At 63.5% G+C, this 55,972-nt stretch carries 56 protein-coding genes, 3 pseudogenes and 1 riboswitch (1 of these 60 cut by a window edge); of the genes and pseudogenes, 36 read left to right on the forward strand and 23 right to left on the reverse strand.

Features of this window, described 5'->3' with window-relative positions:
• Nucleotides 1-147 precede the first annotated feature (147 nt).
• Together OS914_RS00005 and OS914_RS00010 are read left to right on the forward strand one after the other, a co-directional pair.
• Nucleotides 148-768 (forward strand): annotated as a pseudogene (locus tag OS914_RS00005) (transposase); the annotation flags it as partial.
• A 234-nt stretch (nt 769-1,002) separates the two neighbouring features.
• A complete protein-coding gene (locus OS914_RS00010) occupies nt 1,003-1,317 on the forward strand; it encodes a ferritin family protein (RefSeq protein WP_267544013.1) in 315 nt (104 codons plus the stop codon).
• A gap of 153 nt (nt 1,318-1,470) precedes the next feature.
• Here OS914_RS00010 and OS914_RS00015 read toward each other — a convergent pair whose 3' ends face one another.
• On the reverse strand, nt 1,471-2,457 hold the full coding sequence (locus OS914_RS00015; protein ID WP_267544014.1) for an acyl-CoA thioesterase: 987 nt from the start codon (nt 2,455-2,457) through the stop codon (nt 1,471-1,473).
• Between the two features lie 184 nt (nt 2,458-2,641).
• Entirely contained in the window at nt 2,642-3,337 is a 696-nt protein-coding gene (locus tag OS914_RS00020; RefSeq protein WP_267544015.1) for a maleylpyruvate isomerase family mycothiol-dependent enzyme, read from the reverse strand.
• Nucleotides 3,338-3,477: 140 nt separating this feature from the next.
• Nucleotides 3,478-3,580: riboswitch (TPP riboswitch) on the forward strand.
• 56 nt (nt 3,581-3,636) lie between these two features.
• On the opposite strand from OS914_RS00020, the gene OS914_RS00025 reads away from it, so the two are divergent.
• From OS914_RS00025 to OS914_RS00035, 3 genes are all read left to right on the forward strand, one after another.
• Entirely contained in the window at nt 3,637-4,401 is a 765-nt protein-coding gene (locus tag OS914_RS00025; protein WP_267544016.1) for a 3-oxoacyl-ACP reductase, read from the forward strand.
• Between the two features lie 11 nt (nt 4,402-4,412).
• Nucleotides 4,413-5,729, forward strand: a complete 1,317-nt coding sequence (locus OS914_RS00030; protein ID WP_267544017.1) for an LLM class flavin-dependent oxidoreductase — start codon at nt 4,413-4,415, stop codon at nt 5,727-5,729.
• Between the two features lie 180 nt (nt 5,730-5,909).
• A complete protein-coding gene (locus OS914_RS00035; RefSeq protein WP_267544018.1) occupies nt 5,910-6,329 on the forward strand; it encodes a DUF6855 family protein in 420 nt (139 codons plus the stop codon).
• An 86-nt stretch (nt 6,330-6,415) separates the two neighbouring features.
• On the opposite strand, the pseudogene OS914_RS00040 reads toward OS914_RS00035, so the two are convergent.
• Nucleotides 6,416-6,604: pseudogene (locus OS914_RS00040) on the reverse strand (ArsR/SmtB family transcription factor); the annotation flags it as partial.
• A gap of 60 nt (nt 6,605-6,664) precedes the next feature.
• Between OS914_RS00040 and OS914_RS00045 the strand changes: the two are divergent.
• From OS914_RS00045 to OS914_RS18150, 4 genes and pseudogenes are all read left to right on the forward strand, one after another.
• Nucleotides 6,665-7,473: pseudogene (locus OS914_RS00045) on the forward strand (arsenic resistance protein).
• 12 nt (nt 7,474-7,485) lie between these two features.
• Nucleotides 7,486-7,935, forward strand: coding sequence for an arsenate reductase ArsC (locus tag OS914_RS00050; RefSeq protein ID WP_267544019.1), 450 nt, complete (start codon nt 7,486-7,488; stop codon nt 7,933-7,935).
• A complete protein-coding gene (locus OS914_RS18145) occupies nt 7,932-8,057 on the forward strand; it encodes a hypothetical protein (protein ID WP_420713827.1) in 126 nt (41 codons plus the stop codon). Before OS914_RS00050 ends, OS914_RS18145 begins: the two co-directional genes overlap by 4 nt.
• A 2-nt stretch (nt 8,058-8,059) precedes the next feature.
• Complete coding sequence (locus OS914_RS18150) at nt 8,060-8,623, forward strand: hypothetical protein (RefSeq protein ID WP_420713828.1); 564 nt, start codon at nt 8,060-8,062, stop codon at nt 8,621-8,623.
• Between the two features lie 241 nt (nt 8,624-8,864).
• Here OS914_RS18150 and OS914_RS00060 read toward each other — a convergent pair whose 3' ends face one another.
• The 4 genes from OS914_RS00060 to OS914_RS00075 are packed head-to-tail and all read right to left on the reverse strand — an operon-like array spanning nt 8,865 to nt 11,247.
• Nucleotides 8,865-9,572 (reverse strand): DUF998 domain-containing protein, encoded by a 708-nt coding sequence (locus OS914_RS00060; RefSeq protein ID WP_267544020.1) that lies wholly within the window; start codon nt 9,570-9,572, stop codon nt 8,865-8,867.
• A 28-nt stretch (nt 9,573-9,600) separates the two neighbouring features.
• Nucleotides 9,601-10,434, reverse strand: coding sequence for an alpha/beta fold hydrolase (locus tag OS914_RS00065; RefSeq protein WP_267544021.1), 834 nt, complete (start codon nt 10,432-10,434; stop codon nt 9,601-9,603).
• Entirely contained in the window at nt 10,431-10,904 is a 474-nt protein-coding gene (locus OS914_RS00070) for an SRPBCC family protein (protein ID WP_267544022.1), read from the reverse strand. The genes OS914_RS00065 and OS914_RS00070 overlap by 4 nt, the downstream gene beginning before the upstream one ends.
• Nucleotides 10,894-11,247, reverse strand: coding sequence for an ArsR/SmtB family transcription factor (locus tag OS914_RS00075; RefSeq protein ID WP_267544023.1), 354 nt, complete (start codon nt 11,245-11,247; stop codon nt 10,894-10,896). The genes OS914_RS00070 and OS914_RS00075 overlap by 11 nt, the downstream gene beginning before the upstream one ends.
• 226 nt (nt 11,248-11,473) lie before the next feature.
• On the opposite strand from OS914_RS00075, the gene OS914_RS00080 reads away from it, so the two are divergent.
• The 6 genes from OS914_RS00080 to gcvPB all read left to right on the forward strand — a co-directional run bounded on the left by OS914_RS00080 (nt 11,474) and on the right by gcvPB (nt 19,719).
• On the forward strand, nt 11,474-12,781 hold the full coding sequence (locus OS914_RS00080; protein ID WP_267544024.1) for an ABC transporter substrate-binding protein: 1,308 nt from the start codon (nt 11,474-11,476) through the stop codon (nt 12,779-12,781).
• Between the two features lie 3 nt (nt 12,782-12,784).
• A complete protein-coding gene (locus OS914_RS00085) occupies nt 12,785-13,702 on the forward strand; it encodes a carbohydrate ABC transporter permease (RefSeq protein ID WP_267544025.1) in 918 nt (305 codons plus the stop codon).
• Nucleotides 13,699-14,520, forward strand: coding sequence for a carbohydrate ABC transporter permease (locus tag OS914_RS00090; RefSeq protein WP_267544026.1), 822 nt, complete (start codon nt 13,699-13,701; stop codon nt 14,518-14,520). The genes OS914_RS00085 and OS914_RS00090 overlap by 4 nt, the downstream gene beginning before the upstream one ends.
• The gene (locus OS914_RS00095) at nt 14,517-16,592 is read left to right on the forward strand and encodes a beta-galactosidase (protein ID WP_267544027.1); all 2,076 of its coding nucleotides are present in this window, start codon (nt 14,517-14,519) and stop codon (nt 16,590-16,592) included. The genes OS914_RS00090 and OS914_RS00095 overlap by 4 nt, the downstream gene beginning before the upstream one ends.
• 192 nt (nt 16,593-16,784) lie before the next feature.
• Nucleotides 16,785-18,155 (forward strand): aminomethyl-transferring glycine dehydrogenase subunit GcvPA, encoded by a 1,371-nt coding sequence (gene gcvPA / locus OS914_RS00100; RefSeq protein WP_267544028.1) that lies wholly within the window; start codon nt 16,785-16,787, stop codon nt 18,153-18,155.
• 1 nt (nt 18,156) lies between these two features.
• A complete protein-coding gene (gene gcvPB / locus OS914_RS00105) occupies nt 18,157-19,719 on the forward strand; it encodes an aminomethyl-transferring glycine dehydrogenase subunit GcvPB (RefSeq protein ID WP_267544029.1) in 1,563 nt (520 codons plus the stop codon).
• On the opposite strand, the gene OS914_RS00110 is transcribed toward gcvPB, so the two are convergent.
• Nucleotides 19,695-19,826, reverse strand: a complete 132-nt coding sequence (locus tag OS914_RS00110; protein WP_267544030.1) for a hypothetical protein — start codon at nt 19,824-19,826, stop codon at nt 19,695-19,697. The genes gcvPB and OS914_RS00110 overlap by 25 nt on opposite strands.
• Nucleotides 19,827-19,860: 34 nt before the next feature.
• On the opposite strand from OS914_RS00110, the gene OS914_RS00115 reads away from it, so the two are divergent.
• From OS914_RS00115 to OS914_RS00130, 4 genes are read left to right on the forward strand one after another with little or no spacing between them, the layout of a single operon-like run.
• Nucleotides 19,861-21,153: an ABC transporter substrate-binding protein gene (locus OS914_RS00115; RefSeq protein WP_267544031.1), complete on the forward strand. Its 1,293-nt coding sequence runs from the start codon at nt 19,861-19,863 to the stop codon at nt 21,151-21,153.
• 4 nt (nt 21,154-21,157) lie between these two features.
• Nucleotides 21,158-22,096, forward strand: coding sequence for a carbohydrate ABC transporter permease (locus OS914_RS00120; protein WP_267544032.1), 939 nt, complete (start codon nt 21,158-21,160; stop codon nt 22,094-22,096).
• Between the two features lie 4 nt (nt 22,097-22,100).
• Nucleotides 22,101-23,000 (forward strand): carbohydrate ABC transporter permease, encoded by a 900-nt coding sequence (locus OS914_RS00125; RefSeq protein WP_267544033.1) that lies wholly within the window; start codon nt 22,101-22,103, stop codon nt 22,998-23,000.
• Nucleotides 23,000-24,745, forward strand: coding sequence for an amylo-alpha-1,6-glucosidase (locus OS914_RS00130; protein WP_267544034.1), 1,746 nt, complete (start codon nt 23,000-23,002; stop codon nt 24,743-24,745). Before OS914_RS00125 ends, OS914_RS00130 begins: the two co-directional genes overlap by 1 nt.
• Before the next feature lie 94 nt (nt 24,746-24,839).
• On the opposite strand, the gene OS914_RS00135 is transcribed toward OS914_RS00130, so the two are convergent.
• Entirely contained in the window at nt 24,840-25,598 is a 759-nt protein-coding gene (locus tag OS914_RS00135) for an SDR family NAD(P)-dependent oxidoreductase (protein WP_267544035.1), read from the reverse strand.
• On the reverse strand, nt 25,599-26,807 hold the full coding sequence (locus tag OS914_RS00140) for an ATP-NAD kinase family protein (RefSeq protein WP_267544036.1): 1,209 nt from the start codon (nt 26,805-26,807) through the stop codon (nt 25,599-25,601). It lies immediately after the preceding gene.
• 107 nt (nt 26,808-26,914) lie between these two features.
• Here OS914_RS00140 and OS914_RS00145 point away from each other — a divergent pair, with 107 nt between their 5' ends.
• The 5 genes from OS914_RS00145 (at nt 26,915) to OS914_RS00165 (ending at nt 31,902) form a co-directional block, all read left to right on the forward strand.
• Nucleotides 26,915-27,574, forward strand: coding sequence for a GntR family transcriptional regulator (locus OS914_RS00145; RefSeq protein ID WP_267544037.1), 660 nt, complete (start codon nt 26,915-26,917; stop codon nt 27,572-27,574).
• A 159-nt stretch (nt 27,575-27,733) separates the two neighbouring features.
• Entirely contained in the window at nt 27,734-28,654 is a 921-nt protein-coding gene (locus OS914_RS00150; RefSeq protein WP_267544038.1) for an acetamidase/formamidase family protein, read from the forward strand.
• 83 nt (nt 28,655-28,737) lie between these two features.
• Nucleotides 28,738-29,433 (forward strand): aspartate/glutamate racemase family protein, encoded by a 696-nt coding sequence (locus OS914_RS00155; RefSeq protein WP_267544039.1) that lies wholly within the window; start codon nt 28,738-28,740, stop codon nt 29,431-29,433.
• A 208-nt stretch (nt 29,434-29,641) separates the two neighbouring features.
• Nucleotides 29,642-30,184 carry a PadR family transcriptional regulator gene (locus OS914_RS00160; protein ID WP_267544337.1) on the forward strand — a complete coding sequence of 181 codons (543 nt, stop codon included), beginning with the start codon at nt 29,642-29,644 and terminating at the stop codon, nt 30,182-30,184.
• A gap of 5 nt (nt 30,185-30,189) precedes the next feature.
• Complete coding sequence (locus OS914_RS00165; RefSeq protein WP_267544040.1) at nt 30,190-31,902, forward strand: ABC1 kinase family protein; 1,713 nt, start codon at nt 30,190-30,192, stop codon at nt 31,900-31,902.
• Nucleotides 31,903-31,933: 31 nt separating this feature from the next.
• Here the strand turns inward: OS914_RS00165 and OS914_RS00170 are convergent, their stop codons facing one another.
• Both OS914_RS00170 and OS914_RS00175 read right to left on the reverse strand, forming a co-directional pair.
• A complete protein-coding gene (locus OS914_RS00170; protein ID WP_267544041.1) occupies nt 31,934-32,737 on the reverse strand; it encodes a maleylpyruvate isomerase family mycothiol-dependent enzyme in 804 nt (267 codons plus the stop codon).
• The gene (locus OS914_RS00175; RefSeq protein WP_267544042.1) at nt 32,734-33,372 is read right to left on the reverse strand and encodes a TetR/AcrR family transcriptional regulator; all 639 of its coding nucleotides are present in this window, start codon (nt 33,370-33,372) and stop codon (nt 32,734-32,736) included. The genes OS914_RS00170 and OS914_RS00175 overlap by 4 nt, the downstream gene beginning before the upstream one ends.
• Nucleotides 33,373-33,636: 264 nt before the next feature.
• Between OS914_RS00175 and OS914_RS00180 the strand changes: the two genes are divergently transcribed.
• The 3 genes from OS914_RS00180 to OS914_RS00190 all read left to right on the forward strand — a co-directional run bounded on the left by OS914_RS00180 (nt 33,637) and on the right by OS914_RS00190 (nt 36,789).
• On the forward strand, nt 33,637-34,563 hold the full coding sequence (locus OS914_RS00180; RefSeq protein WP_267544043.1) for a diacylglycerol/lipid kinase family protein: 927 nt from the start codon (nt 33,637-33,639) through the stop codon (nt 34,561-34,563).
• Nucleotides 34,564-34,652: 89 nt separating this feature from the next.
• Nucleotides 34,653-35,264 (forward strand): SDR family NAD(P)-dependent oxidoreductase, encoded by a 612-nt coding sequence (locus OS914_RS00185; RefSeq protein ID WP_267544338.1) that lies wholly within the window; start codon nt 34,653-34,655, stop codon nt 35,262-35,264.
• A gap of 196 nt (nt 35,265-35,460) precedes the next feature.
• A complete protein-coding gene (locus tag OS914_RS00190; protein ID WP_267544044.1) occupies nt 35,461-36,789 on the forward strand; it encodes an NAD(P)/FAD-dependent oxidoreductase in 1,329 nt (442 codons plus the stop codon).
• A 21-nt stretch (nt 36,790-36,810) separates the two neighbouring features.
• Here OS914_RS00190 and OS914_RS00195 read toward each other — a convergent pair whose 3' ends face one another.
• The 3 genes from OS914_RS00195 to OS914_RS00205 are packed head-to-tail and all read right to left on the reverse strand — an operon-like array spanning nt 36,811 to nt 39,417.
• Nucleotides 36,811-37,296 (reverse strand): hypothetical protein, encoded by a 486-nt coding sequence (locus OS914_RS00195; RefSeq protein WP_267544045.1) that lies wholly within the window; start codon nt 37,294-37,296, stop codon nt 36,811-36,813.
• The gene (locus OS914_RS00200) at nt 37,293-38,321 is read right to left on the reverse strand and encodes an aromatic ring-hydroxylating oxygenase subunit alpha (protein WP_267544046.1); all 1,029 of its coding nucleotides are present in this window, start codon (nt 38,319-38,321) and stop codon (nt 37,293-37,295) included. The genes OS914_RS00195 and OS914_RS00200 overlap by 4 nt, the downstream gene beginning before the upstream one ends.
• A 10-nt stretch (nt 38,322-38,331) precedes the next feature.
• Nucleotides 38,332-39,417, reverse strand: coding sequence for a pyridoxal phosphate-dependent aminotransferase (locus tag OS914_RS00205; RefSeq protein WP_267544047.1), 1,086 nt, complete (start codon nt 39,415-39,417; stop codon nt 38,332-38,334).
• A gap of 333 nt (nt 39,418-39,750) precedes the next feature.
• On the opposite strand from OS914_RS00205, the gene OS914_RS00210 reads away from it, so the two are divergent.
• The 7 genes from OS914_RS00210 to OS914_RS00240 all read left to right on the forward strand — a co-directional run bounded on the left by OS914_RS00210 (nt 39,751) and on the right by OS914_RS00240 (nt 46,835).
• Entirely contained in the window at nt 39,751-40,689 is a 939-nt protein-coding gene (locus tag OS914_RS00210; protein WP_267544048.1) for an ABC transporter substrate-binding protein, read from the forward strand.
• A gap of 43 nt (nt 40,690-40,732) precedes the next feature.
• Nucleotides 40,733-41,656 carry an amino acid ABC transporter permease gene (locus tag OS914_RS00215; protein WP_267544049.1) on the forward strand — a complete coding sequence of 308 codons (924 nt, stop codon included), beginning with the start codon at nt 40,733-40,735 and terminating at the stop codon, nt 41,654-41,656.
• Nucleotides 41,653-42,420: an amino acid ABC transporter ATP-binding protein gene (locus OS914_RS00220; protein WP_267544050.1), complete on the forward strand. Its 768-nt coding sequence runs from the start codon at nt 41,653-41,655 to the stop codon at nt 42,418-42,420. The genes OS914_RS00215 and OS914_RS00220 overlap by 4 nt, the downstream gene beginning before the upstream one ends.
• Before the next feature lie 20 nt (nt 42,421-42,440).
• Entirely contained in the window at nt 42,441-43,178 is a 738-nt protein-coding gene (locus OS914_RS00225; RefSeq protein WP_267544051.1) for an IclR family transcriptional regulator, read from the forward strand.
• A complete protein-coding gene (locus OS914_RS00230) occupies nt 43,175-44,389 on the forward strand; it encodes an alpha-hydroxy acid oxidase (protein ID WP_267544052.1) in 1,215 nt (404 codons plus the stop codon). Before OS914_RS00225 ends, OS914_RS00230 begins: the two co-directional genes overlap by 4 nt.
• Before the next feature lie 97 nt (nt 44,390-44,486).
• Nucleotides 44,487-45,878, forward strand: coding sequence for an FAD-binding oxidoreductase (locus tag OS914_RS00235; protein WP_267544053.1), 1,392 nt, complete (start codon nt 44,487-44,489; stop codon nt 45,876-45,878).
• Nucleotides 45,879-45,890: 12 nt separating this feature from the next.
• Nucleotides 45,891-46,835 carry an SRPBCC domain-containing protein gene (locus OS914_RS00240; RefSeq protein WP_267544054.1) on the forward strand — a complete coding sequence of 315 codons (945 nt, stop codon included), beginning with the start codon at nt 45,891-45,893 and terminating at the stop codon, nt 46,833-46,835.
• Nucleotides 46,836-47,011: 176 nt separating this feature from the next.
• Here the strand turns inward: OS914_RS00240 and OS914_RS00245 are convergent, their stop codons facing one another.
• Nucleotides 47,012-48,232, reverse strand: a complete 1,221-nt coding sequence (locus OS914_RS00245) for an amidohydrolase family protein (RefSeq protein ID WP_267544055.1) — start codon at nt 48,230-48,232, stop codon at nt 47,012-47,014.
• Between the two features lie 189 nt (nt 48,233-48,421).
• Between OS914_RS00245 and OS914_RS00250 the strand changes: the two genes are divergently transcribed.
• On the forward strand, nt 48,422-48,799 hold the full coding sequence (locus OS914_RS00250) for a glyoxalase superfamily protein (protein WP_267544056.1): 378 nt from the start codon (nt 48,422-48,424) through the stop codon (nt 48,797-48,799).
• A 73-nt stretch (nt 48,800-48,872) separates the two neighbouring features.
• On the opposite strand, the gene OS914_RS00255 is transcribed toward OS914_RS00250, so the two are convergent.
• Nucleotides 48,873-49,919, reverse strand: a complete 1,047-nt coding sequence (locus OS914_RS00255) for an aldo/keto reductase (protein WP_267544057.1) — start codon at nt 49,917-49,919, stop codon at nt 48,873-48,875.
• Nucleotides 49,920-50,197: 278 nt separating this feature from the next.
• On the opposite strand from OS914_RS00255, the gene OS914_RS00260 reads away from it, so the two are divergent.
• The gene (locus tag OS914_RS00260; protein ID WP_267544058.1) at nt 50,198-51,076 is read left to right on the forward strand and encodes a carbon-nitrogen hydrolase family protein; all 879 of its coding nucleotides are present in this window, start codon (nt 50,198-50,200) and stop codon (nt 51,074-51,076) included.
• A gap of 64 nt (nt 51,077-51,140) precedes the next feature.
• Here the strand turns inward: OS914_RS00260 and OS914_RS00265 are convergent, their stop codons facing one another.
• From OS914_RS00265 to OS914_RS00290, 6 genes are all read right to left on the reverse strand, one after another.
• Nucleotides 51,141-51,338, reverse strand: a complete 198-nt coding sequence (locus OS914_RS00265; protein ID WP_267544059.1) for a hypothetical protein — start codon at nt 51,336-51,338, stop codon at nt 51,141-51,143.
• 141 nt (nt 51,339-51,479) lie between these two features.
• Nucleotides 51,480-52,235 (reverse strand): ArsR/SmtB family transcription factor, encoded by a 756-nt coding sequence (locus tag OS914_RS00270; protein ID WP_267544060.1) that lies wholly within the window; start codon nt 52,233-52,235, stop codon nt 51,480-51,482.
• A 171-nt stretch (nt 52,236-52,406) separates the two neighbouring features.
• Nucleotides 52,407-53,093 (reverse strand): dethiobiotin synthase, encoded by a 687-nt coding sequence (gene bioD, locus OS914_RS00275; RefSeq protein ID WP_267544061.1) that lies wholly within the window; start codon nt 53,091-53,093, stop codon nt 52,407-52,409.
• Entirely contained in the window at nt 53,090-54,166 is a 1,077-nt protein-coding gene (locus OS914_RS00280) for a cytochrome P450 (protein WP_267544062.1), read from the reverse strand. Before OS914_RS00280 ends, bioD begins: the two co-directional genes overlap by 4 nt.
• A complete protein-coding gene (locus OS914_RS00285; RefSeq protein WP_324290602.1) occupies nt 54,166-55,284 on the reverse strand; it encodes an 8-amino-7-oxononanoate synthase in 1,119 nt (372 codons plus the stop codon). The genes OS914_RS00280 and OS914_RS00285 overlap by 1 nt, the downstream gene beginning before the upstream one ends.
• Nucleotides 55,284-55,972, reverse strand: the 3' portion of a protein-coding gene (locus OS914_RS00290) for an adenosylmethionine--8-amino-7-oxononanoate transaminase (RefSeq protein WP_267544063.1). 661 nt of this gene lie beyond the right edge of the window; 689 of the gene's 1,350 nt are visible here — the last part of the coding sequence; the start codon falls outside the window, past its right edge — the gene reads right to left on this strand; it ends in the stop codon at nt 55,284-55,286. The genes OS914_RS00285 and OS914_RS00290 overlap by 1 nt, the downstream gene beginning before the upstream one ends.

A 55,972-nucleotide genomic window follows, 5' to 3' on the forward strand; every position in this document is an offset into this window, starting at 1 on the left:
CCACAGACACCGTCCTGGCCTTCCTCGTGGCGCTGTGATTATGCCGACCTTTTTGTCCCTTCCACCGCCTGGAACCAGGGATCGCAGACCAACATCGGCATAATCACAACGTCGGCATAACAGGTGTTATGCCGACGTCGGCATAACACCTGGGACATCACCAAGCTCGCTGGCCCGGTCAAGGGCACGTACTTTGATTGCTACGTGATGATCGATATCTATTCGCGCTACATCGTGGGTGCTTACGTCCACGCGCACGAATCCGGGGAACTGGCAGTGGAAATGATGAAGGAAATCTTCGGCATCCACGGCGTCCCGGAAATCGTGCACGCGGACCGTGGGACGTCGATGACGTCCAAAACCGTCGCTGCCTTGCTCTCGGACCTAGAGGTCACCAGATCCCATTCCCGCCCCCGGGTAAGCAACGATAACCCTTACAGCGAGTCGTGGTTTAAATCGTTAAAGTTCGCACCGGTCTTCCCTGAGCGCTTCGGCTCCCTCGCCGATGCAAGGACGTTCATAGCCTCCTTCGTGGACGGGTACAACCACACCCACTGCCACACCGGCATAGGACTGAACACGCCAGCAGATGTCCACTACGGACTGGCTGCCGGTAAGGCCATCGAACGGGCCAAAACACTATCCACTGCCCGCCGGAAAAACCCCGAACGATTCGCCACCACCAAGGACCCCAAAATCCTGGCCCTGCCCGAAACGGTATGGATCAACAAGCCACCAGAAAAACCCGAGACAAAGAAAGCAGCCTAACTCCCACTGGCCTCATCCACCTTGACAAATTCCGCGTCGGGCACTAGGGATGCGCGGGCCTAGCGAGTGCACGTCACAAGGTTTTGACCTCTTGATACTCTTATCCGCGCGTGCGCCAGAGCTGTCTTAGGGGCAGCTTTAAACTGGCCACTGATGGCATTTTGATTGACCGTCTGTAGCGGGGAGCGTATTCTGCGACATGTCCGGCCCTATCCGAGACGAGCAGGAGTCATCATGTCGACAGACCAATATCACGAGCCGCCGCAGGAGCTTTCTGCGCAGGTGCGAACCTTCGCCCGGATGTGCGCGAGCCTGTCAGAGGAATCGGAGGCGATTGGATGGTACGAGCAACGGATCGCCGTTGAGGAGGATCCGGCCGCACGGGAAATTATGATGGATTCGCTGGGGGAGGAATACAAGCACTTCAGCATGGAGTTGGAATTTCTCCTTCGCGCGAAGCCGAAGTGGCGCGAGATCGCACAGGGCATCCTGTTCAAAGACGGCGACATCGTCTCGCACGGTGAGAAAGCCGAGAAAACCGCCGACTGAGCGTGAGACTACTCAGCTCACAGCACACCCGTCTGGGTCCATCCGTCGGCGCGAGGGGATCAACAGTCCGGTGCCGGCCGGGATCGAAGTTGCCGATTATGTAAGCGCAGTGATGGGAAAGCTGCCGTTGAGCGCCACGACGGACTCGCCTGTTTAGCCTATCGTCGTGGGACTTCCAGTCCGCAGCAGGTGGTTGGGGAGCCTGTTTCCTGGGGCCCGGCCGCGGATTTCGAGCAGGTCCCGAGCATGGGCATGCAGCTGCATATCCTCGTCGGAAACGGGAACCCAAGTGGGAACCGGCAGCGAATTGCCGGAGTCGTCTCGTGCCACCATCACGGTCAGGCAGTAGGTGGTCAGCTTCATCTGGCGTCCCTTGGGATCTCCCGAACGGACGTGGACGGCGATGTGCATGCCCTTCGTTCCCGTGTAGACCAGCCTGGCCTCCACTTCCACCAGGTGGCCGATCAGCAGCGGCCGGTAGAAGCGTACCCCGCCGGAGAAAACCGCTACGGTGTCATTTCCGCAGTATCGTGAGGCACACACATAGGCGGCTTCGTCGATCCATTTCATCACCATCCCACCGTGAACCTTGCCACCCCAGTTGACGTCCGTGGGGGCGGCCATGAATCTTAGGACCACGCGTTCGGCTGTTCCGGCATCGGTATAGTTCTGGGCCTTCATGGCCGCCACGATTTCTTCCCGGACTTTGATTCGGGCCAGAGCGTCATCGTGGTGTTCTATTTCCTCCGCCGTGGCGGGTTCGAACCGTGGTACCGGGCTGGGTTTGCCGTCCTCGCCGACGGCCACGAATATCACCATGCACTGACTGCGCATCGTAGGCCTGCCACCTCTTGGGTCACCCGAGGACACTACGGTGCGGATGTGCATCGAGGACCGTCCGGTGTAGACGATGGTTGCCTCCACTTCCACCATGTCGCCATTGTTGACGGGGTCGGCAAAGTGGATGTTCCCCACGTAGGCGGTCACACAGTAAGACTTGGACCAGCCGACGGCGGCGGCGTAGGCTGCCTTATCCACCCACTCCAGCACCGTGCCGGCATCCACCGAACCGCTGTGCCCGACGTCGGTGGGGGCTGCAAGGAAACGAAGGGTCACCGAGTTAGCGGCAGTCTCACTCATGAAACGAGTCTATTGACATAGCAGAGAGTCCCAACGCGGGTAAGTCTCATACGCTGTTCCCCCCGTCATAATCGGCAGGCCGCTCGCCGAAATTTGGAAAACCAAGGTCTGGGTTCTGATCAACTATCCGGGGCTCCGGTTCCACGAAGTCCTCTTTCACGACCCAGGCCTTAAGGGGGCTGGTTCAGGGCGTGAATGGGCCCCGCAGGACTCGGAGCGCGAGGTCAGCGTCACCCTCAATGACGGCGGTTTCCGCGAGGTTGGAGCGGCCCCAGAGGCCGAGGTACAGATTATGCATCGGGGCGGTAATCGAAGCCATGACGGGCCCTTGTCCCAGGGTCCAGCCGGGGGTCCCTGGCACGTGGAAGGCCACGGCTTCTTCCGGGTGTGGCATGCGCTTCTGCCGGAACTGGCGTGGGGTCAACATTGCCAGGACTTCGTCGATTCCGTCCAGCATGACGTCCTCCCCGAGAGCGGGGACCTCCCGATCTGATGCTTGGCAGGCATCGACAAGGTGGATGGCGTGTTCGTGCGCCTGCCGCCGAAGCCAGAATCCGGCCTTTCGCGGCGGTGGGCCAAAGTTCCAGCACGGTGTCTCGGGATCAAGAGCCGCCATCGCCCTAAGGAAGGTATCCGCCCCTTTAAGGAACCAGGCTGCCGCGCCCATTGCCGGCGCTTCGGGTTCCTTAACGACGTTCCCGTCACGAACCACTTGAGCAGCCCACCGTTCGATTGAGCCGATGTGCCCGAAAAGTGCGTCGAGGGTCCAGCCCGGACAGGCAGGAACAGCACGGGTCAGTACGTCGTCCGTCTGGCGCGCGAGGGCGCTGAGAGTGTGGAGATAGCTGGCCAGCTCGGCAAGGTAACGATCGGGCCCCATGAGTTGAGCTTAGTGGACTCCCGGAAAAGGCAGATCCTGGGTTCAAGGGGACGGGTGCCGGCGGCGCCCGCACCGAGGTTTGTTGCACGCAGCAGGGCCGGGTGCTGGTGTTGGTGTGGCTGGGAGTGGGTATACTCGCTCCCAGTGACACGGGGTGCCGGGCGGCTTTTTTGCGCGGCTGAGATGACACCCGTTGAACCTGATCTAGTTGACACTAGCGAAGGGATGTCCTGTAACGATTCGCATGGTCTTGGCGCCCGGGTCGCATCCTTTCGCCTTATCCGAAGGTGAAGAATCTGATGGAACTGGCAGAACAGATCGTTCTTGTGACCGGCGGCGGACGGGGCTTGGGCAGCAGTATTGTGCAGGCGTTCGCGGCCAGGGGCGCGCGGGTGGTCATCAATTATCGCCGCAGTGCCGAAGCTGCCGGGGAGCTGGCCGCCGGTTTTGGCCCCGCGCAGGTTGTTGCCCTGCAGGCGGACGTCACCGACGCCGGTCAGGTGTCGGTGATGCTGGAGCAGGCCCGGGCCCATTTCGGTTCCGCCGTCACCACTGTGGTCAATAATGCGCTGGCCGATTTCTCGTTTAACGGGGATGCCCGCTCCGGTGCCGGGGATATTTCATGGGCGATGTTCGAGGCACAGTTTGCGGGAAGTGTCCGGGGTGCTTTGAACACGACCCAGCAGGCTTTAGAGGGGATGCGCGGCCACGGGTTTGGGCGCATCATCAATGTTGGGACCAATCTGTTCCAGAACCCGGTGGTCCCGTACCACGACTACACCGCGGCCAAGGCCGCCCTGCTGTCTTTGACCCGCACCATGGCCAAGGACCTCGGGCAGCACAATATTGCCGTGAACATGGTCTCCGGCGGACTGCTGCGCACCACCGATGCCAGCGCCGCAACCCCGGAGGAGGTCTTTGACTACATTGCCGCTTCAACACCCCTGGGCAAGGTCACCACCCCGGCCGAGTTCGCCGATGCCATCTTGTTTTTCGCCTCGCCTTGGGCGCGGTCGGTTACCGGTCAGAACCTGGTGGTCGACGGCGGCCTGGTCATGGACTAGGCGGCTTGGCGATGAATGGGAAACGGCAACTGCATTTAAACGCTTTTCTGCTGGGAGCCGGCCACCACGGTGCTGCCTGGCGGAGGCCCGGATCGCCGCTGGAGCTGCTCGGAGAGATCGGTTATTATGAGCGGCTCGCACAAAGCGCCGAGCGCGGCCTGTTCGATGCCGTGTTTTTCGCCGACGGGCAGTCCGCCGGTGACGTCGGCGCCGGTCCGAGGTGGTTTTTGGAACCATTAACCGCGCTGGCGGCCATGGCCCGGGCAACGGAAAACATCGGGCTTATCAGCACCGTCTCGGCCACCTTTTATTCCCCTTTTCATGCCGCCCGGATGCTCGCGTCCCTGGATCACATCAGTGCCGGACGTATCGGGGTGAACGTGGTCACCTCGATGTTCGATGCTGAAGCCCGCAATCATGGGCTGGAAGCGATGCCCGGCCACGCGCAGCGCTATGGCCGCGCTGCGGAGTTCATTGAGGTAGCGCTGGGGTTGTGGGACTCGTGGGCTGATGATGCGCTGGTTCGGGACAGGGCCGGGTTCTATGCCGATCCGGCCCTGGTCCGGCCCTCGCATCATGAGGGGGATCACTTCCGGGTGGAGGGGCCCTTGAATGTTCCCCGGGGTCCGCAGGGACGCCCCGTGCTGTTCCAAGCCGGTGCTTCCGGGGCCGGCCGGGATCTTGCCGCCCGGTACGCGGAAGGGATTTACGCCGTGGCCTACGATCTTCCCAGCGCCCAGGCCTACTATTCGGATATGAAACAGCGGATCGCTGCGGCCGGGCGTGATCCGGAAAAGGTAGCGATCATGCCCGGTTTGGTGACGTATGTGGGCTCCACCGCGGCCGAAGCCCGGGCCAAACAGGACCGGGCGGATGCGCTGCTGCCTACCGGAGAATCCCTGACACGGCTAGGTACGTTCGTGCAGCAGGACTGTACCGGCTGGGAGTTGGACGCCCCCGTGCCGTCCCTGCCGCCGGCGGCAGAATTTACTGGGCCGCAGGGCCGTTATGCCACCATATTGCGCATTATTGAAGCCGAACGTCCCACCGTGCGGCAGTTGCTGGGGCGCCTGGCAGCAGGAGGGGGCCACTGCACCCTGGTCGGCACGCCAGAGCAGATCGCTGATCAGATGGAGCTCTGGTTCCGATCCGGGGGCGCTGACGGGTTCAACCTGATGCCGCCGTTGCTGCCCGATTCGTTGGACGAGTTCGTCGATGACGTCATCCCCGTCCTTCAGCGCCGGGGACTCTTCCGCACCCGCTACAAAGCCTCGACGCTACGCGGTCATCTGGGACTGGACCGCCCGGCCGTCGGCGCCCCAGCCTAATGAAGATGACCTGTCCAGCTGACGTGCTGTTTCCTAAATTGTGGCAGCGATGACGTACTTGCGCTGCCCTACCGAAACAGATTTTTTGGTGGGGCCGGCGCCCCCTGTGCGGACTGAGGGCGTTGGCACGCGCGTAGGATAACGGCAGGGTTTGAAGACGAGGAGAAGACAAGGATGCCCATGGAAACCGTGAACTGGGGAGAAGCCGGCAGCAGGGAAAATCCGTGGACACTGATGACCCCGCCGGGGACGTCGGAGTACACGATGTACCGCGACGAAGGCGCCGACCCGCAAGAGCTGGTCTGTACCGTCGGCAAGACGGTGTTGAAGTACCAGCTGCGGATTGTCGGTGAGCTGCACGCCATGCTCCGCGACCACGGCGGCTGGGTGGAACTGGGCAGCGCGGACGAACAGAAATCCGCCAAGGACGGCACAGTGGAGTCCTGGGGCCGGGACATTGCGAATCCCGTGGGCGGTTGGTACGGGCTGAAAAAGGGATATCGCGGCAGGGTCGGCATGTACCTGCCTCCGCTCCTGGAAGCGCTGGGCCTTGCGGAGCTCGAACACAACCCGCGGAACAACCGCATGCGGGCGATCTAGCGCGGAGTGTTTAACGATGCCGCGGCAGGCTTCCCAGCTGCCGGCAGCCATGCGGAGCACCTGGCCGCCGGGGCAGGGATTCAGGCTCAAAGCTGCGTAAATAACGAGGCAGCCCGTTCGAGGGCGCCGGGAACCAAAGAATAACACGCCCACGTGCCGTGTTTCTCGCGCTCCAACAATCCGGCGTCGACAAGTATCTTGAGATGGTGGGAGACGGTGGGTTGGCCCAAATCCAGGGGTTCGGTGAGGTCGCACACGCAGGCTTTGCCGCCGTCGCCGGTTTGGGCAAACTCTCCACCGTGGACAGGTTTCTGCCGGTGTGGATCATTGCGGCTATGGCAGTCGGTCTGCTGCTGGGTAAATTCATTCCTGGCTTGAACACCGCGCTGGACGAGCTGAAGATCGGCTCCGTTTCGCTGCCGATCGCTGTGGGTCTACTGGAATGATCTGGGACGATCTGGCGTGCGGGGACCGGGAAGCTGCCGCCGTGCTGGTCTTCATAAATTCCGTTTTTCAGGTCCTTGCCTTCGGCGCCTTAGGTTGGTTCTACCTCCAGGTCATGCCTGGCTGGCTGGGCCTGCTGGTCACCAGCGCCGACTTCTCGTTCGGGTCGATTACCCTCTCCGTTTTGGTGTTTCTGGGACTTCCGCTGCTGGCGGGTTTCCTGACGCGCACTGTGGGGGAAAGGGCAAAGGGGTGCGACTGGTATGAGTGGACGTTCCTGCCAAGGCTGGGACCGTGGGCCCTTTACGGCTTGTTGTTCACCATCACACTGCTTTTCGGCCTGCAAGGGCAGACCATCACGTCCCGACCGTTCGACGTCGTCCGCATCGCCGTGCCGCTGCTGGTCTACTTTGTGGTGGTGTTTGGTACCGGCATGGGCATCGGCCGTGCGCTGGGCCTTGGCTACGCCAAGACCACAACCCTGGCGTTCACCGCGGCCGGCAACAACTTTGAACTCGCCATCGCCGTCGCGATTGGCATCTTCGGGGTCACCTCCGGCCAGGCTCTGGCAGGAGTCGTCGGACCCCTGATTGAGGTGCCGGTCCTTATTGACCTGGTCTACGTCGCCCTGTGGGCGCGAACACGGTTCTTTACCGCCCAGCCCCGGTCAGTCTGGCCAACGTCCCGCGATTTTCGCTAGGAGCCTGTAGTCATGAGTACCACCGATACCAACAAAAAGCCCTCGGTTATGTTCGTTTGCGTGCATAACGCCGGGCGTTCACAAATGGCTGCCGCTTACCTGGCCGCTCTCTCCGGCGGAGCCATCGAGGTTTGTTCGGCCGGCTCCGAACCCGCCGAGTCGGTCAACCCTGCCGCCGTGGCTGCGATGGCAGAGGACGGCATCGACATGTCGGCCGAGATTCCCAAGGTCCTCAGCGCCGGCGCCGTGCGGGAGTCAGACGTCGTCATCACCATGGGATGCGGGGATACCTGTCCGATCTTTCCCGGCAAACGCTACGAGGACTGGGAACTGGAAGACCCCGCTGGGCAGGGCGTGGTTGCTGTCCGCTCCATCCGGGACGACATCAAGTCCCGCGTTCGGGCGCTTATCAGCCAGCTGCTCCAGGTTCCTGGATCTCCAACAGGAAAACTAAAACCATGACGAAACAGCCACATGGCCTGCCTGTTGCCATCATCGGGGCCGGCCCGGTGGGCCTGGCCGCGGCAGCAAACCTGATCGAACGCGGCCTGACCCCCCATCATTTTCGAAGCGGGGCCGCGTAGGCATGGACAAGACCCATTCCCGTGGCCCCGGCGGGAGGCCTTTTCTGGTCCGGGTTGAGGTGGCTGACGGAACCGTGACAGACCATGCGGTGAGCGCAGTGATTGACGCCTCTGGTACTTGGGCGCAGCCCAACCCGCTCGGACAGGCAGGGCTGGTTGCCCGTGGCGAGGCCCAAGGCATTGAACGCGGCTTGATTACCGGGCCGCTGCCCGATGTGACTGGGACCGACCGTGCCCGGTTCGCCGGCCGGCACGTTCTGGTTATCGGGGCTGGTCACTCGGCAGCCAACATCCTGATTTCGCTGGGGCAGCTCGCCAAGAATGAACAGGGTACACGGGTCAGCTGGGCAGTCCGAGGTGCTGACCCCTCACGAATTTATGGCGGGGGAGACGTTGACGCTCTGCCGGCCCGCGGCCGGCTCGGCATCCGGCTGCGCGGACTCGTTGCTGACGGCTACATCGAACTGCATACCTGCTTCACCACCATTTCCTTCGCGGTGGGGGACGGCCTGGCTGTTACCGGCGCGTCACCGGATGGTCCGGTGACGTTGGCTGTGGACTTTTGATCCCGGCCACCGGATTCCGGCCAGACCTGGGCATCCTGCGGGAGATTCGTTTGGAACTTGATCCCGCAGTGGAGGCACCACGGGAGCTTGGACCGCTCATTGACCCCGAGTTCCACTCCTGCCGCACCGTCCCTGCTCACGGTGCGAAGGCGCTGGCCCACCGGGAGAAGGATTTCTACATTGCCGGAATGTTATCCTACGGCCGCGCAGCAGCGACACACCCGCCGAACGCGCAGACAATTCAGGTCTCCGAACAAGCACGCTCCTGCTTACGAAAGCGCACCGAAACCACGGCGAGCCAGATCCATGCGAGGACGACGGCGGCTGTGAAACCGAGAACGATGAGAGCCCGAGTAGAACCTGTTGCAATACCGACGAAGGCCAGCAAGAACAGCACTCCGGTGACGACAGAGAACCAGCCGAGGAAGCGTTCACCGTCGGCAAGGAACCGTCGGGAGATAACGAGAGCACCGGCGATGAATCCAATGAATCCGATGCCGCCGGTCACAAAATGCAAGAACCCATGCAAGGTGGGGTTGGTCGGGTGGCCCGCTGGAGTGCCGAGCGGGAATCCGTTCATCGGGTCTGCGACGAATAGCCCGGCCCCAATGAGTCCGATGGCAAAGACTCCGATCAGCAGCGGCCCCCAGAGCTGGCCGCTCCCGCCATGAAGCACGCGACGCAGTCCGGCAGCGCACAGGAGAGTCAGCACACCGGTGATGATCAGGTTAGCAATCTGAATCCAGCCGAGCGCACCGTTGGCGAGGACGCTAAGGTCATTGTGCGCGGGATCGAAGCCCTTGCGCGTGAATGCTTGGGCGAAGCCGAGGACAAGGTACAGTGGCCCGGCTGCGACCCCGCACGCGAGTAGTCCCCGCGTTGTCGCGTCGACGTTGCTGAGAGTATCTGATACTGGTGGGTTTGCGGAACCCACCCTGGATCTAGCCATAGTTATGCCTCTCCTGGGGTGCCCGACGTCAGGACCGGGCAGCGGGTCCGTCTGCGAAAAATTCTCTTAGCTGCGCGGCGATGACTGCCGGGCTCACCTGGTGCGTCTGCCCTACCAGGACCCGATGTTCACTCCCTGGTATGGCGGCCGCCACCGCCGCCTGCGCGTCCATCATCGCCGCTCCCGCTTTTCCTCCGACCATCACGCGAGTCGGAACGGAGATCCGGCGGAATCTCTCCAGCGGGGCGGAAAAGTTGTTCATGACTTCCGTGTCGTACGGAAGGGTGTTGGCGGCGGCGGTCTGCTTCTTCCAGATCCCTGGCATGAGGTGCAGCATGAGGGGAACAAACGCTGGAACCCCGATCATCTTCACGAGAAAGTATGACACCGCGGCTCCCCGTTTCCCCGCCCGGAGGAAGCCCTCGAGGTGTGCCTGGTGATCGACCGGGACACCATCTTTGATGCCGACGCCTGTGTAGGGAGCTTCGTAGGTAGCCAGGCGCCGGATATTAACACCGGAAGCGGCGGCTTCGAGCGCGAGTGCGGAGCCGGACGAGGTCGCGTAGACGTAGGAGTCCGGGCCAGCTTCCCGCAGAACAGACGAGAGGTCTTCGATCTCCCGTTCCACGGCGTAGGGCATTGTGTCACCGCTGTCACCTCTTCCTCGGCGGTCGTAGAAGTAGACGGTGAACGAATCCGCGAGTTTCGCAGCGAGGGCCCGTGCGGGGCCAAACGATCTGCCGCAGAACGCTCCGTCTATGAGAACCAGGCTCGGCCCGGTGCCAAGTCGTTCGACAGCAATCCGCGTCCCGTCCAGCGACACGACGGTGAGGACAGTTCCAATGTTCGTGTTCTTGGTCATTTCGTTGCGGCCTTCAGCTGGGTGTCGAGTTGATGGAATGAAAGGTGCCAGCCCTCCGCCGTGAGATCGCGAAGATCAGCGGTGAAGGGTCCTTGGTGAAGAGTGACGCGGGTGCGGCTGCCATGGTCGTGAAACTCCACGCGCAGGAGGATGTCGTGAAGTGCTCCGCCGTTCGCGTCTGCGTCCATCTTTATTTCGAGGTACTCGGGACGCTTGAACGAGACGATCTTTCCCCGGATGGGATTTAATTCGCCGGTCTGGTCGTTGCGCATCGCTAATTCCCACCGGCCGCCCGCCACCAGTTCGATCAGGACGCTGTCAACGGGAACGGAAACTCCGGTGGGGCCAAACCAGGAGGCCAATGCTGCGGGCTCGGTCCAGAAACGCCATACGAGTTCCCGCGGGGCGTTGAACGCGCGGGTAATAAAAACGTCCCGGCTTGTCACCTCGGTCTTGTCGTTAGGCGTCATGTTCGACCCCTGGTACATCGTCCTGGCCTTGGAAGGTCCGGAGGGCAGCGTCCAACTGATCGAACGACTCTGTCCAAAAGCGTCGGTATCTCTCGACGTATTCATTGGCCTCTTTCAATCGACTCGCCTCTAAGTGGCTTAGCCGCGCGGTTGCGACTCTTCTTCTGGAAATGAGGCCAGCCTTTTCCAGGACCCGGAGGTGATTGGAAATCGCGGGCTGACTCATGTCGAACGGGCGGCCCAACTCTGTGACGGGCGCATCCCCCAGCATGAGTTGCTGCAGAATTGCACGCCGCGTTGGGTCGGCCAGTGCGCCGAAAACGGAGCTAAGAGTATCACTCACTGATTTTATAAACCTTTCCTTTTATAATCTTATTTTGATAGATTATGCCCCTGCGGTAACGGACGTCAATAGGTCGCAGCGGAACACCGGGCGCCCCTGGTCCAGCGCGGTGGGCGCGTGACCGAGTGCTGTAATCGCCGCATCGGCAAAAAACGTGTTGACCATCACACGTGAACTCCGTACAGTGTGTACTGTATACAAAATAACCACTGAGATGAGGAAGTTCATGCCGAAATCCGTGAAGTTCGCCGCGCCGCTGCTTGCTCTGGCACTGCTGTCCGGCTGTGCCAGCGGTGGTGTGCCCGCCGCGTCCGGCGTGAAGCTGGAAAGCCAGGCCGCCGTATCCGGTCAAATCACCGTTTGGAGCTGGGATGTTGCCGCCACGGCCTTGAAGCGGCTGGCGGATTCCTACACTAAGGAGCATCCGGGAACAACCATCAATGTGGTGGACATCGGCTACGACAATGCCTACGACAAGATGTCAGTAGGCCTTCAGGCCAACAGTGGGCTTCCAGACGTAATCACCGTCGAGACGGATCACATGCCCGCCTACATTCACCAGTTCCCCAAGGCCTTTACTGATCTGAGCCCGCTGGTTGGCGCGGACAAGGCGAAATTCGATCCCTCCAAAGTCTCGGCCTCCTCCGATGCCAGCGGCCAACTACTCTCCCTGCCGTGGGATTCTGGCACCGTAGCACTCTATGCCCGCACTGATTACTTTAAGGCCGCCGGCATCGATCCAGGCACCCTGGGCACCTGGGACCAGTTTCTGGCCGCGGGGGAAAAGGTTAAGGCAGCTACGGGCCATGCCCTGATATCCACAGACCTCTCCACCGGAGGCCTCTTCCAGATGCTCCTCCAGCAGCAGGGCCGGGGCGTCTTCACCTCCGGCGGGCAAATCGACCTGACCTCACCGGCTGCGGTCAACGCGCTCACGTTGATCAAGTCGATGAACGATAGGGGCCTGCTGGACAACGTCAAGGGCTGGGATGGTCGGGTGACGGCCACCAAGAACGGTAATTCCGCCATCATGCCCGAGGCCGTTTGGTGGATCGGCACGCTGACTTCCGAAATGCCGGAGCTTGCCAACAAGTTCACGGTGCTTCCGCTGCCTGCCTTTACCGCCGGAGGAACGCAGACCTCCAACGACGGTGGCTCAACCCTGGCCGTGCCGGCCCAGTCCAAGAATCCCCAGTTGGCGGGCTCCTTCGTGAAATACATGCTCGCCAGCACCGATAATCAAGTCTCGATGATGAAGGAGGAGGGCCTGTTCCCGTCCTACCTGCCGGCCCTGGACGCCCCACTGTTCCATGAGCCGCAAAGTTACTTCGGCGGCGAAAAAGTCTATGAGCTCTTCGCCGACCAAACCCCTAAAATTCCTTCCATCACCTACACCAGCGACACCGCCAAGGCGGGGGATATCGTAGCCAACGCCGTCGTCGCGTCGGTGCTCAATCACCAGGATCCGGCCGCGGCGCTGAAGTCTGCGGCTGACCAGATTGCCACCGCCACCGGGCGAAAGCTTGCGCAGTAACCCATGGTCAGCACACTGTTGCGCCCTGTCGTGAAGGCGCCCGGGCGGGCCGGGGCTCGGAGCTCAGCCCGCCGTCGTCGCCCGGGCTATTGGTTCGTCCTGCCGGCTGCGGTGCTCTTCGTCATCTTCTTCCTATATCCGCTGCTGTCCTCGTTGTGGCAGAGTTTTTTCTCCACAGCGGGCGGGGAGTCAAGCTGGGTGGGAGGGGCGCAGTATCTGCGCCTTTTCCACGACCCGCTGGTGGCCAAGAGCCTGTTCAACGCGTTCCTGATCCTGGTCATTCAGGTCCCGCTGATGGTCTGCGTGGCCCTCGCACTGGCCTACCTGCTCAACCAGTCCTGGTTACGTTTCCGCACAGGCTTGCGTGCCATCTACTTCCTTCCGGCGGTCACCACGCTGGTAGCTTACTCTCTGGTGTTCCGGGTCATGCTGGCCACCGACGGCGGCGCCGCCAACCAGATCCTGGGCCTCGTGGGCGTCGCCCCGGTGGACTGGCTGAACAGTGAAGTCTGGTCCCGCGTAGCCCTGATCGCCTCGATCACCTGGCGCTGGACCGGCTACAACATGGTCATCATTTTGGCCGGTCTGCAGGGGATTCCCACCGAGCTGTATGAGGCCGCCCGCATTGACGGCGCCGGCCGCTGGGCCATCTTTACCAAGATCGTCATTCCGCAGCTTCGCCCGGTAATCCTGTTCAGCTCCATTACCTCCACCATCGGTGCCCTGCAGCTCTTCGATGAGAATTTTATCCTCACCGGCGGAGGACCCAACAACGCGACCTTGACGCCCGTGCTGTACCTGTACAAGGTGGGCTTCCAGCAGTTCGATTTCGGCTACGCATCCGCGATCGCTTGGCTGCTGGTGGCGATTATCGCCGTGATTTCCGTCCTCCAGTTCGTGATCCTGAAGGAGAAAAAATGACGCAGACGCTCAAGAGGCTGCCGGTCTACCTGGTCCTGTTGGTCGGGGCGGTGCTGAGCATCATTCCCTTTTTGTGGATGGTGATCGCCTCAACGCATACGACCTCTGCACTGTTCGCCACGCCGTTGCCGCTGCTGCCGGGCGGCCAGCTTTGGACTAACCTTGCGCGGCTCCAGCAGGAGACCAACTTCGCCCAGGTCATGCTGAACTCGGTTGTCGTGGCCATCATCTACACGGCCTTCTCCGCGGTGGTCAGTGCCATGTGCGGCTACGGCCTGGCCAAGTTCCGCTTCCGTGGCCGCGGTCTGGTGCTCGCCGCCGTGCTGCTGACCATGATGATCCCGATGCAGGTGCTGCTTGTGCCGCTTTTCCAGATGATGGCGAGCCTGGGCTGGGTGAACACCTACCAGGCGCTGATCCTGCCCTTCCTTGCCAACGCCTTCGGCATCTTCTTGATGCGCCAGGCCTTTTTGGACTTCCCGGACAGCCTGATCGAAGCGGCCCGTATCGACGGCGCGGGGGAGTTAAAGACGTTCTACCGCATCGTGATGCCCGTGGCACGGCCGCAGCTGGCTGCCCTGCTGATCTACACCTTCATCAGTCAGTGGAATTCGTTCATCTGGCCCCTGCTCATGCTCAACACCGAGGACAAGTACACGCTGCCGGTGGCGCTGAACACCATGATCGGGCTGTCGCGGGTGGATTATTCGGGCCTGATGCTCGGTTCCTTGCTGGCCACGCTGCCACTGCTGCTGGTCTTCATCGTTTTCCAAAAACACTTCGTATCAGGACTTATGGGAGGGGCGGTCAAGGGATGACCCGGACGCTAAAACTCGATGGGATCGCCTTTGGCGGCGACTACAATCCCGAGCAATGGCCGCGGGAGGTATGGGAGGAAGATGTCCGGTTGATGCGAAAGGCCGGGGTCAATTTCATTACGGTATCCGTCTTTTCCTGGCCGCTGCTGGAACCGGAAGAAGGGCGCTTTGACTTCGGTTGGCTCGATGACGTCATCGAGCTGCTGCACGGTGCTGGGATTGCCGTTGACCTGGCAACGGCGACCGCAACGCCGCCAGCGTGGCTCATCCGGAAATATCCGCAGATTCTCCCCGTCACTGCAGACGGCACCCAGCTGGAGTTCGGCTCCCGGCAGGCCTACTGTTTCAGCTCCCCGCTGTTCCGCGAGTACGCGCTGCGGCTCACCCGTGCCATGGCCGAACGCTACGGCAAGCACCCGGCCGTGCGTCTCTGGCATGTGTCCAACGAATATGGTGACCACGTCTCACGGTGTTGGTGTCCGGCGTCCGCAATCGCCTTCCGTGCGTGGCTGCGCGCTAAGTACGCCAGCATCCAGACGCTGAACGACTCCTGGGGCACCAGTTGCTGGGGCCAGCACTACCTTGACTTCGACGCGATCGAACCGCCCCGCGAATCCACCGGGCCGGTCAATTCCACCCAAAGGCTCGATTTCGAGCGTTTCTCCTCGGACGCGATGCTGGAACTGTTCCGCTCTGAGGTTGCGGTGCTGCGCGACGTTACCCCGGAACTGCCGGTGACCACCAACTTCATGTCCATACTGCACGATCTGGACTACTTTGCCTTCGCCGACGCCGAGGACCTCGTCACGGATGACGCCTACCCGGACCCGGCCGACCCGGGTGCGCACGTGGACGCGTCTTTGAACTATGCCCTGATGCGTGGGGCGAAGGGGGGCGCCCCCTGGCTGCTGTTGGAGCAGTCGGCCAGCGCCGTCAGCTGGCGGGACGTCAATGTCCCCAAGGCGCCCGGGGTGATGCGGCTGGACAGCTATCAGGCGCTGGCCCACGGCGCCGACGGCGTCATGTACTTCCAGTGGCGCGCCGCCAGGTTTGGACCGGAAAAATTCCATGCCGCCATCCTGGGGCACCGTGGCGAGGCGAGCAGGACATTCCAGGAATGCAGCCGACTCGGTGCCGAATTGCGGCAGCTGGGCGCGCTGAAAGGCAGCAGGGTGACGGCGGACGTCGCGATGCTCTGCGACTGGGACTCCAACTGGGCTCTGGCCGCGCCGAACTCGCTGCCGACCAACCGGATCAGCTGGATTGGCCAGGCGCGGGCCTGGCACCGTGCAGCGTTCAACCTCGGTGTGACGGTGGACCTGGTGCGTGCTGCGGCAGACTGGTCAGCATACAAGGTGCTGCTGGTACCCAATCTGTATCTGGCCACCGAGGCTTTGGCAGCCCAGCTCGCGGCGTACACCGCAGCAGGGGGGACCGTCGTTATCGGCCCGTTTTCCGGTGTGGTCGACGAAAACGACCATGTCCACCCCGGCGGGGCACCGGGTCCGCTGCGCCCGCTGCTGGGCATCGAGGTGGATGAGGTGTGGCCGGTCCCCGACGGCGAGACCGGTGCAGTGCAGATGGAGGGCGTGCCATGCGGTATCCACACGGTCAGCGAATGGCTCGACGCGATAGACGCACGCACCGTGGCAACCTACACTAACGGCGAGCTGAACGGCCGCCCGGCTGTGACCATGAGGCACCACGGCCGCGGGTCTGCGTGGTACCTGAGTGCATGTTTTGAGGATGCCGGACTGCAGGCGTTAGTGCGGCAGATCTTCGCGCACAGCGGTGTTCTGGTCCGCGTCGGCGCCGGGCCGGATATCGAGATCGTCGTCCGCCGGGGCAGACGGACAGCCTTTACCTTCGTGCTCAACCGCTCAGCGATGGCGCTGGACGTTTCGGTGCCTGCCGGAGCAGCCGTTCTGGTCGGCGACGGAAGGAGTGCGGCCGGGATAGGCAGCGCTGGGGGCACCTATCTGCTGCCGGCCCGTGGCGTCCTCGTGATCGAGCATGCGCATGAGGATACCGTGCACCTGCTGGGCGAACCCGCGCAGCTGCAATCCGTGTAGTCCCGTCGATTTGCCGGTTGCAGCCGGCGCCGTGCCTTAGGGGCCGGCGCGGCAGGACCGGACGCACAAGTGAGATTGCGGTCACTGTTGACCGGAGGCAGCTCAAAGCATATTGTATTCTGTATACAGAATTCAGTAACTGTTTTTCGCACCATGCGGCGGTGTGACCGCCACAACACCAGAGGTGAAGCCATGAGCAACCAAGTAACCCATCCATACATCCCCAACTCGGTTCCGGCCGTGCGGGAGCAGATGCTGGCCGCCGTGGGAGCTGCCGACATCGAGGAGTTCTACGCTGACATTCCGGCAAGCCTGCGCGTTCAAGGCAGCCTGAACCTGCCGGCACCCTTCCTCGCTGAGGCCGAGCTGGAGCGGCACGTCAGTTCGCTGCTGAACAAAAACACGAGTACCCGCGAAACCCTAAGTTTCCTGGGCGCCGGGACCTATAACCACTACGTGCCTGCTGTCGTGGACGAGGTCATCAGCCGCAGCGAATTTCTTACCGCCTACGCGGGGGAGCCGTACGAGGACCACGGCCGCTTCCAGGCGTTGTTTGAATACCAGTCGATGATGGCGGAGCTGCTGAACATGGACGTCGTGAACGTCCCTACCTACGACGGCATGCAGGCCGCTGCCACGGCCCTGGCCATGGCGGGCCGCATTACCGGCCGCCGCGGCATAGTCCTGGTCAGCGACGCAAACCCGGACGCACTGTCCAAGGTTTCCGACTATGTGCGCTCCTTCATGGACCTGAGCATCGTGCCGTCAATCAACGGCACCGCGGACCTGCAGGCCGCGGCCCTGGCCATCGGCGCGGACACCGCAGCTCTCTGGATCCAGACGCCCAGCTTCCACGGTGCGTTGGAGGACCAAGGTGAGCAGCTGGCCCGGTTGGCGCACGACGCCGGTGCACTCGTCGTTGTCGGCACGGACCCGATTGCCTACGGTGCGCTGGCTCCGCCCGCAGACTGGGGGGCGGACATTGTCTGCGGCGACATCCAGTCCCTGGGGATCCACCAGTGGTTTGGCGGTGGACGGGGCGGCTTCATCGCCGTCCATGACGATCCGACGTTTGTGCTGGAAATGCCTTCCCGTTTGTTCGGCCTTGAGTCCACCGATGTCGAGGGCGAGTACGGCTTCGGTGACGTGGCCTGGGACCGCACATCGTTCGCGCTGCGCGAAGAAGGGAAGGAATGGGTGGGCACAGCGGCCGCCCTGTGGGGTATCGCCGCCGGCGTCTACCTTGCCTCAATGGGACCCACCGGCATGGCGGAGCTGGGAGAGACCCTGCTGGCACGCACGGCCTACGCCGCGCAGAAGCTGGCCGGCGTTGACGGCGTGCAGCTGTGCGACTCCGCCCTGCACCTGCGCGAGTTCGCCATCGATTTTTCCAATGCCGCCTTGTCCAGTACTGAGGCTGTCGCGGCCTTGCGGGTCCGGGGGATTGAGCCAGGCGTTGTATTGCCCGGCAACTGTCTGCTCGTATGCGTGACCGAACAGATCACCGCCGCGGACATCGATACCCTTGCGGCCACCCTCACCGCCGTTTTGAAGGAGAACTAAGATGGCACTTCCTGTTGCCCCGAAGCCCGTCCTGCGCCGCTTTCATCAGGCACGCTGGGATGAAAAGATCATTTTCGAACTGAGCACGCCCGGCGAACGGGGCATCCTGGTCCAGCAGAGCGAGCCGGCTGCCACCGAGGCACTGGCCTTGCGCGAGGACCGCTTGGCCCCGCTGCGCCGGACCGCCGCCCCCGTGCTGCCGGAACTGGCCCAGATGCGGGTGGTGCGGCACTACCTGCGTCTGAGCCAGGAAAACCTGGGTGCGGACTTCAACATTGACATCGGCCAGGGCACCTGCACCATGAAGTACAGTCCCAAAATTAATGAGACCCTCATCGGCACGCCGAAGCTGATGGACCTGCACCCGCTGCAGGACGAGGCCAGCATCCAGGGCGTGTTGGAGATCTTCTGGCGGATGGAACAGCTGTTGGCGGAGATCTCGGGGATGGCACGCGTCAGCCTGCAGACCCAGGGCGGCTCGGCCGCCATCTGGGCCAACATTGCCATGATCCGCGCGTACCACGAGTCCAACGGGGACGGACAGGTCAGGGATGAGGTCATCACGACCATTTTCTCGCATCCCTCCAACGCCGCCTGCGCCAAGGCGGCCGGTTACAAGGTCATCACGCTGATGCCGGACGCTGACGGCTACCCGGACATCGACGCCCTTCGGGCAGCGGTCTCCCCCCGCACGGCGGCCCTGATGATCACCAACCCCGAGGACACCGGCATCTACAACGCCAAGATCCGTGAGTTCGTGGACATTGTCCACGAGGCCGGTGGCCTGGCGGCGTATGACCAAGCTAATGCCAATGGCATTCTTGGCATCACCCGGGCCTCCGACGCCGGCTTTGACCTGTGCCACTTCAACCTGCACAAAACGTTCAGCACCCCGCACGCCAGCGGCGGCCCCGGCGCCGGCGCCAGCTGCGTCTCGGAGAAGCTCGTGCCGTTCCTGCCCGGCCCCACCATTGACAAGGTGGCGGAGAAGTTCGTCATCAACCGCGACCACCCGCAGTCGGTGGGCGTTGTGGCCCCGTTTTACGGGGTGGCCCCAAACGTGGTCCGTGCCTACGCCTGGATCATGGCGCTCGGTGCAGACGGCCTGCGCCAGGCCGCCGAGACTGCCGTACTGAACAACAATTATCTGCTGGCCAAGGTCCTGGAAATTCCCGGTGCCTCCGCTCCGTATGCGGAGGGCAAGCGGCGCATCGAGCAGGTCCGCTACTCCTGGCAGGAGCTCTTTGAGGACACCGGCGTTTCCTCGGAGGAGATCGGCATTCGGATGTCCGACTTCGGCATGCATTATTGGACCAGCCACCACCCGTACCTTGTCCCGCAGCCGTTCACGCTCGAACCCACCGAGTCCTACTCGAAGGCGGAGATTGACGAGTACGTGGCCGTGCTGGCCCATGTCGCCGGCGAGGCGCGCAGCAACCCGGAGATCGTCCGCACCGCCCCGCACAACCAGACGGTGCACCACATCCACCATGATGATCTGGACGATCCGGCGCGCTGGGCCATTAGCTGGCGCGCCTATCAGAGGAAATATCCGAGCAACTGACACAGGAAAAGGGCGACGGCGGCACGCACCAAGGCGTTCATACCGCCGGCCGTAAAGCCGGCCGTGCCGCCGTCGCCCTGAGGCTCCGCCCGTGTCAATCGTTCCATCCCACCCCCAGTACCAATCACCCAGGAGTATCCCGTGAACAGCATCACCTTCAGCCGTAGGAATTTCGTGGCGGGCGCTCTCGGCGTCGGCGCACTGCTGGCCACATCGGCCTGCGGCGGATCGGCCGGCGGCAACAGCGCATCCCAGATCACCTGGTCCACCTGGGGGACCCCAGAGGAGGGGCAGCGCTTCAAAACGTTCAACACCGCATTCAAGGCCGACAACCCCAGCATCAACGCCACCTTGCAGATGGTGCCGTCTTACTCGGACTACCACTCCAAGCTCCTGACCCAACTGACGTCCGGCACTGCACCGGACGTTTTCTATGTCGGTGATGACTACCTCGGGAAATTCGTCTCCGCCGGCGTGCTCATGGACCTGACCCCGGTGGTCAGCGGACCGGACGCCAAGGTCACGCTGGCGGACTTCAACGAGGCCCTGTTTGGCGCCGGCAAGACGGACAAGGGCATCTTCGCCCTGCCCAACGACTGTAACCCGGACGTTTTCTGGTTCGATAAGAAGGCTTTGGCTGCTGCCGGCATCACCGAAAATCCGGCCGAGCTCGCCGCAGCCGGCAACTGGACCATCGAGACCTTTTTGGCCATGTGCGCCAAGCTGGCCGCCAACGGCATGACCGGTGCCATCTTCTGGAACTACTGGTCCACCCACTGGAGCTGGGTGACGGCCAACGGCGGCGAGGTCTTCGATTCGGCCGGTAAGTTCGTACTCCCGCAGGACCCGAAGAGCGTCGCCGCCATCGCATCTCTGGCCGATGCCTTCGCCAACAAGTCCTTCACCGTGGCCGACACCCTGCCGGATGGATCCGGCGCGGACAGCCTGTTCGTCTCCCACAAGGCGGGCTTCTACGTTCAGGGCCGCTACGGCATAGCCACGGCCGAACAGTCAGGCAACAAAGACGATTACGACATCGCTCCGTGGCCTACAGTTTCGGGCAAGCCCGGCAGCAGCGGCGTTGCCGCATCCTATCTGGTGATCAATGCCAAGACCAAGGCGCCCAAGACAGCATCGACCTTCGTGGGCGAGTTCCTCAGCTCCAAGGGCCAGACCCTACGCCTGGCCGACGGCGGCAATGCCGTCCCATCGGTCAAGGGCGCCGACTCCGTGGTCCTGGGCGGGAACTACCCCGCGCATGCGAAGTCCTTCCTCGACATGACCCACACCGGCTTCGAGGACTTTTCCAAAGAGGCAAGTGTTCCAGGCCTGTCCTCCGACGTCAGCAAGGCCATGCTCTCCATGTACCAGGGCAAAGCCAGCGCGGGGGACACCATCGCGGCCGTGTCAACGCTGATCGAAAAGGCGGTCTGACGTCGTGACGGCTGTCCTGGCCAAGGCTGGCACCCCCGGGGCCGGCCTGGAAGAGCGGAAGGAGGCGGGATGGCGCAAACGTGACCGCTGGTCCGGGCTCGTCTTCGTCAGTCCGCAGCTGATCGGCATGAGCGTTTTCGTGCTGCTGCCCTTCGCCGTCGGATTGGTCCTGGCCTTCGCCCAATGGGACGGGCTGACCGAGCTGAGCTGGGTGGGGCTGGCAAACTTCCAGGCCCAACTGGCCGACCCCGTGTTTTTGCGCTCCATCCTGAACACCCTGGGCCTGGCCATGATCACCGTGCCCGTGGGCCTGGCCTTGTCGCTGCTGATTGCCGTCGCCTTGGACCGGCTGCGCGGACGCACCGGCTATCTGCTGCTCTACTTCGCCCCGGTGATGACCAGCTCCATCGCTGTGTCCCTGGTATGGCAGCAGATCCTCCGGGCCGACGGGCCTCTGAATGAGGCGTTTTCCACAGTCTTCGGCATCCCCGGCCCGGGCTGGCTCAGTGATCCCCGCTTTGTGCTGCTGGCCGTGAGCATCGTGACCATCTGGTCCTCCCTGGGTCTGAACGTCATCATCTTCCTGGCGGGCCTGCAGGGCATCAACCCGACGATTCTGGAAGCCGCGCGGGTGGATGGCGCGGGGCCGCTGCGGACCATGCTGGCGATCCGCTTGCCGCTGCTGTCCCCGGTGGTGTTCTTTTCCACGGTAGTGGCCGTCATCAGCTCCTTCCAGACCTTTGACGTGGTCTTCATCCTGACCAAAGACGGCGGGCCGGAGAACTCGGCCCGGACTATCGTCTACCAGATCTATGACGAAGGCTTCAAGCATTTCCAATTCGGGATGGCCAGTGCGGCATCCATCATCTTGCTCATCCTGACCCTCGTCGTCACCGCCGTGCAGCTCGGACTGCAACGCCGGTTCGTGCACTACGAAAGCTGAGACCGTGACAACCACACTGCAGAAGGCACCGGTCCGCAAAGTCCCGGCCCCGATCGGCCGCCGGAGACGGACACACAGCGCCAAGGGGTCCAGGGTCACTCTGCACGTGCTGTTGGCCGTGGGCGGCTTCCTGATGGTGGCCCCGTTCCTGTGGATGCTGCTGACCTCCTTCAAGACCCTGCCGCAGATCCTGGCGAACCCACTGGGCCTTTTTCCCTCACCCTGGAACTTCAATAATTATGCCGACGCCTGGCAGGCCGCCCCCTTCGGGCTCGCCTACTGGAACAGCATCTACATCTGTATCCTGACCGTCGCCGGAACCATCCTGACCGCCTCGATGGCCGCGTACGCATTCGCCCGGATCGAGTTCAGGGGAAGCAAATTCCTCTTCATCTTGTTCCTGGCCACCCAAATGGTCCCGCAGCAGGTCACCATTGTGCCGCTGTACATGATCTTCTCGAAGCTGGGTTGGGTGGACACGCACCTGGCGCTGATCATCCCGGCCGTGCTGTGCAACCCGTTCGCGGTGTTCCTGGTACGCCAGTTTATTCGCTCGCTTCCCGTGGAACTTGAGGAGGCGGCCCGGCTGGATGGGGCCGGCCGCTGGCGGATCCTGTTCAGCATCGTGATGCCGAACATCAAGCCGGGCCTGGCCGCCCTATCCATCGTCGTGGCGCTGGGGGCCTGGAACAACTTTTTCCTGCCCTTGATTGTGCTCAACAGCGAGAACCAGTTCACGGTGCCGCTGCTGCTCTCGCAATTCACCGGACAGTACGGCGGTGTCAATTACTCCCTGGTCATGGCAGCATCGGCCATTTCCATCGTGCCGATGCTTATCGCGTTCCTCATCGGCAACCGCAAAATCCTCAATTCCATGGCCATGTCCGGCATGGGCGGCTCCTGATGGGTCCGTGGCCCGGCGCCGGCGCCTTCATCGATCTGGACGCGGTGCCGCTGACGGACCGGGGCTCGCGCCTGCTCGTCTTTGTCCGGCCCGACGGCGACCTCCGGGTGGCGGGAGCGGTCTACGAACGCAGCGCGGAGCGGTGCACGCATTTGCGCCGGCTCGCGGTGACGGACGCCGCAGGCCGGCGCCTGCCGGTCACGGCCGTGGGCCCGGAGGGAATCAGCTTTGCCGGTGGGGCGGCGTCGCTGACGTTTGTCGACGCGGAAACCCTCAGTGTCGGGGTTGCCGAGGACGGCGGCCCGGTCACCGTCGAAATGGAGGCATTCGGTGTCGACAGTCTCGGCCAGCCCGTCTCCGAAGTTGACGGCGCGCCGATCCGCTGGTGCAGCACCGAAGGCCCCGGCACGTTGGGCGCCGCCGGCACTGTGCTGCCGGCGGGGGGCAGCGTAAGCGTGCGGATGGGCGGCCCCGTCCGCACCACACCGCAGTCCGGCAGCCACCGGCAGTACCTGTCCGCGGCGTGCGCCCGCTGGCAAGACTGGTTCGACAAGCTGCCGGCTGTCCGGGACCAGGACGTCGAAATGGTCCGCTATGCGTGGTGGATCCTAGCCAGCAACATTGTCCGGCTGGCCACGCACCCCGAAATCGAGGCCGTGGTGCCGTCCAAGCAGGGCTATGTTGCCGCCTGGCAATGGGACTCGTATTTCATCAGTTTCGGGCTGCGCCACGGCGATCCGGAGCTGGCCGCCGACCAGCTCCGGCTGTTTTTTTCCGAGCAGGCGTCCGACGGCGGCCTACCGGATGTGGTGCACGACGGCGGCACGCTGGCCTGCGTGGCGGACGTGCCGCCGGGGGACCTGGCCACGCTGGCGCGGTTACATGGGGCCGACTCGCCGATGGTCAGCCAGGCGGACATGCCCATTACCAAACCGCCGCTGGCCGCGTGGGCGGCCCGTGCAGTGGACCAGGCGGCCGGAAACGCAATGCCGATGTCGCTGCAGAGCGAGCTAAAGGAGGGCCTGGACCGGCTGCATCGGTGGTGGTTCCAGCGGCCCTCACCGGACGGGCTGCCGGGATACGAACACGTCTATTCCTCCGGGCTGGACGATTCGCCGCTGTTCGACGACGGCGGTCCGGTGTTCGCGCCCGATCTGCCCAGCTACCTGGTGCTGGCCCTGGATGCCATGTCCGGGCTGGCGGATGACATCGGCGACGCCGCCGAAGCGTCGGCCCAGCGTTCCTTGGCGGACTCGACCGCGGAACGGCTGATCTCCGAGCGCTTTGATCCGAAGCTGGGCCGGTTTGTGGCGCTGACTCCGGCCGGGCGCCGCGAAACCCTGACTCCGTTCGCCCTGATGCCGCTGCTGACCGGCAGGCTCCCTTACCGGGTGCTGGAAGGGCTCCGGAAATCGCTCAGTGGGCCTGGTGCCTTGGGAGCGGCCTATCCGCTGCCTACCGTCGCGCTGAACGAACCCGAATTCAACGCCGACCGGATGTGGCGCGGCCCCGTCTGGCTGAACGTGAATTGGCTGATCGTTCAAGGTCTGCTGCGCAGTGGCCTGGACACCGAGGCCGCAGAGCTGGCCGAGCGGACAGTCCAGATGGTGCGCAAGAGCGGCGGTCTGCACGAGTACTGGAATCCGCTGACCGGGACCAGGGCAGCCGGTGCCACCACCGGCTTCGGCTGGTCGGCGGCGCTGTTTCTGGATCTGGCCGTGTGGCTGGAGGCCAGGGACAACTGACCGTTGCGGGTTCTGCAACCCCCTCGGTTCCATAACCGCATCAGGAAGCCCGTCCCGGAAGAATCCGGGACGGGCTTCCTGATGCGTGGGCAGCTTAAGCGATGCCGCCGCCGTCGACCACCAGTGCCGAACCGGTGACATAGGAGCTGGCGTCGCTGGCGAGCCACACCACTGCCTCGGCGATTTCCTCCGGGGTGCCCATGCGCTTGAGCGGGCGGTCGTTGGACTCGGCCAGGAAGCTCTGCTCCTCCTGGGAAAGTTGGCGGGCCTCCTCACGGAGCATGGGGGTATTCGTGTCGCCGGGGTTTACCGAGTTGACCCGGATGTTGTCCGGTCCATGGTCGATGGCCAGTGCGCGGGTCATATTCACCACTGCCGCCTTGGACGTGCAGTAGGAGATCGCGTCGCCGCCGCCCTTCAACCCCCAGCCGGAACCGGTGTTGACGATCGAGCCGCCACCGGCGGCCTGCATCAGCGGCACCACGTGCTTGCACAGCAGGAACGGTCCGCGGACGTTGACGGCCATGACCTGGTCCCAGTCCTCAATGGACGTTTCCAGCACGTTGGCCCGGCGGATGATGCCTGCATTGTTGAACAGCACATTGACACTGCCGAACGCCTCCACCACCTGCGCCACGCCGGACTGAACCTGCTCGTCGTCGGCCACGTTGACCGCAATGCCGACCGCCTTCACACCCAGCGCACTGGCCTCGTCGGCCACAGCTTTGGCGGCTGCCTCATTGATGTCGAAGATGGCCACGTTGGCGCCCTCGGCTGCCATGGCCAGGGCCGTGGCACGGCCGATGCCGGAACCGCCGCCGGTGATAATGGCATTTTTGTCCTGCAAACGCATTCAGTACTCCTTCGTTGTGGTGGTGCCTTGACTTTCTTCCGACACCCGGCTGACCGGGTAGACCGTGTGGGTACTAGCACCCGTGAAAACTTTCGCGTAACCGCTCAGCCGGGCATCTACGTCGTCGTCGCCGGAATCCACCCACAGCGGCCGCCCGGCCAGGGCGGCGAGCTTGGCGTCGGTGGCGACAATCTGCAGCGGGAGGCTGGAGAGCAACCGTGGGGTGATCTGTTGGTTACCCCGCCCGACGACGAAGCCCTGGCCACCCAGCGGTGTCAGCACTATCGTCGCCTTGAGTCGATCCAACAATCCCTCCGGGCCGCCCCGGAGCGCGGCTTCCAAGGCGTGGGCATCAACGTCGGAGGAGAGCAGGGTACCGTCGCGGACAACATCCACGCCAAGACGGGTGGTCGCCAGACCGAGCTCGCGGCCGATCGCGGCGGTGGTTCCGCCAGGGCCCAGGACGTATGCGTGATCTGGCTCCATACCGCGAACGAAGGCGCGGGCCAGGGAGGCTACGGCGTTAGCGTCCGATGCCGGGGTGGGCGCCTTTCGAGCCTGCAGCCGGCTCGGGTCCACGGGGACATTCAACGCACCGTAGAGGGCGGGCGAGGCGAGCCCGGCGCGCAGCAGGACCTCGTCCATGTCCACTACCTCGCGTTCCGCAACCATTCTTTCGGCGCCTTTGTCGCTGCGGCCCAGCAGCCAATTGGCAGCCAACGTTCCGGCGGCCGTGGGGGTCAATGCGAAAACCGCCGAATAGATCTTCACGCCGGTCGGGATGCCCAGTACCGGAATGCTGCCGCCCACGGTGTCCAGCACATCCCGGGCCGTTCCGTCGCCGCCGGCAAACAGAATCAGGTCCACGCGTTCGGTTTTTAACAGCATGGCCAGCCGGCGGGTGTCCGCCGCGCTTGTTTCGTCAGTGCCTGCGGTGCGGGGCCACAGCAGCGTGGTGGGGCACAGTCCCTTGCCGATGTCCCCGCCCAAGGTGCCCGGACCGGTATAGAGGCGCAGTTCCCGTCCGGCCTGCCCCAGCAGGGAAACCAGCTGCTGGATCGTGCGCTTGGCCCGAACAGGCGACGTCATAGCGTAGCCCGCCGTCCGTGCAGTCACCCGAATATCCGCGGCGTCGCTGCCTTTCTGGCCGGCCGGGCCGCCGAGTCCCGCGACAGGGTTGACTATCAGCCCTACTCTGAGAACGTCCATATGTTTACACCTCCAATTCTGTATACAGTATACTGAATTGTGAAGCGAGTGGTAGGTCTGCCGCCTTATCGCTCGATGTCCGATATAGCGGCGCAAGGGGGAACGGGATGTCCATACAGCGCCAGACTCTGCGCGAGCAGATTGAAGCGGAAATCATGAATCGTGTTTCTGCCGGGGATTTTGGCATGGGCGACAGTATTAATGAGGTGGCCCTTTCCGTTGAGCTGGGAGTGAGCCGCACGCCGCTGCGGGAGGCGCTGATCTCCCTCTCGCAGCAGGGCGTCATCAGCCGGGTGTCCGGCAAGGGGTTTCGCTGGGCGCCGATCGGCGCCCAGGATTTTCAGGAAGCCGTGCAGATTATCGCAGCCCTGGAATCTCTGGCGTTGACCCTGACCCCGGCGGAGTACCTTGCTAAAATCGCGCCACAATTGGTGGAGCAGGCAAGGGAGTTCACAGCTTCCGTCAGCTCCGCCCAGGAAATCCATGACCACGACGATGCATTCCATTCGCTGCTGACCTCCGGAAGCCCGAACAAGCGTCTGGCCGAGGGCATTGCCTCCTACAAGCTCGCACTTCGCCGATACGAACGTCTCTACGTGGGCAATACGGATCTGATGGAACGCGCGGCAGCCGAACATGAAACCATTTCAGAGGCCCTGCAGGCAGGGGACGTGCCGGCCGCGATCGAAGCGCTGAAAGATAACTGGAACAACAGCGTTCCCCGAATCATCAGTGCTCTGCGGGGCAGCGTGCCGGTGCGCGGCTGACCTCCCCGAGCCGTTGACCCCCTGCCTCAGGCACACAATCGCTGGGCGCATGCTCTTCGGCCTCTGTAGAACATAATTTGCCGCGGGACCGACCCGGGCGAGAGGGACCTGCACCCGGATGAGGTTCCTGCCACCACTAATTTAGGGGCGCTGTAGAACATGGACCACTTCCTGGATAAGACCAACGGTAAGTTCAGCTTTTCGGCGGATGAGAGTCCAGCGCTCCGCGTCATACCCGGCACCGGTGAGTTGATCGGTTTCGAAACGAGCGACGAGGTCTATCGCCAGCTGCACGAATACGGTGATCTGGAAAAACTCACGGTAGGGATCAACCCGGTCACCGGTCCCGTTTACGTCGAGGGGGCCGCGCCGGGCGACGCGTTAGCCGTCACGATCCACGAGATTCGCCTCAAGGACTGTGGCTGGTCCGTGAGCCTGCCCGGCACCGGGGCGCTACAGCACGTTATGGGTGGGGAGATCTTCGCCCGGCGGGTCCCCATCGACGAGGCCGGCGTACACGCGACAGACCGGCACACGTTCGTGCCGCGGCCGATGATCGGATGCATTGGCACAGCTCCAGCAGCAGGTGCCAATTCCACGATCATGCCCAGCTATGGGCAGGGCGGAAACATGGACCTCACCGAATGCCGCCCCGGCTCCACCGTCTACCTGCCGGTCATGGTCGACGGCGCCTACCTGTCCATCGGCGACATCCACGCCATCATGGCCGAGGGCGAATCTTCGTTCGTAGCGATTGAGGCCGAGGGGATCGCCGTCGTCACCGTGGACCTCGTGAAGGACATGCCACTGCGTGCCCCGCGGGTGGAAACGGCTGACGAATGGATCTTTGTCGGTCTGGGAGATCCGGTGCAGGAAAGCATCGTCCGGGGCTACGAAGACATGTTCGGCTTTTTGGTCAAGGATCACGGCTGGGACGCCGGCGACGCCTACGTTGTGATGAGCGCCGTCGGCCATTCACGCCTGGGCGGCCCGACCGGTGCCTTGAACCCCGACCCGTTGCACCCGATGGCGCCCCTCGGAGCGGTGACGACGCACCGGCTACCGAAGAGCGTGCTATGAGCACTCAGAGCGAGGGGAACGGACTCGGCGGAGGCCGCCGGAAACCTTTGGCACACCACGTGCGGAAGGTGATCAGGTAGCCTGTGTCCGCTAAAGTCCCCCTTGTTTTGCTCGTCAATCCCAACACCAACACGTCCACCACGCTGATGATGCGAGAGCTGGCTGCTGCTGAATTTACCGATAGTGATCTGTTGGTCGTGGGTATCACGGCCTTGGCGGGCCCGCGGATGCTGATTGACCCGGCGAACCTGGACGGCGCAAAAGTCCATGTCCGGGAGGTGGTGAAGGACTATCTGTCTGGCCCCGATGGGTCTCGCGTGATAGCAATCATCGTTGCCGCCATCGGCGACCCCGGGCGGGCCGAACTCTCCTTGGAACTGGCTATTCCCGTGGTGGGGATCGGGGAAGCAGCAATTCTGGCGGCTTCCCGGAATGGCAGACGCTTCGGGATGGCCACCAGTACGCCACTTCTTGTGCCGTCCTTGACGGAGTTGGTGATGGCTCATCAACGAACCGAGTACTTTTGCGGAGTGCGACTGACGGAGTCGGATCCGCTCACGCTGGCTGCAAATCCAGAGGCCCAGTTCCTGGAGCTGCAGGCGGCAGTCCGGCGGTGCGTCGCGGACGGTGCGAAGGCAGTAATTATCGCGGGTGGGCCTCTGAGCGAAACCGCCCGACGGCTGTCCAAAGAACCTAATGCTGCCATCATTGAACCCCTGCCCAGCGCCTGCCAGCTCATCCGGGAGCGGCTAAGAACCGGTGAGCCCGCAACGCTATAAAGCGCACGAGCCCGACAAGGCGCAAGGGAGGCTGGCTTCATCACCATGCACGATCCGGAGGGCAACGAGTTCTGCATCGATTAGCCGCCGCAAATCTCGTGAGGGGGTGCCCGCTGCGAGGAGTCCGGCACCCTTGTTTTTTGTGCGTAACGAGGGATATCGTTAACTATCGTTGTATATCGTTAGCGGTTCACCTAAGGAGAGCATGATGCATAATTCATTCCCGGCAGGCGGATTTGGCGGCCCCAACATTGACGGCGTGTGGCAGGCCGTAGAGGAGCTGCGTGCAAAGTTTGAGAAGCGCTCGGGCACCCGCGCGGGTCGAGGCGAGGTACGCTCGGCCGTGCTGGCCCTGCTCGCGGAGCGGCCGATGCATGGCTACCAGATCATCCACGAAATCGAGGAGCGCACCGGTGGCAGCTGGAAGCCCAGTGCCGGCTCCGTCTACCCGACGCTGCAGCTGCTGGCCGATGAGGGGCTCATCAGTGCCGAGGAATCAAATGGCCGCAAGGTCTACTCGCTGACAGAGGCAGGCCGGGAAGAGGTGGCGGGGGCCGATGCATCGGCGCCATGGAACTCCACGGGTCCGGCCTCAGGCACAGGGTTCGCGGCGCTGCCCAAGGCCGGCGTTGAGCTCGCGCAGGCCGCGGCCCAGGTGGGCCGTACTGGCTCGCCTAAGCAGGTACAGGAGGCGGTGAAGGTGCTCGACGAGGCGCGTCGTCGGCTGTATTCGATCCTCGCCCAGGACTGAAGGGGGTGACGTCGGCCCGTCGGGTCCCGGCAATTCCGGTGTCCGGCGCCGGGGACACCCGTGTCCGCTACCGTCGCATCCTGCGCTTCGCCGCGTGGCATCTCGCGGTGACGTGGTGGTTTGAGCTGGTCCTGCCTCGCATCGGGCTAGGCAGGATTGCCGAACGTACCCGGACAAAGCGGATGCGGCGCTTCGCGCAGCGCTTCCATGCGCTCGCGGTGGAGCTTGGCGGTCTGATGATCAAGGTTGGTCAGTTCATGTCGTCCAGGCTCGATGTGCTGCCGCCGGAGATAACAGCCGAACTGGAAGGGCTGCAGGACGAGGTTCCCCCCGTCGCGTTCCCTGCAATCCGTGCCCTGGCCGAGGCAGAGCTTGGTGCGCCGCTGGAGAAGGTGTTCGCCACAGTCGCGCAGACGCCGATCGCCGCTGCATCCCTCGGGCAGGCCCACCGTGCCCATCTCCGCCCCGCCGATGCTGCCGACACCGGGCTCGCCAGCGTGGTCATGAAGGTGCAGCGACCGGGCATCGACGCGATTGTCGACGTCGATCTGGCCGCGCTGCGCAAAGTGGGCGGCTGGCTCAGCCACGTGCGCGTGGTCTCCAAACGTGCCGATATGCCCGCACTAGTCAAGGAGTTTGCGCAGACCAGTCTGGAGGAGATCGACTACCTGAATGAGGCGGCGAATGCGGAACGCTTTGCCGCGGATTTCGCCGACGACACCAGGGTGAGCGTCCCGGAGGTTGTATGGGAGCGGACCACACGCCGCGTGCTCACGCTTGAAGACGTCACGGCGATCAAGATCACGGACTCGGCGGCCCTTCTTGCGGCGGGCATCGACCCGGCGCTGGTGGCCCCTGTTTTCGCGTCGGTCATGTTCGACCAGCTGTTTACCAACGGCTTTTTCCATGCCGATCCGCACCCGGGCAATATCTTTGTCACTCCGAGTGCCGATTCATCTTCGGAGCGCCCGTGGAAGCTGACGTTCATCGACTTCGGCATGATGGGCGAGGTTCCGCCCAAGACCCGCAGCGGCCTGAGGAAGCTGTTGATCGCGGCCGCCGCCCGTGACGGGAAGGGGTTGGTGACGGCGATCAGCGACGTGGGCGTGCTGGTTCCCTCGGCCGACACTGCCGAGCTGGAACGTGCGATGACCCACCTCTTTGCCCGGTTTGGCGGGATGGGCTTCGCAGAGCTTCGCGATGTGGACCCGCGGGAATTCCGTGATTTTGGCGTGGAGTTCGGTGACGTAGTCCGTTCGTTGCCGTTCCAGCTGCCGGAAAACTTCCTGCTCATCATCCGTGCCATGTCGCTGACATCGGGGGTATGTAGCTCGCTGGACGCCCGGTTCAATCTGTGGGACTCGGTCGAACCTTATGCGGCGCGGCTGCTGCGCGACGAGCGTGGCAACATCGTCCAAGACGTAGCCCAGCAGGCGCTCGACGCCGCCGCGGCCGTCGTTCGTCTGCCGAGGCGCCTGGATGGGCTGATCACCCGAATCGAGGACGGTTCACTGTCGGTGGTCAATCCGCGCCTCGAAAGGCAGGTGGCGCGGCTTAACCGCATGGCGCAACGGTCGGCATCGGCACTGATCTTCGGCGCCCTGCTGATCGCAGGTTCCGTGGTCAGGGGGGACGACATGGTGCTCGGCAATGTGCTCATGATCGTCTCGGTGGTTCCGCTGCTGCATGGGCTGTGGGTGGGCCGGGGCCGCCTCTAAGTCAGCCGGTGAACCGGGACACGGGCGCGTGCTAGAACACGACGCGTAAGTCCTCCACCAGGCCCAGCACCTCCGGGTCGCCGGTCAGCAAGGATATCCCTGTGTTCGGTGGGCGTCCGGAAAGGCGCCGGCAGAAGTCTATGCCATCGGCAGTGACCCGGGCCGCAGTGCCTCCCATCCGGCCCAGCCGCCACGTCCCGCAGACATTGCCGGTCAGCTCGAGCTCGACATTGGGGCCTTGCGCCCATACGACGGCCACGTCGCGGAGGACCTGTCTGGCCACCATGGCGTCGGCGCCAGTGGCGACCCGAGGAAGGCCCGAGGCCAGGGATAGATCAATGCTGTGCATCCATGCATCCCGCAGGTAGATCGTCGTAAACAAGTAGCCGAGCCGCAGCGGCAGCCCGCCAGGGGCCATCGTCTTGTCAACCGGGATCCACGTCGCCAGGGTGGGGAATGCTGAAACCCTGCGCGCCACCAGCGGCGTGTTTGCCCGGTACTGGGTCAGGACGTCGTCGTGCGTGTCGGAGGAATGATCGTCGATTTGCTGCTGGTTCGCGGCATCCAACAACGACAGCTGAGGGTAGTTCCGGTGACCGAGCCGCCGTCGCAACAACGTCCGGCGCACACTCCTCATGTCCTCCTGAGCGCCCAGCAGATGGGAGGCCATGTCACGGATGGTCCATCCGGCGCAGTCGGTGCCGGCAGCCCAAAGGGCCGATGGAAGAGCGGCCAGCTGATCGGCCAGACCGGCCATGACGGAGGCGTAGCCGACTGCGGCCTCGTGTCGATCGGTGGCCGGGATGTCAGTTGCCAAAATAGTGGTGGTGCTCATGGCTCATTCCTTAATGCGTAGTATGTCAGCCACATCGTCACTGCGGGGTCAACCAGACGGGCAAACCGCCCGGCTGCCAGATCCGCCGACGGTTCGTTGGCCAGTTGTTGCGATACGACGCCGGCAATCACCGAGATGAAAAGCAGAAGTGCGTCTTCGCCTGCTGCAGCAGGATCCAGAAGATCCTGTGCCACTGCGAGCGCCAGGAGCGCCCGTATGTCATGGACCATGCTGAGGCTGGCCGTAAATGCCTGTCGCGAGGGTTCAAATCCTGGTACGGGGCGCCAGTTCAGCAGTTGGGCCGGTACCGGGTTAGCCATGGACCACTCAACGTAGGAGTGGGCGCAGGCGCGCAGCGTAGCGAGCGGTGCGCCAGCGTGCTGTGGGTCCGTCCCCGCCCGCAGGACGGCGGAACGCAGTTCGCGCGCGCCGCGTTCGAATAGAGCGTCATATAGTGCGTTTTTGGACGGAAAGTACTCGTACAAGGAGGGCGGCCGCATGCCGACGCTGCGGGCGACTGCGGAGAGCGACATGCCGGCCACCCCATCCCGCGCCATGAGCGCAACGGCAGCGCCGAGGATTTCCTCTTGGGTGGAGCGCCAGCGCAAAGTGCGCCGGTCCGGCGCGGTGCTCATACCTCATAGTGCGCCTAACGGTATTAGGAAGCAAGGGTTCAGGAGGGTTTTTGGCTGCCGGTCCGACCTTTGCCTGAGCTCGGTTTTCCAGGACCGGCCGCTGCTGACCCTTGCCGCCAAATCCGACGCCGCTGGCGCTACTGCACAGGTGCGCGCACATCGGGTGGCCGGACCAAGACCAAGCCCGCTTCCCATTCCCCTGCAGGGTGTCCTCTCCGGGTTAGGATTCAGTGTTGCTCGAAATTCCCAACAGGCAAGGACGACATGGCGCAGCACCATCCCCGGCAGGGCAAGCGTGCCGCCGTGGTTATCAATCCGACGAAGTCCCCGGACGAGAATTTCAAACCGACAGTCTTCCGGCTGTGCGCGGAGGCAGGCTGGGCTGAGCCGCTGTGGCTGGAAACCACCGAGGGCGACCCTGGCCGCGGCCAGGCCAGGGAAGCCGTTGATGCCGGCGTGGATGTTGTCATTGCCGCCGGTGGAGACGGCACCGTCCGGTGTGTCGCTGGGATCCTTGCCGGCACGGATACCGCCATGGGGCTGGTGCCGCTCGGAACGGGTAACCTGCTGGCCCGCAACCTTGGGATTTATATCACCGATCCAGTGACCGCAGCCCGCAACGTTCTGCACGGCACCGAGACCAAGATCGACGTCATTCAGGCCCGGCTCGACCACGAAGAGCAGGGACGGATTTTCCTCGTAGCAGCCGGGCTGGGCTACGATGCATCCATCATGGCCGACACCGTCGATGAGCTCAAGGACCGTGTGGGCTGGCTAGCCTACGTGGACGCCGGCATCCGCAATCTGTCGGGGAAACCTGTGACTGCCAGAATCAGCGTTGACGGCAAGGCGGAGACGCACCGCAAGGTCCGCAGTGTCATGGTGGGCAATTGCGGAAAGTTAATGGGCGGGGTGGAAATCTTCCCGGGGGCTGTGAACACCGATGGCATCCTCGATCTCCTGACCCTCGCCCCCCGCGGCAAGTTTGGTTGGGTCGGCGTTATCGCGGGGGTCTTAGGCAAAAACAAGAGCACTAACCGGTCAGTGCGGAGCCTTACGGGTAAAACCGCGGACATCACCTTGGACCGCCCGCAGGAATTCCAACTCGACGGCGATCACGTGGGCCAGGCAACGCATCTGAGGGTTACCGTGGATCCGTTCGCACTGACCATCAGGATGACGGCGCCATGAGAGCCCTCTTGCTCCGCTGACGCCAACGGCCTGCCAAGCGTGGCGGACGGTATTGAACTGTAGCCGGAGCGATTGAGCTTCGGGAGCTGATTACGACGGCAGGCGGGAAAGCCATCTCGGTCATCGCCGATTTGACTGACTTCGCACAGATTGAGGCCATGCGCTCGGTCATCGAGGACGAACTCGGGATGATCGACGTCCTTGTCGCCAACGCAGGGGGAAACCCGATCCCTCCCGGGCCGGTCGAGGACATCACCGGGGAGGGGTGGTGTGCCACGATCGACGCCAACCTCACCACCACTTTCCTCACCATCAAAGCATTCCTCGCTGGGATGAAAGACCGCCACCGGGGAATCATTATCACCATGTCATCGTCGGCTGCCCGCCATCCCACCGTCGGCTCGCCGATTGCCTACGCCGCTGCCAAGGCTGGCATCGAGTTGCTGACCAAGGAAGTAGCACTTCAGGCCGGCCCCTCTGGCGTCCGGATAAACTGCATTGCGCCAGGGACCATCCTGACCGAACGCAACAGCGAACGGATCCCCGCGGCCATCCAAGACCAGCTTCGCCAAGTCCATCCGATCCGACGTCTGGGAACCCCTGAAGATGTTGCCAATGCCGCGCTTTTCCTGGCCTCCGGGCACTCGGACTGGATCAGCGGCACAACCCTCGACGTAGCGGGCGGCTCGGTCCTCGCCTGAGCACGGCAGAATTCGCTCCGGTCCGCTGCGGAAACTGTCGTCCACGGCGCGCTGCTTTGCAATTAGGGGCATCCAGCAGGCTTGAAAGGTGCTGCCCTGAATCGCAGACGGTCCGGGCATCCTGCCCTTCTACCGGTGCCGATCCTCACGTAGGCTCGACGGATATGCGGCAGGCCGATTCACGAGGGAGAACGCCATGGCTACCAAATACTGGTCAAGCACACTTGATGCTGATCCTGCCGCGGCGCCACCGGCCGTCCAGCGGAGCGATGGAGCCGAACACCATGCCGTAGTCATCATTGGCGGGGGGAACGCCGGCATCTCGCTGGCGGCGCGGCTGCACCGATACGGATTCAGGGACATCGTGATCGTCGAGCCCAGCAACAGGCACCTGTATCAACCGCTGTTCTCTCACATTGGCGGCGGAACGGCGAGGGCGGAAGAGGCCGTGCGGCCGCAGGCTGACGTCATGCCCAAGAGTGTTCGTTGGATTCGCGACGCGGCCGTGGATATCGCACCGCAAGCGCAAACCGTCCTACTCGCCTCGGGGACGACGCTGGCCTACCGTCAGCTGGTTATCTGCCCGGGCATGCGGTTGGACTGGGATGCGGTGCCGGGTTTGGCAGCGGCTATGAGCACTCCCTCCGCGTCCTCCAACTATGTGTTCGAGCTGGCCCCGAAGACGTGGGACCTTATCCGCGGACTCCAGCGCGGGACGGCCGTTTTCACCATGCCGTCCGGGACAGTGAAATGTGATGGGGCCACCCAGAAAATCATGTATCTTGCCTGCGACTACTGGCGACAGGAAGGTGTCCTCGACGATATCCGCGTGGTCATGGTGGTGCCGACTCGCACCGTTTACGGTGTGGACGTGGTGGATGAGGAATTGAATCGGAAGATTGCCGAGTATGGGGTCGAACTGCGCTGCAGCAGCGAGGTCACTGCTGTGGACGGCGCCGCGCAAACGGTCACGATCTCAGCTGTGACGACCTCCGCCGTGAGGGCCTCAGCGGTGACCCACCCGCCCGCCCGGGCCAGACCGGCGGCAGCGGGCAGCGAGGTCCTTCGCTACGATCTGCTGCACGGCGTACCCCCTCAGGTGGCACCGGACTGGCTCCGGACCAGTGGCCTGACCCGCACCGGAGACCAGGGCGGCTTTGTGGACGTAAACCCGGAAACCCTGCAGCACAGCCGCTACCGGGACATCTGGTCCCTTGGTGACGCAGCCGGCACCAAGAACTTCAAGTCGGGCGCATCGCTGCGGAAACAAACCCTGGCCCTGGCGAAAAATCTCAAGGCCGCCAGCAAGGGAAAGGCCCCCCGCCACAAGTACAACCATTACTCCGCGACGCCCTTCACCGTTTCCCGGTCCACGGTGGTCTTCGCCGAGTTTGACCACCTGCACAGGCCCAAACCGACGTTGCCGTGGAAAGGCAGCATGAAAGAGCACCATTCCACCTGGATCCTGGAGCGCAATATTCTCCCTCGGGTCTACTGGCACCTCATCCTCAAAGGACGCGCTTAGATAGGCCGCCCGGGGCACCGCTCAGGGCACCCAGCCGATGGAGCCGGTGCCCTTGAGTCGAATCACGGCGACGGTGGCATCGATGTTAGACCCTGGCTCGATCCGCAGGAAGTATGGATCATCGCCCTCCAGAATGAGCGCATCCAATTCGCGAAGCCGGTGACGGCCTTCGGCCAGCGTCGAGCCGGATCCGACAATGACGGCCACCACCTCCTGCAACTCTCGTTCGACGTCGAAGCCGGTGCCGACGCTACGTATTTGTATTTCCGGACGGACCAGTTCCGCGTCGGCGCGCACCTCTATGCGCGATGCCGAGCCATCGCCACGCCCAAGGTTGGCGCGGACCGGAACGCCCTGGCCCTGACTTCCATTCGGCGCGGTGGCGGCTTCAAACACGCGGATATCCCATTGCCACCGTTCCCGGCGCGGAGTGTCGGGGGAGGCGGCCACTTCGAGGGTCCCGTCGGCAACCTCGCGATGGGACCCTGCCCTCAAGACCAGCCTCACGGCAGCTGCCCCGCATTGGCCAATTCCTTGGCTTCTGCGGCCAGCATCCGCGCCAGGATCCTTCGGGCCTTGGCGACCCCGGCATCTTGGGCGATCAGCACATCCGGAAGACGTGCCGGACGGGTTTCCATTCGCTCCTGCTGCAGAGCCAAGGCGTCTTCGTCCTCGGTCAAAACTTCGCCCAGGCTTTGTTGGAGCAGCTCGTTCATCGCCTCGTCACCAACGGCGAAGTCGCGGCAGAATGCGTAGAAGTACCATGCGGTGTTCTCGGTTGCCGGAGTAATGGCATTGAGCACAGTGAGCAGATGCCCGTCTTCACGGCGGCCGCCTGGCTCCACCACACCGGCGTGGATTACGTGCAGGCTGGGGATCTGGAATTCGGTCGTGTGCCAGCGGTCTACCAAAGTCAACCCGGTGGCCTTTTCAAACAGTGGTGACGGGTGGCACCCTGGCATCCATCGGTCGACGCTGACCGTCTGGGCCTCAACTTCCACGGTGATGCCATTTTCGTAAACGGCCTCATCGCCGATGGTGGACTGGTGCAGGAAACTTTCATGAGTCAGGTCCAGTAAATTGTCATGGATCAAATCCGCGCTGCTGTGGAAGAGCCTGATGTGGGTCACCCGGTCCCAGGCCGGATCCGTCATCCAGTGGGTATCGGGCACGGGAACCGCCGCGGCTTTTTCCGGATCCCCCATCCATATCCACACCCAGCGGTGAGCTTCAACGACGGGAAAGGCCTGCACTACCGCACGTTCCGGGATACGCTCCTGAGCCGGCACCCGGACGCAGATTCCGGCGCAATTATACTCGAACCCGTGGTAGCCGCACTGGATGTTGTCGCCGACAAGCCGGCCTGCCGAGAGCGGGTATGCTCGGTGGGCGCACCGGTCGTCAAGCGCGACGACGGCGCCGTCGCGCTTTCGGTAGAGCACGACGTCGTCTCCGAGTATGGTTCGCTTCATCGGTTCGTGGACAACTTCGTCAGATGCAGCGATGACGTACCAGGCATTCTTGATGAACATGGACTCTCCTCTAAACAAGGCCGCTGGCAGCGGCGGCGGTCGGTTGTGGCAGTTCTCGGGCGGGAGGCAAGGCTCCCCGCAGCAATTCCAGCCCGCGCTGGGTAGGCATGCTGATCCGCACGGTTCCCGGTAGCCCCAGGCTGCTTCCCGGGCGCACCGAGATTCCATGCCGCAGCATGGCTGAGACGAACTCCGTCTCGTCAAGAGTCTGGACGAGGAGAAAGTTCGCCTGAGACGGGATAGCCGGGTAACCGGCCTGTTCAAGCAGGAGGACCATTTCGGCGCGGATCCGCAGCGTGTGTTCGCGCACGGCGAGCTGGTGTGCGGGGTCCCGCAGAGCCGCCAAGGCGGCAGCCTGTGCCACAGAGCCGACCGAAAACGGCGGCCGGATCTTTTGTAGCGTCGCGATGACGTCCTCCTCCGCCACCAGGTAGCCCACCCGCAGGCCGGCCAGACCATGAATCTTGGAGAAGGTCCGCAGGACGGCAACCCCTCCGCCCGCCACGAGCGGGATGGCAGTTCGGGCGTCCGGATCGTCGGTGAAATCGATATACGCCTCATCAATGACCACGAGCCGCGCCGGGCTTCGTGCCACGAAATTGCGGATCCCCGCCGGTGTGCACACCGTTCCCGTCGGATTGTGTGGGTTAACCACATAGGCGATATCCGCCTCAACGGCAGCCATCGTTTCCAGATCATGCGCCCAATCGCGCAACGGGACCTGTGTCAGGCGTGCGTTGACCGCATAGGTGCTGATCCTGTCGATCTGATAGGGGGGAGCTGCGCAGACAGCATGGCCTCCTTGGGCAAGGTAGGCCGAAGCAAGCAGGAAGATCAGCTCGTCGGAACCATTGCCGATGAGGATCTGGTCCGGGGCAACGTGATGCAGTGACGCTAGCTCTGACCTCAATTCCTGCGCGAGCGGGTCGGGGTAACGATGTGCGTTCGCCAGCGCAACGCAGATTGCCGGCGTGACTTCGGGACTGGCTCCCAAGGGGGATTCATTCGCTGCCATTGATCCGTCCGCAATCGGGGCTCGATTCCCCGGCTGGTAGGGCTGCAAGCGGTTTAGCCACGGGCGTTCAGCAATGGTCATTAGGTGAACCTTCAGGGTAGGGAATGTCATGAAGAGGCGCCAGATGGGTTGTGGTCGGCGGCGTCGTCCTGAGCCTTCGTTCCGGCTTTCGCCCGTAATTTGTTCATATATACGATCGTCATACGAATATGTGAACACGTTACAAAGCCGTGTGCGGTAAGTCAATGGCCCGGGTGGAGTTACCGTCGGGCGGGATTTAAGGTGGTCCCTCATTTAGCCCACCCATTGACAGTGATGTCGACCACACCCTACTGTTTCTCTCATATCGAACAGTGTTCGTATATGTGAATTTGTCAGCGAGTTTTAGTTGCCCACACCCTTGGAGGATGCCCCGTGAGTGCCATCGATCCCCGCCACAAAATCCGCAAAAGAGCCCTATTAGCCGTCCCGGTTCTTGCCGGCCTCCTGCTGTCCGGGTGCAGTTCTGCCACCCCCGGTGACGTGAACGGGGCAGTGAAGGACCAGGCTGCCAACAGCACGGCACCGCTGTACAAGTCGCTGCCGGAGTCCATCCAGAAGGCGGGCACCATCCAAATTGGGTCCGCCATCGATTACCCGCCGTTCGAGTACTACGAGGCCGCGGGCCCGCTGGCCGGCTTCGAAGTCGAGTTGTCCAAGGAGCTGGAAAAGCAGCTCGGTGTCTCCTTCACCTGGAACAACGCCAGTTTTGACACTCTGCTGCCGGCACTGACCACCAAGCGCTACGACGTAATCTTTGGTGCTGTCAATGACACGGCTGAACGCGAAAAGACCTTCGATATGGTGTCGTATCTACAGTCCTCCCAGGGTTTTGTCGTCCAAAAGGGTAACCCGACCGGACTAGCCACGGTTGAAGACCTCTGCGGAAAGCCCATCGCGGCCGTGCGCGGAGGCGTTCAGCCACAGTATCTCGAGGCCCAATCCAAGGTGTGCACCGATGCCGGCAAACAGCCCATCGACGTACTCACTTTTGACGGCAACGCCGCCGAGCAGCTCGCGGTAAAACAAGGCAAGGCTGTGGCACTGCTGGAGAACTACCCGACGGCCGCGTACTTCGCGCAGCAGTCCGAGGGCAAACTTGAGGTCGTTAGTGGGCTGCAAGTGGAGAAGCGCTTCTTCTCGATGGTCTTCAGCAAGAAGGAATCAACGTTGCGTGATGCCCTGGGGAAGGCTTGGCAGGCCATCATCGACGACGGCTCGTACCAAGCGGTACTGAAGAAGTGGGATCTGGGCAGCATCGGCATCACCGAGTCCACGGTAAACCCCGTGACGGCCGGAATCAGTCCTAAGTAGCCCACCGTGCCCGAGGAACTGACAACAGGAAAAGGAGCACGTGGTGGTCGTCGAAAACAAGCTTGAGACCGGGCGCGAAGTGCCCGCGGTGCCAACGTCCGCCAGGGCGCTGACAGTTGTCCCGCTGAAATACCCCGGACGGTGGGTGCTGGCCATCGTGATTCTGGTGTTGCTGGCCCTGCTCGTGCGGGCATTCGTGGTCGCTGACATCGATTACTCCGCGGTGGTCGAGTACTTGACGGTCCCCGGAATCCTGGAGGGAGTGCGCAATACGCTGCTGCTCCTGCTGCTGTCCATGGCGTTGGGACTGGTCCTTGGCGTGCTGACCGCAGTGATGCGCCAGTCGCCGAATCCAGTCCTGCGCTGGGTCGGCGGCGGGTACGTTTGGTTGTTCCGGGGTACTCCACTGCTGGTACAGCTGCTGATCTGGTTCAACCTGGCGATCATTTTCAATACCTTCACGATCCCGGGCCTGGTGTCCATGCCCATGAACGCGCTGATGACGCCGTTTGTGGCGGCTTTGCTGGGGCTGGGCATAAATGAGGGTGCTTACATTTCGGAAATCGTACGCGGTGGCATCCTCTCCGTCGATCACGGCCAACGCGAGGCTGCCTCGGCCATCGGAATGCCGCGCGCCAAAATCATGCGCAGGATCGTCCTGCCACAGGCGATGCGCGTGATCATTCCGCCACTGGGCAATGAGTTCATTGCATGCCTGAAGTTCACGTCCCTGGCGTACACCATTTCCTTCAGCGAACTGCTGCACTCGGCGAACAAGATTTACACCGCCAACTTCAAGGTGATCGAGCTGCTCTTCACCGTTACCATCTGGTATTTGGCCCTGACTACCGTGTTCAGCGTCCTGCAGCAGATGCTCGAGGACCGGCTTGGTCGCAGTGCGCCGGGATCCAGACCCAGTTTTGCGCGCCGGCTTCGTAAAAACCTGGCCCTCAGGAGGACCGCATGAGCAAGCAACTGATCGTCCATGCCGAGCAGGTCACCAAATCATTCGGCGACCTGGAGATCCTCAAGGGGATTGACCTGCAGGTTTTCCGTGGTGAGGTGCTGTGTATCATCGGTCCCTCGGGATCGGGTAAATCCACGTTTCTGCGGTGCATCAACCACTTGGAGAAGATCGACGGCGGGCGCCTATCGGTCAACGGCTCGCTGGTGGGTTACCGCCAGAACGGGGACAGGTTATACGAGCTAAAGGACAAGGACGTCTGCCGCGAACGGGCCAATATCGGCATGGTGTTCCAGCATTTCAACCTCTTCGGCCACAAGACTGCGCTGGAAAATGTCATCGAGGGTCCGGTGCAGGTTAAAGGGATCTCGAAGAAGAAGGCAACCGAACAGGGCATGGCGCTGCTGGAGCGCGTGGGGCTGGGGAGCCGGGCACATGCCTACCCGTATGCCATGTCCGGCGGCCAGCAGCAACGAGTCGCTATCGCCCGGGCACTGGCGATGGAACCGCAGCTGATGCTTTTCGACGAGCCCACCTCCTCGCTGGACCCCGAATTGGTGGGGGAGGTCCTGGACGTGATGAAAGACCTGGCCAGTTCCGGGATGACCATGGTGGTGGTGACCCATGAGATGGGCTTTGCCCGTGAGGTCGCGGACGGAATAGTCTTCATTGATAATGGCTGCGTCGTTGAGCGGGGCCAGCCGCACGACGTTTTGGGTAACCCCCAAGAGGAGCGCACCCGGGCGTTCCTCAGTGCGGTCCTTTGATAGGCGAGGAGTAGGAACAGATGAGCACCTCGGTTTTACGAGCCCTGAAGATCCTCGAACTACTATCGGGCTCGGACAAACCGTTGCCACTGACCCGGATAGCCGAGCAATTGGACATCCCCAAAAGCACCGCGCATGCTATTCTTCGGGCCCTGGCCAGTCGGGAGTTCCTGGAAGTCACCGAGCACGCGTCGTACTCCATCGGGCTGCGGGCGTTCGAAGTCGGTGCCGCGCACCTGCGTTCCAATAACGCCGTCGACATTGTCATCCCCCAACTGGCGGGTTTGACGAAAGAGCTGGGCATCACCTCGCACTACGCGGTTCTCGACGGAACCGACGCCGTCTACCTCTGCAAACAGGACCCTCCCGGCCTGGGCATCAAACTGGCAAGTTCCGTGGGTGCCAGGCTGCCGGCCGTTGTCACGGCGGTAGGGAAGGCAGCCTTAGCTTGGCTGCCGGGGAACGAGCTGGCAGCTCACCTGCCGTCCGGTGGCGAGGTGGGGCGGGACGTCGGGATCATGGCCGAGCTTGCCCAGGTGCGGGAGCGCGGCTACAGCCTCGATGACGGCGAAACAGCTTCCGGTGTCCGGTGCATCGCTGCGCCGGTTTTTAGCCCCTCCGGCGGGCCGGGCGCCATCGGTGTCAGCTACATGCTCGGTTCGACGCTGGACGCCGACGCCGTTGCAGCGCACGTCATGAACTCTGCCAGCCGGTTAACGCAACTGTTGGGCACATTGACCCGAAAGGCCACCGCATGAAAGTTTCACAGGCCCTGAAACTTGTCTCGATCAAGCCGCCCTCGGGTAGCCGGACCAGCCGGCGGCTGGAGCGGTGCCGGACCATCGATGATGTTCGGCTGGCCGCCAAACGCCGCTTGCCGCGGCCTGTCTTCGACTATGTCGACGGCGGAGCGGACAGTGAGGACTCGTTGCGGAACAACACAGACGCACTGGGTCGCTACCATTACCTTCCCAGAGTCCTGACCGATGTAGGCAACCCGGACCTTTCCGCTACGATCCTGGGGCGTAAAACCGCCGTCCCCCTGGGTTTTGCGCCCACCGGCTACACCAGAATGATCGATCCGCGCGGTGAGCCTGCCGTCGCGCGGGCGGCCGCAAGGGCGGGCATTCCTTATGTTCTCTCCACTATGGCCAGCACGTCATTAGAGGATTTGGCCGAAGCCGAAGGCGTGAACTCTGCGGACCTCTGGTTTCAGCTGTATGTCTGGAAAGATCGTGCCCTGACGCTCGAGCTGGTCAGGCGGGCGTGGGCCAGTGGGTACCGCGTGCTGGAAGTCGCCGTGGATACGGCGGTCACCGGTAATAGGTTACGTGACGTGAGAAATGGCCTGACCATTCCCCCAGCTCTCTCGCTGAGGAGCCTGGCGGACATTGGCAGCCGACCCGGATACTGGGCGGGCATGCTGGCTGGTCCGGCCCTGACATTTGCCAATGTGGAGGGCCGGTCCAGCGGCTACAGCGTTGATAACATCGGCCGACAGTTTGACCCCGGCGTGACGTGGGAGGACCTGGACACCCTGCGTCAGGCGTGGCCCGGCAAGCTGGTCCTGAAGGGGCCGATCGGCCCCGCTGACGCCAAACGCGCCCAGAGCCTGGGCGTGGACGGTGTGCATTTGTCCAACCATGGAGGCAGGCAGCTCGACCGGACCCTGGCCCCGGTGGAACTTGTTCGGCCGGTCCGGGCCGCCGTCGGCGAAGATTTCGCCATTCTGGTGGATTCGGGCATCCGGCATGGTTCGGACGTCGCCACCGCCATCGCCCTTGGAGCTGACGCCTGCATGGTGGGGCGCGCCTACCTGTGGGGGCTGGTGGCCGGCGGCCAGGAGGGGGTGGAACATGTTGCGGACCTGCTCACCGGTCAGTTCCGTCGGACACTCCAATTGCTGGGAATGGCCAGCGTCGAGGAGCTGCGTGCAGCCGGACCAGGCCTACTGGCACAGCGCTGCTGAGGGCACTACCGGTCCTCTGTCTGCCTTCGAAGCGCGGCGGTCGGAGCCCCTGGCGGGAAACGCCTGCAGTATCCAACGAAACCGAAAGAGGGAAAGCATGGATGTCGTCCACCACTTGTCCGCAGCGTTGCCCGGCCTGGTACAGACTGATCCTTCGGTCTTGCAGATGTACCGGGCGGACCGCTCCGGCCATCTGGCCTCCGGCACGGCTCTGGCGGTGGTGCAGGCCCGCACCGTCGACGATGTGCAGACTGTGTGCAGAATTGCCCACGAGCATCGCACCCCAGTGGTCACCAGAGGCGCCGGCACCGGCCTCTCCGGCGGCGCCATTGCCGGAGCCGGTGAAATTATCCTCTCCACGACGTCCATGACGCGGATTTTGGAGGTGTCACCCGATAACCGGCTTGCCGTCGTCGAGCCCGGCATCCTCAACGGTGACCTGAACCGTGAACTGGCAAAGCAGGGCATGTGGTGGCCGCCGGATCCAGCCAGCAAGGACATCTCAACCGTTGGCGGGAATATCGCGATGAATTCCGGCGGCCTGCTGTGCGCCAAATACGGCGTCACCCGCGAAGCCGTCCTGGCACTGAAGGTCGTCCTGGCTGACGGCCAGCTGATTTCGGTGGGACACCGGACGGTCAAGGGGGTCACCGGCTACGATGTGTGTGCGTTGATGGTCGGCTCCGAGGGTACCTTGGGCGTGATTGTGGAGGCCACGCTGAAACTGCGTTCTCTGGTAACCGGCACGGTGGCCACTATTGCCGCCTTCTTCGATTCGGTCGCCGAGGCCGCTGCGGCCTCGGCCGCCATTACGGCCGCCGGACTGCAGCCGGCAATGATGGAGTTGCTGGACCGGCGCACGCTGGAATGTGTGAGCCGCTATACCGGCGTGGACCTCGTCTTACGAGGAAATGCGTATTTTCTTCTCCAGTGTGATGGCCCCGGCGCGGAATCAGAGGCCTCGGAGATGGCCGGGATCATCCGCGATGCCGGGGGAAGGGTGGAAATTACCACCGACCCGGAGACTGCCAAGGCCCTGGTGGACGTCCGGCGGCAGGTGTTCCCGTCCCTGGAGGCCATGGGGACCTTGCTGGTTGAAGACATCGCCGTGCCCCGATCTGAAATGACTGAGGCGTTTGCTAAAATCTCCGACCTTGAAGCCAAGTACGGTGTCATGATCCCCACCACGTGCCATGCGGGGGACGGCAATCTTCACCCGAGCTTCGTCTTCAGTGGTGAATCGGTCCCGGACTCCATTTGGGCCGCCGCAGAGGAACTTTTCGCCCACGCCTTGGCGCTGGGCGGCACGCTGTCCGGCGAACACGGCATCGGACTTCTTAAACGGCGCTGGCTCGGCGACGAACTCGGCGGCATCCAGCTTGGGCTGCAACGGCAGATCAAGGCGGTCTTTGACCCGCACAACCTGCTCAACCCCGGCAAGGTGTTTGATCCGGTGCGGGCGCCGCTCGTGGAATCGTCGACTGTCTGAGGAGTACCCACAATGAACGTCACCCTGACGACCAGCGACAGTCGCGAGGCGCTCCGGTTTGAGCGCCGGCTGGCGCATCCGATCGAGCGGGTGTGGCGCGCCGTCGTCCTGCCCGCCGAACTCGGGCAATGGTTTCCCGCTGCGGCCTACTGGACACCTGAAGCGGGCGAGACCTTTGAAGCGGGAGGACAAACCGGACAGATCACCGAACTCAGCGCGCCGCAGCTGATCGAATGGACCTTCGGCGGCCAGCTGTTCCGCTTTGAGCTGCACGCGGAGCAGGACGACTGCGTGTTGGTGTTCACCCACATCTTTGACGATGGTGGGGCTGCAGCCCAGACGGCAGCCGGATGGGCCTGTTACTTCGACCGGCTCGAGCCACACCTCAGCGGGGGTAACCTGTCCGAAGAGAGCGCGCACGCACCGATCGGGGAGCGGCACGAGCGCTACGCAGCGCAATTCGGGGTCGATCCCGCTCCCGGCCGCATGTTCGTCGCGGGGCTGGACTTCCGGGACCCCGTCCTCGAGGACGGCCCGGTACTGCGGCTGGAACGTCGCTACGATCAGCCGATCGAGCGGCTGTGGCAGGCCCTGACCGATCCCGCCGAGCTGCACCAGTGGTTCCCCGGCGGGCTGGAGGTCGGTGACAGTGAGGCGCCCCGTTTACTGACCGGCTCCTGGCAAGGGGAGGGAACCCTGCGGTTCGAGCTGCGGCCCGAGGGCACCGGATGCGTGCTCGGGTTCAGCCACACCTTCACCGACCGCGACCAGGCCGCGCTGGCCGGGGCCGGCTGGGACCGCTGTTTCGCCCGCCTGGACGCCTTACTCGCCGACCAAATGATGAGCGAGGCCGCCTCCCTGGTCAGCTGGCCTGAGGTGCACGAACGACTCGCCGCAAGGTGGAACGTGGACCCCGAAATTGGGCGCACCGCCTACGCCCAACGCCCTCGCGACTGACGGACGGCGAGGCCCTTATGGGCGCAGAGGCGATGGCAGCCAGCAAGATCCGGCTTCCCAGCATCAATGGCAGGGCACAGTCGAGCATGCTCTGTGCAGTGGCTGTGCAGTGGCTGTGCAGTGGCTGTGCAGTGGCTGTGCTGGAAGCTGACGGAGCACTGTCGCGTACTATGCCGTCAGACGATTGCCAGCTGGTCCGCGACGACGCGTCCCCGGTGGATTACGGTTCGATCCGATGGCCGGTCCATGACGGCGGCGCTGACGCACTCCCCGGACACCAGCAGAAAGTCGGCGGGATCACCGACGTTGGTACCGGGCCGGTCCGTCACGGAGGCCAGCCGGGGGACCGAGCGGTCCAGGATGGATGCCCCGCCAGCCGTGGCCACGGCCAGAGCGTGCTCGATCAGGTGGTCGGAGCGGTAGCCGTTGACAAAGGCCAGCTGCCACGTGCGGTCGAGCATGTCGGCGTTCCCGTAGGGAGACCAGTAGTCGCGCTGTCCGTCCTGGCCCAAGCCCACCCGGACGCCGGCGTCGGTCAGGTCGGCCAGCGGCAGTTGGAACGGACCACCGGGCGCGACGGTAGCCGTCGAGATGTCCAGCTCGGCCCAGGTCTGAATCAACGTGCGGGTGTGGGCCTCGCTGACACCCCAAAGTGGGTAGCCGTGGGAGATCGTCACATTGCCCTGCATGCCCAGGGCGCGGGTGCGCTCAGCGATCAGCGCGGCGCTGAAGTGCCCTAACTCGCCGGGTTCGTGCAGATGGATGTCGATGGGCACCTGATATTTTTCGGCCAGGCCGAAGACGATATCCAGATGACGGACGGGATCCTTGTCCAAAGCGCAGGGATCGATGCCGCCCATTACATCGGCGCCTGCCTTCAGCGCCTCCTCCATGAGCTCAGCCGTGCCGTTTTCCAGCAATAGTCCGGCCTGCGGGAAGGCGATGATCTTCACCTCGGCCCGATCCTGGTACATCTGGCGGGCGGCGAGGACGGCCTCGAACTTTTCCATCCCGCAGTCGGTGTCAACCTGGGCGAAGCTGCGCACGCGCGTGGTCCCGCGCTCGATCATCATGCGCAGCGCCGTCTGGGCACGCTCGCCGATCGACGTTTCAGCGTCGCGCCAATTGCCGCGGTCGTTGAGCATCATGCCCCACACACCAGGGGCGCCGGTATGTCCGCGAAAGGGCAGCGCCAACCGGTTGGAGTCAAGATGAACATGGACATCGGAGAAGGACGGCAGCAACAGCCTGCCCCTTCCTTCGATCACGATGACACCGGACGGGGACGACGACGGATCGTGCGCGACGACGCTGCCGACCCGGTCATCACTGATCGTGACGTCGGCGGCGGATTGGCCCCAGGGCCGTACGTTCCTAATAACGGTGGGGTCAGACATGGGCAACCTCCAGTGGCTTGGCTTTGGATGCCACGGTAGTTCAAGAAGTGCGGGATATTCCATTTAGCTGCGGGTTTTCTCCCTTCGGGTGAGGGGAATCGGCACGCCGCGGCCAATGATGACCGCAGACCGGGAGCACCGAAGGGTGCCCCCTACCGGTCTGACGCGCGGCGGACTAGCCTATGGCGCATGGACTGGAAACTTGAACTTGTTTTTGTCCCAGTGTCCGATGTGGACCGTGCCAAGGACTTCTATGTGAATAAGGTTGGCTTCAACGCCGACTACGATGAACGACCGAGCGAATCGATGCGCTTCGTTCAGCTGACCCCGCCGGGTTCAGCTTGTTCCATCTGCATCGGCGAAGGCCTCAGTGATGCGGCTCCCGGGACGGCCCCGAATATGCAGATAGTGGTCGACGATATTGAGGCCGCGCATACGCAGCTGAAGAACAGCGGCGTGGAGGTCAGCGACATCGACGTCCAGGACTGGGGCCACTTCGTGTATTTCGCCGACCCCGACGGCAATAGCTGGTCATTGCAGTACATCCCGAACCGGTCCAAAGGATAGGTCTGGTGGGATGGGAGGCAGACGCGGTGGTGGTTTAGCCGTCCGGTGTGGGACCCTCCCATCCGGCCACAGGTCAGCGCCGTCGGCGCTCGGGCGTCAGCCAGAAATTGCTGAAACCGGCATCATCGGGATTCACATTCATCCCCGGCGGAACGATTTCGTCGATGCGCTCGAGGGTTGACGCGTCAAGCTCGAGCGAAGCGGCCGCAAGCTGTGACTCAAGCTGGTCCATTGTCCGGGGCCCGATGATCGCGCTTGTGACCGCGGGGTGACGCAGCACGAAAGCGATGGCTAGGTGCACCAGCGGGACGCCGAGTTCGTCGGCCAGCGCGCCTAACTTGTCCGCGGCGTCGAACTTGGCGGCTATTTTGGGATTGTCCAGGTCGTAGCGACCAGGATCGCGATCGCTGCGATGGGTGGCCGGTAGATCCTGTCCCTTGCGGAACTTACCGCTGAGCCATCCGCCCGCCAGCGGGCTCCAGACCAGGGCCCCCATGGCGTGCCGTTGCGTCGTCGGCAGCAGATCGGCCTCGATGCCTCGAGTGAGCATTGAGTACGGTGGCTGCTCGGTGACGAAGCGAGCCAGGTGGCGCTCACGCGAAGTCCACTGGGCCTCGACGACCTGCGATGGCTGGAACGTGGACGAGCCGATGTAGCGCACCTTTCCCTGGGTGACCAGATCGGTGAGGGCGCCGAGGCTTTCCTCAATGTCGGTGTACTCATCGGGACGGTGCATCTGGTAAAGGTCAAGGTAGTCGGTACCGAGCCGGCGCAGCGAATCTTCCACCGAGCGGACAATCCAGCGGCGCGAACCGCCACGGTAGTTAGGCTGCTGCTTCATGCCGTTGAAAAACTTGGTGGCGAGGATAATGTCTTCTCGCTTGCCGGATTGGGCAATTGCCTTGCCGACGATCTCCTCCGACTCCCCGAACGAGTAGATATCAGCGGTGTCAATGAAGTTGATGCCGGCATCAAGGGCGCGGTGGATAATGCGGGCCGAAGCGTCGTGGTCTTTGTTGCCCCAATCGCCGAACATCATGGTGCCGAGGGCGAGGCGGCTGACTTCCACCCCCGTGCGTCCGAGGTAAGTGGTGGGCTGGGCTGGGCTTTGCTCTGTCATGTTTTTCACTTTACGCCTGCGCTCGGCGGGCGGTTTCGGCCAGCTCTACGACCGGGAATTAGTCGTTCTCCCGACCGAAGCGATGCGCAGCCACACGGCCTTAATGGCCCTCCGGCGATTCAGTGCGGCCAGGCCGGCGTCTTTCATCGGCGAGCCTTCCTGCCGACGGCATCTTCAATGCTCATGCCCCACTTTAAGAGCCAATCGAGCCCTTCCCTTATCAGGTCAATATGATCTAAAATTTCGAAGATCACACGCTAGAAGTGGAGCCATTTCGCATGTCCCGCATCCTGCCCTTGGTCGCCGTTCAGGCGCCGCCACGCTTAATCGGCGGAGCGCTCACAGATTTTGCGGCAGAGGTCAGCAAGGCGGTCGCGGACCATCCCGGCACTCAGCTTGTTGTCTTCCCGGAGCTGCACCTTTTCGGCGATGGCGAGCCTGACCGGCAGCGCAGCGAGGCACTGCAGGAATCGGCGCAACTACTTGACGGGCCGCGGGTCACCGGGCTTAAGGAGATCGCAGCGGATTTTGGGATCTGGCTCATTCCGGGCAGTGTCTGCGAGCGGGGCAACGACGGCCGGCTGTTCAACACCGCCCTGGTGCTCTCTCCCTCCGGGGAACTGGCCGGTCACTACCGAAAGATTTTCCCGTGGCGCCCCTTTGAGCCCTATGATCCCGGTGCGCGTTTCAGCACCGTGGATCTCGACGGGATCGGCCGGGTCGGGCTGAACATTTGCTACGACGCGTGGTTCCCCGAGGTTACTCGGCAGCTGGCATGGATGGGCGCCGAGGTGATCGTCAACGTCGTCAAAACCACCACGGCGGACCGCGCCCAGGAACTGATTCTCGCCAGGGCCAATGCAATCGTCAATCAGGTGTTCATGGTCAGCGTGAATTGCGCCGGTCCCACCGGTCGTGGGGAGTCTCTCATCGTGGACCCCGAGGGGGCGGTCATTGCCAGTGCTCCCGGTATGGAAGCTACGATCCTGGCGGCGGAACTCGATCTGGCCGCCGTCGAACGTGTCCGTCAGCAAGGAACAGCAGGCCTGAACCGCATGTGGTCACAGTTCCGTCCCGGCGAGCCTGCCATTGAGCTCCCCGTGTACCGGGGCCAGATCGATCCAGCCACCTGGACACCCCGCATGCCTACCCCCTAGAAGTCACCGATGCCAAACACAACCAACCCTGATCCTTTTCGGTCTGGCCATCTGACCTCGCTGATTATGCTGGGCACTTCGGCGTGATCGCCGGGACCACCGGGGGTGCGTCGCCGTCGACGTATCTGGTGAAAAATGTAGGCGTCTGACGCCGGAGGCCGCTGACTAAGGCTTCGTCCACGTCCACGTCCACGTCCAAGGCCGTCTTCGCGTCCGCGTCCGCGTCGAAGGCCGCGTTCGCGCCCAAAACCTGGTGGCTCATCGTCGGGTTCACCGCCGAAGCCGCCGAGGGCGCCGCATTGATGGCTATTCCCGACTACGCCACCTATGAATAGCAAGTCATATGAATAGAAAGTCATCGCTGCGTCCTTCCCGCTGGTTGCGGGCGTGGTGGAGGCGTCCGTTAGCCGCTGTAGCCGTACATCAAGGAGCCGGGGGTAGTGAGGATCTCGCCGGACTCGAGCCAGGTCTTCAGGCCGGAAAGGACCATTGGCCAGCCGCCGAAGAGGTGCTCGTCGGCGCCGTCGCGCATTTGGTCCTGCGTGACGACGAGACGGCAGGAATCGCCGACCGTCTCGATGTCCCAGCTGATCCGGGAGAAGCCTTCGGCCTTGACCTCTTCGCTGTAGAGCTGGCGCATGCGCTGCACGAGCCGGCGGGGCGGATCCGCCTCCAAGGTCTCGCCCTCCCCGAGAAGTGCGCCGTTGCCGAACATCTGAATGGGAGAGCCCGGTGTCATGCCGCCGCTGAACTCGGCCCCGAAGTTGTACTTGCTGCGGATGGCGGGGTCGGTAATGGCGTGCCAGAGCAGCTCCGGTGTGGTGCGGATGTAGATCTCGAATACTTTTTGCATGGTTTTCTCCAAGTCGGACTTGAGGTCACTGAGTCCGGCGGCCCAGGATTCTGCGTACTTGCTCACCCATCGGTCGTAGATGAGACGGATCGGCACGGCATTGAGGAAGTGAAGCTTTTCCCTCCCGCGCCGTTTGACGACAATGAGTCCGGCGTCTTCGAGCTGCTTGAGATGCTTCATCACGCCAAAGCGCGTCATCTCGAAGCGTCCCTCCAGCGCGCCCAGCGTCTGGCCGTCCGCACGATACAGCTCATCGAGCAGGCTGCGCCGGGTCGGATCGGCAAGGGCTTTGAAAACGGCGTCCACAAGACAAACATTAGGTGACTATATGGTCACCTGTCAAGGGGTGGGGACGAGAGACCCTAGGCGGGCAGACTGCAGTGGGAGGCCGCAGGTAGGCAGCCCCGTATTGCCGGTTGAATGGACGACTGCCATTGAAATTTCCACGGCAGCGGTCCATTCAACCGGCAATACAGCTCAGAGGCCTGTCAGCCAGCCCGGTGCTACCCGTTGGAAGTCCGACGGGGCAAGCGCCGACGCGCGTTCGGGCAGATAGCCCAGCAGCGGCACATCCAGCGCCTCGAAGTAGGCAAAATTGCTCAGCTCGATGACCGACGGCTCGGCCGGGCGGGAACCAACCACCAGGCCGGCGACGGCCAGGCCCCTGCCCCGGAGCGCCGCCAGGGTCAGCTGCGTGTGGTTCAGGGTGCCCAGGCCGCTGCGGCATACCACCAGCGTGCTCGACCTGCCCGGAAACAGGGCGGCCAGGTCCGCAATGGTGCCCCCGCCGGCATCCAGCTCCACCAACAGGCCGCCTGCCCCCTCGACCAGAACGTGGTCATAGTCGGCCGCCAGGATGCGTATCCGCGCCGCATGCACTTCCAACGTCGGCAGCACGGCCCCCTCCCTGGCCGCAGCCGCGGCCGGGGACATGGGGTCACGGAGCCGGATGCCTTCGAACACCGCGGTGGTACCGCTGAGCCGCCGGACCTCGCCCGTGTCGCCACCGTCGCCGGGTCCCACCCCTGTCTGCGCCGGCTTGTAGACGGCCACGGTGGCGCCGCCGGCCGTCAAGGACGCGGCCAGCGCCGCCGTCGTCAGCGTTTTCCCGACATCGGTGTCCGTCCCGGTCACGAAGATGACGGTGCTCAGCGGTGCGGTCATGGGGTCCCTCTGGCCACGATGACGGACAGCGGGGTTTGGAAGGACAGCAGCCGGAGCCAGCCGGGGTCCGTGTCCACGAGCCGAAGGTCGGGCAGCGCGCGGGCTGATTCCTCGACCACAAGGGCGGTCTCCAGTTCGGCCAGTTTGGCACCCAGGCAGCGGTGCAGTCCATGGCCGAACGCCAGCGAATAGGCGCTCGGGGCGGCTTCAGGGGGATGATGGCCGGTGAGTTCGAGCAGGATTTCGGCGCCGGCCGGCAGCACCGTCCCGGCCAGATGCGTCTCCCGTGCAGCCGCGCGGCGCCATGTGGGCACCGACGATTCGGTGGCAAGGACGTGGCGGACAAATGTGCCGGCAGATCCGGTGCCCCCGCCGTCCGTGCCCAGCTGATGCCACCGTTGGCGGTCCGCAATGCCGCGGAACAGTGCTGTGTTGATCAGCTGGGAGGTGGTCTCCTGGCCGGCGATGACCAGGAAATAGCCCAGCGAACAGATTTCGGCTGCGGAAAGTCCCGCGGCGTCCAGTACGCCGAAGAGCGAATCCGTGCCACGGTCCGCGGCGACTTCGCCGTTGAGCCAGACGTAGAATTCCGCAGCACTATGCGCCAGGTGCACCTGGCGGTCCTCGTCCGGCCAGCCCCAAAATAACTCCAGCGAATCCCGGCTCCAGCGCTTGAGCAAGGTCAGCTCCGGGCAGTCCAGTCCGGTCAGCTCGCTCATGATCACCGGCGGGATATGCCGCGCCAGAACGTCCGCCAGATCCACCGGCCCATCGTCCAGTGCGGCGGCGGTAATCCCCAGCCGCTCCCGGGTCAGCTCACGAATCCGCGGCCCTATCGCGGCTACTTTCGCGGGGGTGAAGAATCCGGCCACCAGACGACGGACCCTTCGGTGCTGCTCGCCGGTAGCAGAGGCCAGCACCGGCGGCAGCGCAAACCTGACTCTGCTGAGGATCCGTCGGGCGGCTGCACCGAGCGGCATCACGGACGTTAGGGCGTTGGCCGGGACGAAGTCGTCCGTGCGGCGCATGATCTCCTTGACCTGTTCGGGATCGCTGACAACGTGAAAGGTCATCACCGGGCCGCCAGTAGCTGTGCCACCAGGCCGGCGGCCATCCGGACCTGCCCGGTGCTGAGATCCGCGCGGACGGTGAGCCGTAGACGCGAAATACCGTCCGGCACGCTCGGCGGCCGGAAGCAGCCGACCAGGACGCCGTCCTCGGCCAGCGCGGACGCAAGGTACGCCGCTCGCTCGGCGGAACCCACCGGGATGGATTGCACCACGCCCGCTGCGCGCTCAATTCCGCAGCCTGCGGCGAGATCAGCGGCATTGCCCAGCACGTGCTGCGCCAGCTCTGGTTCGGCCATAATGATCCGGCAGGCCTCGGCGGCCGCCGCGGCGCAGGCCGGAGCCAGCCCGGTGTCAAAGATGAAGGTCCGGGCGGTATTGACCAGATGCCCGCGCAGGGCGGCCGAACCGAGCACGGCTCCACCTTGGGAACCGAGTGCCTTGGACAGGGTCGCGGTGACCGCCACATGTTCCGTGCCCGCCAGCCCCGCCGCGTGCACGGCACCGCGCCCGTGCCCTGCCACGCCGAGTCCGTGGGCTTCATCGACGACCAGCAGCGCGTCGTACTCGGCGCAGAGCCGGGCGGCCGCGGATAGGTCGGCCGCATCGCCCAGTACAGAATAAATGGATTCGAGGACGACGACGGCACGCGGCTGAGTGCGCGCGGCCAGCAGGCGGCGCACGGCCGTGAGGTCCCCGTGCGGGACGGTCTCGACGGAGGACCGGCTGAGCCGGGCGGCGTCGATCATCGAGGCATGGATGTGTTCATCGGTGATGATCAGCGTGCCGGGGCCGCCCAGTGCGGTGAGGATGCCAAGATTGGCGGCGTAGCCGCTGGAAAAGGCCAGGGCAGCGGGTTGGCCGGTCAGCCGGCAGAGTTGATCCTCCAAGTCCAGATGCGGAGGAAGGGTGCCGACGACGACGCGGGAGGCGCGCGCCCCGGTGCCGTAGGTGTCCACGGCGGCGTTGGCCGCGGCCTTGAGCCGCGGATCCGTGGAAAGGCCGAGGTAATCGTTGGACGCCAGATCCAGGGCTTTACGGGTCCGGACCTCTGTGCTCCGGACAACGCCGCGGCGGCTGCGCACACGGGCCTGATCCGCCAACCATTGTTGCATTGCACTCATTAGCCGTGCACCTGCGCAATCGCGGCAGTTATGCCGCTGCCGATCACGGCGACCTCATCCGGGCTGCTGATGTACGGCGGCATGGTGTAGACCAAGTCGCGGAAGGGCCGCAGCCAGACGCCGTGCTCGAGCGCCGCGCGGGTCAGCGCGGGAACATCCACCGGCGTCTTCAACTGGACGACTCCCACCGCGCCGAGAACGCGGACATCGCGCACCGACGCCAGGTCAGTGGCCGGGGCCAGCGCGGCGGTAAGCCCCTTTTCCACTCCTGCCACCTGCTGCTGCCAGCCGGCGGAGTCGAGCAGCCCCAGGGCGGCCAGGGCCACGGCGCAGGCGAGCGGGTTGGCCATGAAGGTGGGGCCGTGCAGCAGCGCACTGACCGGTGAGGCGGTGATAGCGTCGGCCACGGCGCGGGAGCAGAGCATTGCGGCCAGAGTCAGGTATCCGCCGGTGAGCGCCTTGCCGACGCACATCACATCGGGGGCCACGCCGGCCCATTCGGCGGCGAAGAGTTTTCCTGTCCGCCCGAACCCGGTGGCAATTTCGTCGAAAATCAGCAGCAGCCGGTGTTCATCGGAGACCCGGCGGGCAGCGGCCAGGCATTCGGGGGCATAGACGTACATTCCCCCCGCACCCTGGAGCACCGGCTCAACGATGATCCCGGCGAGTTCGCCGGCGTGCCGGGCAG

The sequence above is a fragment of the Arthrobacter endolithicus genome (assembly GCF_026627425.1).
Taxonomy (GTDB): domain Bacteria; phylum Actinomycetota; class Actinomycetes; order Actinomycetales; family Micrococcaceae; genus Arthrobacter_M.

Bases quoted from the DNA above. Each gene is read 5' to 3' on its own strand.
- OS914_RS00010 (WP_267544013.1), top strand. From the start codon at position 1,003: ATGTCGACAGACCAATATCACGAGCCGCCGCAGGAGCTTTCTGCGCAG.
- OS914_RS00015 (WP_267544014.1), bottom strand. From the start codon at position 2,457: ATGAGTGAGACTGCCGCTAACTCGGTGACCCTTCGTTTCCTTGCAGCC.
- OS914_RS00020 (WP_267544015.1), bottom strand. From the start codon at position 3,337: ATGGGGCCCGATCGTTACCTTGCCGAGCTGGCCAGCTATCTCCACACT.
- OS914_RS00025 (WP_267544016.1), top strand. From the start codon at position 3,637: ATGGAACTGGCAGAACAGATCGTTCTTGTGACCGGCGGCGGACGGGGC.
- OS914_RS00030 (WP_267544017.1), top strand. From the start codon at position 4,413: ATGAATGGGAAACGGCAACTGCATTTAAACGCTTTTCTGCTGGGAGCC.
- OS914_RS00035 (WP_267544018.1), top strand. From the start codon at position 5,910: ATGGAAACCGTGAACTGGGGAGAAGCCGGCAGCAGGGAAAATCCGTGG.
- OS914_RS00050 (WP_267544019.1), top strand. From the start codon at position 7,486: ATGAGTACCACCGATACCAACAAAAAGCCCTCGGTTATGTTCGTTTGC.
- OS914_RS18145 (WP_420713827.1), top strand. From the start codon at position 7,932: ATGACGAAACAGCCACATGGCCTGCCTGTTGCCATCATCGGGGCCGGC.
- OS914_RS18150 (WP_420713828.1), top strand. From the start codon at position 8,060: ATGGACAAGACCCATTCCCGTGGCCCCGGCGGGAGGCCTTTTCTGGTC.
- OS914_RS00060 (WP_267544020.1), bottom strand. From the start codon at position 9,572: ATGGCTAGATCCAGGGTGGGTTCCGCAAACCCACCAGTATCAGATACT.
- OS914_RS00065 (WP_267544021.1), bottom strand. From the start codon at position 10,434: ATGACCAAGAACACGAACATTGGAACTGTCCTCACCGTCGTGTCGCTG.
- OS914_RS00070 (WP_267544022.1), bottom strand. From the start codon at position 10,904: ATGACGCCTAACGACAAGACCGAGGTGACAAGCCGGGACGTTTTTATT.
- OS914_RS00080 (WP_267544024.1), top strand. From the start codon at position 11,474: ATGCCGAAATCCGTGAAGTTCGCCGCGCCGCTGCTTGCTCTGGCACTG.
- OS914_RS00085 (WP_267544025.1), top strand. From the start codon at position 12,785: ATGGTCAGCACACTGTTGCGCCCTGTCGTGAAGGCGCCCGGGCGGGCC.
- OS914_RS00090 (WP_267544026.1), top strand. From the start codon at position 13,699: ATGACGCAGACGCTCAAGAGGCTGCCGGTCTACCTGGTCCTGTTGGTC.
- OS914_RS00095 (WP_267544027.1), top strand. From the start codon at position 14,517: ATGACCCGGACGCTAAAACTCGATGGGATCGCCTTTGGCGGCGACTAC.
- gcvPA (WP_267544028.1), top strand. From the start codon at position 16,785: ATGAGCAACCAAGTAACCCATCCATACATCCCCAACTCGGTTCCGGCC.
- gcvPB (WP_267544029.1), top strand. From the start codon at position 18,157: ATGGCACTTCCTGTTGCCCCGAAGCCCGTCCTGCGCCGCTTTCATCAG.
- OS914_RS00110 (WP_267544030.1), bottom strand. From the start codon at position 19,826: ATGGAACGATTGACACGGGCGGAGCCTCAGGGCGACGGCGGCACGGCC.
- OS914_RS00130 (WP_267544034.1), top strand. From the start codon at position 23,000: ATGGGTCCGTGGCCCGGCGCCGGCGCCTTCATCGATCTGGACGCGGTG.
- OS914_RS00135 (WP_267544035.1), bottom strand. From the start codon at position 25,598: ATGCGTTTGCAGGACAAAAATGCCATTATCACCGGCGGCGGTTCCGGC.
- OS914_RS00140 (WP_267544036.1), bottom strand. From the start codon at position 26,807: ATGGACGTTCTCAGAGTAGGGCTGATAGTCAACCCTGTCGCGGGACTC.
- OS914_RS00145 (WP_267544037.1), top strand. From the start codon at position 26,915: ATGTCCATACAGCGCCAGACTCTGCGCGAGCAGATTGAAGCGGAAATC.
- OS914_RS00150 (WP_267544038.1), top strand. From the start codon at position 27,734: ATGGACCACTTCCTGGATAAGACCAACGGTAAGTTCAGCTTTTCGGCG.
- OS914_RS00160 (WP_267544337.1), top strand. From the start codon at position 29,642: ATGCATAATTCATTCCCGGCAGGCGGATTTGGCGGCCCCAACATTGAC.
- OS914_RS00170 (WP_267544041.1), bottom strand. From the start codon at position 32,737: ATGAGCACCACCACTATTTTGGCAACTGACATCCCGGCCACCGATCGA.
- OS914_RS00175 (WP_267544042.1), bottom strand. From the start codon at position 33,372: ATGAGCACCGCGCCGGACCGGCGCACTTTGCGCTGGCGCTCCACCCAA.
- OS914_RS00180 (WP_267544043.1), top strand. From the start codon at position 33,637: ATGGCGCAGCACCATCCCCGGCAGGGCAAGCGTGCCGCCGTGGTTATC.
- OS914_RS00190 (WP_267544044.1), top strand. From the start codon at position 35,461: ATGGCTACCAAATACTGGTCAAGCACACTTGATGCTGATCCTGCCGCG.
- OS914_RS00200 (WP_267544046.1), bottom strand. From the start codon at position 38,321: ATGTTCATCAAGAATGCCTGGTACGTCATCGCTGCATCTGACGAAGTT.
- OS914_RS00205 (WP_267544047.1), bottom strand. From the start codon at position 39,417: ATGACCATTGCTGAACGCCCGTGGCTAAACCGCTTGCAGCCCTACCAG.
- OS914_RS00220 (WP_267544050.1), top strand. From the start codon at position 41,653: ATGAGCAAGCAACTGATCGTCCATGCCGAGCAGGTCACCAAATCATTC.
- OS914_RS00225 (WP_267544051.1), top strand. From the start codon at position 42,441: ATGAGCACCTCGGTTTTACGAGCCCTGAAGATCCTCGAACTACTATCG.
- OS914_RS00230 (WP_267544052.1), top strand. From the start codon at position 43,175: ATGAAAGTTTCACAGGCCCTGAAACTTGTCTCGATCAAGCCGCCCTCG.
- OS914_RS00235 (WP_267544053.1), top strand. From the start codon at position 44,487: ATGGATGTCGTCCACCACTTGTCCGCAGCGTTGCCCGGCCTGGTACAG.
- OS914_RS00240 (WP_267544054.1), top strand. From the start codon at position 45,891: ATGAACGTCACCCTGACGACCAGCGACAGTCGCGAGGCGCTCCGGTTT.
- OS914_RS00245 (WP_267544055.1), bottom strand. From the start codon at position 48,232: ATGTCTGACCCCACCGTTATTAGGAACGTACGGCCCTGGGGCCAATCC.
- OS914_RS00250 (WP_267544056.1), top strand. From the start codon at position 48,422: ATGGACTGGAAACTTGAACTTGTTTTTGTCCCAGTGTCCGATGTGGAC.
- OS914_RS00255 (WP_267544057.1), bottom strand. From the start codon at position 49,919: ATGACAGAGCAAAGCCCAGCCCAGCCCACCACTTACCTCGGACGCACG.
- OS914_RS00260 (WP_267544058.1), top strand. From the start codon at position 50,198: ATGTCCCGCATCCTGCCCTTGGTCGCCGTTCAGGCGCCGCCACGCTTA.
- OS914_RS00265 (WP_267544059.1), bottom strand. From the start codon at position 51,338: ATGAGCCACCAGGTTTTGGGCGCGAACGCGGCCTTCGACGCGGACGCG.
- bioD (WP_267544061.1), bottom strand. From the start codon at position 53,093: ATGACCGCACCGCTGAGCACCGTCATCTTCGTGACCGGGACGGACACC.
- OS914_RS00280 (WP_267544062.1), bottom strand. From the start codon at position 54,166: ATGACCTTTCACGTTGTCAGCGATCCCGAACAGGTCAAGGAGATCATG.
- OS914_RS00285 (WP_324290602.1), bottom strand. From the start codon at position 55,284: ATGAGTGCAATGCAACAATGGTTGGCGGATCAGGCCCGTGTGCGCAGC.